A 57,671-nucleotide genomic window follows, 5' to 3' on the forward strand; every position below is an offset into this window, starting at 1 on the left:
GTGTCTTTATCGGGACTAAACGCTACACTTCTGACCCAAGCTCTATGTCCTTTGAATGTTTTAAATTGATTCTTGTCTTGACTCCATAACTTGATAGTGTTGTCTTTGCTGGCAGAAGCAAGAATATTGCTATTGGGACTGAATGCTATACTCCAGACTCGATCACTGTGTCCTTTGAGTGTGTCTAATTCCTTGCCCTCATTGCTCCATAGCCTAACTGTATAGTCATCACTAGCAGAGGCAAGGATATTACCATCAGGGCTAAATGCCACATTCCAAACCCAAGCGCTATGTCCTTTGAGTGTGTTTAGTTCTTCTCCGTCCTTACTCCATAACTTAATAGTGTTATCTGCACTTGCAGAGGCAAGAGTATTCCCATCAGGACTAAATGCCACACTCCAGATCTGTTCACTATGACCTTTGAGTGTATTCAGTTCCTCTCCGTCTTTATTCCATAACTTAATAGTGTTATCTGCACTTGCAGAAGCAAGAGTATTCCCATCAGGACTAAACGCCACGCTTAAGATCCGATCACTATGACCTTTGAGTGTTTGCAATTCCTCTCCGTCTTTATTCCATAACTTAATAGTGTTATCTGCACTTGCAGAGGCAAGAGTATTCCCATCAGGACTAAACGCCACACTCCAGACTGGTGCAGTATGACCTTTGAGTGTATTCAGTTCCTCTCCGTCTTTATTCCATAACTTAATAGTGTTATCTGCACCAGCAGAAGCAAGAGTATTCCCATCAGGACTAAACGCCACGCTTAAGATCCGATCACTATGACCTTTGAGTGTTTGCAATTCCTCTCCATCTTTATTCCATAACTTAATAGTGTTATCTGCACCAGCAGAAGCAAGAGTATTCCCATCATGACTAAACGCCACGCTTAAGACTGGTGCAGTATGGCCAATCAATCTTTGCTCTTCTCTGATGTCATACATTACCTGTTGCATGGCACCCAGGGCACGAAAGCGAATATCTGTTTGCCAATAATGCTTATTTTTTGCCTGCAATGTTTGTCCAGTTTGTACTGCTGTTACGACAGCATCTTTTTCTGCGCCACCGTCTAAATATGCTTCCATCCTCAAACTGTCAGCTAGTAGCTTAGCATTAGCTTCTTCTTGAGCAGCTTTTTGCTGTTGAAGCCAAGCCACACTACCAGAAAAGATTGCCAATAAAGTCACCACTCCTAATCCCAATGCTGCTCGCTGAGCTGATTTTCGCTGTTGTTGCTCTGCTGCCAGCCGTTTCTGCTGTTCCTCAATCTGTTGTCGTTCCGCTATTTCTCGTCTCTTCTGCTCTTCCTCAATCCTCGCCAGCAACGGCTGCTGCAATGACCGAATAAATACTGCTAAATAATCATGCACCAACTGATACCGTTCTTCTGGTGCTTCCGGCACCTCAGTCACTAACCCTGACTCTGTCAGGATTTTCAGAATCAAAGATAACAAATTTCGATCCAAATCAGGCTGATTTGTCATCGTTTTCAAATCACTTGCCAAATCTGACTCTGTCTTTAACGGTCGTGTCCCCTTCTCATCTGTCAGTAAATACAGCACCATCTCTGCCAAATCCTGATGCTCCTGTGGACCACATTCATCCACAATGTCTGTCAAATACTTCTGCACCAACAACTCTTTAGTCGGCAGCTCAGGATCGCCCCAGTTATAATAAATCTCCGGCGTTGTAATTCCCTCTGCCTGCAACTGTGCTCCCACAATCTGCAACTCAATTGGGCGGACTTCTCCAGCACCAGCAGCTAGATCATCCACCACCTTTTCCACTAACTCCTGTTCAGGTGTGTAGGGCGTAGGATAGGTCAAATCATTGAAGATTGCTTTGGTTTCATCCGGCTTAAAATTGCCAATGTAATAAAGCCACTTTTTATCGAGAATATTGTTATCAACAATATCGAGATTAGTCAGTCGATCGCACTCCAGCAAGTAGTGGATATAATCTTCCCGAAGCGATAGCACCACCTTCACATAGGGCATGCCTAAACAAGTACCTAAAAAATCATAAAAGGCTCGACGTTCAGCAGTCTGTTCAAACTCGAAGAAGAACTCTTCAAACTGGTCGAACACAAGCACGATGATCTGGTTTTTCTGAGTATGATGCCTCAGTCGACGCAAGACCTTTTCGGGTAGAGCTGTATTTTCAGAAGTTGTGTCTATCGCCTCTTCTAAAAGATCCTGGGGGTAGTTAAAAATATCCGACCGGTAGGCCAATATTCCAGAATCTAAATCCGTCAGTAGCTGTACCAGGTCCTCTACCCAGTTACGATATCTCCGCAAATAAACTGGCACTACTCGCCGAGTCTCAATACGCTCTTGCTCTAAGGCAGGTACCAGCCCCGCTTCAATCAGCGAACTTTTGCCTACTCCAGAAGGACCATAGACAATAGTCAGTACATATTCATCTTGCGATAGTCGCTTCACTAGCTTTTGAACATCCTGCTTGCGACCAGACGCAACAATGGCATCTTTACGATTTTCCTGAGTCGGCAATGCCGGATTAGCAATTTGCTGTTTCGGCTGTAACCGCCCAGCCCCAACAAAAGCACGATAATTAAACCGACTTTCAATAGCATCTCGCTGGCGACGTGTTTCAAACGCAGGCAGATATAACCCCTGCTGAAAATAACACTGTTGTAATTGGGCTAAGATTAAGCTGTAAAGCTTCGGATCATAGTCTGGCTGAGCAATACCGCATGCCTTTTCTAAGGTTTGAACAGCTGAATTAATGTCCTCTTGTTGGAACTGAGCTTTCCCCAGAGAGAATAAATACCAACCACGATGAAAGCTATTAATCCAGCTATAAAAATCAGCATCTTGCTTACTTTTTTCTGTAACTTCAGCTGATTGGATCAACTCTAGTGCCCTCTCAGCAAGCTGTTGTGCTGTCGTCCAGTCTTTTCTAGCCAATGCAACTTCGGCCAGGAATCCCTCAGCACGAGCCACCCGAAATGGATGCTGCAGTGTCTGATGCAAAGCTTTAGCCTTAGTTGCCACTGCTTCCAAATCCGCCCATCGTTCCAAACGATGGAGTGCTTCAGCTAAGTAATTAATGTATCTAGTCGCTAGGGTTTGACCCTTAGATAATGTTTCTGCCTCCTTCGATCCCTCCCCTTCTAAAGGAAGGGCGGAGGGGTCTCGAGTGCTAACGCTAAATTCCGACTCCTCAATCCCCTCAAACGTCTCTATCGCCGCTGCAAAGTACTCCCTTGCCTCACCAAACGCCAGCTCAAAATCAGGTCGATGCCGTTCAGCATGATTGCGCCACCACAGTCCCAGATAAAACTGCACGTGACCCATTTTCTCTTGCCATCTCGGATCATCATCTTCCCCAGTGACTAGAGTTTTCCATTTCTCCAAGCTGTACTCATAGTGTTCACGAGCTGTAGCACTGTTGTTATTTGCAATACGACCCCGCACAAATTCCAAGTTGGCTGCCTGATGTGTTGGAAGCTTTATATCTTGCTTTACTAAGGCAGCAAGGCTGGTTTCTAATTCTCGATAGTTTGCCGAAGTCGCTGTAAGACCCAGATCTTGAGTCGTCAGAAAACGATTCTCCTGAGACTGGGTAACCTGCTGCCACACATTTTGAATCAGCTCATCGATAAACGATAGAAAAAACGATGATGGCGTATCAAACGTAATCTGATTGGCCCAGGTGTAAAAGTCTGGTGCGGTACGAATTAGATGTTTGTGGTCATTATCAGTAAGCCATAGTACTAGGGGAAACGAAAATTCACGAAACTCTTCACGAATCTGATTAGTGGCTATCAGCAGTTGTTCTGGATCTTCTACTTCGCTTAGGCCATAAACCATTAAGACTTCAGGTGGAGCTGTCGCAACATCCTTAATGTAAGTATTAACTGTGGTAAAGAGGGTACTGGCAGTAGGAGAAAGGGTGATTTCATCAAAGGAGATAGGGCACTGCTGCCGTAGCTCTTCGACTAGTGCCTGGCGGTGCTGGCTAGAGTTACACACAGCCAAAATCAATGCAAACTCGCCTTGGGAAAATCGCAGCAGGCGGCAGAGTTCGTTTAAGGCTTCTTGGTTTTGCAGTGATGGCACCTCAGGCATCAGACTTTAGTTCCTCAGCATTGAGTAAAACTGGGTTGAGCGCAAACCAGGTTTGTCCAGCATCCCGATATTCAAACACAAATAAGCTGCGTAATAGCGACTGATATTCCCCTTCGCCTCGAACAGTTTTCGTGCGATTCACCTCCCGCAGCAGACCCCATTCCTCAAAGTCGATGGCCTTGGTTAAATCGCTGAGTCGAAGACTAATCACCCGGTCCAGCAACTCCCTGGTAAAAGGTGGATCGGCTTTTTTTAAGCAGTAGTTAATTAATACAAGTAAATTTCGCACATGACCACCGCTAGCAAGGCATAGTCGGTCTAGAGTTTCTAGCGAGTCAAACAGCTCACCAACTCTAGCTAACCGTTCCTGAGCCGATAGGTCTGGAAATGCCCGAGCCAGCAGCATTTGTCGGAGGGCACTAATACCGGCTTCGCAAGGACTGCCATCTCGGTTTTGGGTACGGACCATGGGCAATACTTGAGGCGCACTACCAAACCGATTGGTCAGGTTCTCCTGCTCATTAGAAAAAGACAGCACTAGCGGCACGGTATACACCACATGGCAGCGCAGTTTCTTGAGCTGGTCACCACGGTCAACAAATAGATATTCTGGCTGACGACGCCCCTGGCCACGGGGTTTATTATCAATGCGGTCCAGGTTATCAACGATCACCACCAACCCAGCCTTATCCTGAGTACTCAGCTGCTGATTCGCTGTATCAATCAGTTCGCTATTGATCACCTCCAAAATAGAATTAATGCGGGGCTCTAAATGCTGTCTTAGTAGGGATCGCACATCTTTGCTGTCTTTTGCTTTCGTGGTCAGCTCACCAATGCCAAAGGCCAGGGAATAGTTACCATCTTCACTGCTCAGACCCACCTCTTCGCCCACCTTGAAGCCAGCGATCTCGGGAATTTTCACCTTGAGCCCTGTCACTTCAGAATTCAGTAAAGTAGCCGTGCTTTGGAGCAGTTTCTGAAACTTATTGGGTGTCAGACGCAGACGTGCCTCCTCCAGGCTGTTACTAACTTGTTTAGCAATGGCTAGCAGGATATCGCTAATGTCCACATCTCCCATATCCAGGTCATCAGTGGACTCAAAGTAAACCACATGGTAACCCTCATCCTCCAATTCCTGACGCAGACGGGATAACTCGGTGGACTTGCCACAGCCAATGTGCCCCGTAAACAACTGACAGGTGGGCTCATGATCCGAAAAGGTAATGGTGCGCTTTAGCTCTCGCACCAAGTCACTACCCCGCACCTCCGAAAAGTCGATGTAATACTTACCATCATCAGGGGATATGAGATTCAGCGTTTTGCTTGGGTTACACGCTCGAAAAAATCGACCTAGATTTACTCCCATGGTTTATCCCACTTCCTCTGACTAGCGCCGCTCTGCATAAGACTATGGCTTATTTTTCTGAGACCACCCATCGACTGTTGAAAAATTTAAAGGCTTCAGCCTAGATATCTACAGCGACTAATGATTTGAGTACGGATTTTTGTGGAATTTAGTAGATATCGTCTCATTAGTCAGCACTGCTAAGTCAGCCCCATGGGCAGGGAAGAATTACTCATAAGCACTGCTATGAAGCAACGATGAACAATCAGCGCTCTTGCTTTGTAAAGCTATCTACGGACATAACAGGCAGTATAGGATTTATAACTAATGACACGTGCTACCTCGTCATCGAAGAAGTTCAAATGAATCCAGTCAATCAGCTGTCTACCCTCATCAATGGGCAACTCAACCCTTTGAGAAAGCTAAAACGCGATTTAGCCTATGACGCCCATGATGCATGGCGCGCGTTAACGCAACGGAATGAACTCTCAAAAATTATCAATCAAAAGGAAATTCGCTTCATCGGCCTGCGACGCAGCGGTAATCATGCGGTTTTGCACTGGATTAAAGCTCAAATACCGAACGTTAAGTTTCTCAATAATGTGTCAGTGGAAACCAGTCCGTTTCGGCACTATCATCTGCATTTTCCCCATAAAGGTTTTCATGACGAAGCTTGGGGTAAGTTTCAACCTAAAGACTGTTTTATCTATAGCTATGAAGACTATAGTGTGGCTGAGATTGTTCATTCGAGTACTGAAAAGAAACATGATCTCTACATTGGCAAAACCCAGAATAGATACAATGTCTTAGTCCTTAGAGATCCCTTTAATCTTTTAGCTAGTCGTCTGAGGAAAAACTATCTAGATGTGAAAACGGAAGGCATCTCATTGATTGACATGTGGATTGAGCATGCCAAAGAATATGTAGGAGAAACGTCTTATCTCGGCAATCAGAAAGTTGTTATTAACTATAATTATTGGTTTTCAGACAAGGACTATCGTCAGGGCGTTGCAGAAGCACTGGACATCAACTTCTCTGATGCAGGGTTGGATTATGTCAGCAGCTATGGTGGTGGCAGTTCGTTTGATCAGCAAGGTTTAAGTGGCAATGCACAAACCATGGACGTCACTAATCGTTGGCAGACTTTCGCTGAAGATGAACGATTTTTATTATTGCTCAAAAACGAAGAACTGCTTCACTATTCCAATCAGATTTTTGGCATCATGCCTGGAACTGAAGCCATGTAAATACTTGATAACGGTCACATATGGAGAACAAGGGTCACTAGCATAGAGGTGTCATTCGTCTTTTAGCCAGAAATCCATGGAAATTAAGCAGTTGATCACGGATGCATTGCAATTGCCAACGAATGCGATCTCATACCACATCAGCAAATCCCTAACCGAACTATACCCAGATCGCGAAATGGTTGAAGGCAACGAATGTGCCTTTGACCTCGAGGCCTATGCCCGTGATGGCCAGTTACGAATATGATTCTGTTAAACAGTGATGCTATCCATTGATGAGTAACATTAAGCTGTTGATCTTGCTCTAAACAAAGATGTACTCGAATAAACCAACAATGCAGTCCAAATACAGCTAAAACTAATTAAATGTGTCTGTGTAAACGACTCCTGATACAAAAATACACCAAGCATCAGCTGAAGTGATGGAGCGATGTACTGACAGAATCCTAACGTGGCTAATGACAACCGCTTCGCCGCATTGTTAAACCACAGCAAGGGCATCGATGTCGCCACACCAGCCCCAATAAACAACAACGTCAGGCTAAAGCTACTACCAAAGCTCCCAGTTCCCGATGATTGCCAGTAAAAAATGAGTAACAATGCCACTGGCGTCATCAGTGCTGTTTCCACTGCCAGTCCCACCATTGGAGACACAGCTACCATCTTCCTCAACAATCCATACAGTGCGAACGTGCCTGCTAGTCCCAATGCAATCCAAGGTACTGAGCCAAACTGCCAGATAAAGTAACCCACCCCGATAGTCGCCAGCACTACTGCTAATTGCTGTCCTCGATAAAGCCTCTCTCGCAGAACGACAAAACCCAGCATCACCGACACTAGCGGATTGATAAAGTACCCTAGGCTAGTCTCTACAATCTGATCCGTATTCACACCGTAAATGTACAGCCCCCAGTTAACACTGAGCAGTAAAGCTGTTGCCAATAGTCCAAGCACTTGACGCCGTGGTAGCTTGCGCAATTCTGACAATCGCCGTTGCAGCGTCAAAATCAAACTCAGAAAGACCAGTGACCACAGCATGCGGTGACTGAGCACCTCTATGGGTGAGGCCGCACTAAAAAACTTCCAATAAATGGGGAGCAAGCCCCAAGAACCATACGCAAGAATGGCGTAGAGCGGACCAGATTGTATATTCAAATTAAACCTGGGTAGATACTGCAACTAACCCTAGCAGTCACCTAAGCTAGCCACCATCGACCACATTTATAAGGGTCTATAATTAAAAAGATGTAAACTTTTACAAAGCACTAACCTCAAGAGGTATTCCTATGGCCACCGGATTTGGCAAAGCTAAACCTAAACCCAAGGTATCGGAACGCACTAAGCGACGGCAGGAAGCCTCTCAGGAAATGGATAAGCGCCGTTCCTCTGGCGATCCTGAGTTTGAGGTGCATATTCGCATCAAAGATAAAAAGCAGTGGTACCCAGTGGGCGTAGTGGCTGTAAAGCGGTCGACTGATATCGATCGCGCTATCTTTGCCAGTGAAGAAGATCTGCTCCAAGGTGCGTTTCGGATTTATCCAATTCTGCGGAAGAACAAGACTAACCTGGAGTATGGCTACAGAGTAAAGGCGTTTAAGGATGAACCGATTACTGTAGCAGTGCCTCCTAAACCGGGTATTGCGGGTGGCGTTCAGGCCATTGCAAATCAGGTTAAGAACAGCGTTACTGGTTTATTTAAGCGATAAACAATTGGATGAGACGCGCAATCAGATAGATGGTGTTCAACCCCGAAGAGTGGTCAATGCTCACCCTCCGGGGTTGAATGATGGCTGGGTTTATTGCGATCGCATCAGCCCTGACTCGTCAGGCCACATATCCACCCAACCACCTCCAACCACCGTCCTCGACTACTACACCCACCATTACCGCCATTCAGACCGAGCCACCTGGCAAACCCGCATCGAATCAGGCCAAATCCTCCTCAACGGCCAGCCCACAACATCTGACACCCCCCTAGTAGCCGGACAACGCCTCAGCTATCATCGTCCTCCCTGGCAGGAACCTCCAGTTCCCCTAGATATCGCTACGATCTACGAAGACGATTTGCTGCTAGTCATCAATAAACCGTCAGGCTTACCCGTACTCCCCGGCGGCAATTTCTTGCAGCACACCCTCCTATGGCAGCTCCGCCAGCGCAATCCAACCGCAGCCCCTATTCATCGATTAGGCCGAGGTACTTCTGGGATTCTGCTCATCGCCAAAACCAAGGCGGCCCGTGCCCACCTCAGTCAGCAGATGCGTCAGCGTCAACTAGGCAAAACCTATCGCACCCTCATCGGCCCAGCAGATAACCTACCTGACCAGTTCACCATCACCCATCCCATCGGCAAAATTCCCTATCCCCAATTGGGATACATCTACGGCGCTAATCCAAACGGTCTCGATGCCCATAGCGGCTGCACCGTGGTCCACCACCGTCCTGACGCCACCCTGCTAGACGTCGCTATCCTCACCGGCAGACCCCACCAAATCCGCATCCACCTAGCCACCATGGGCTACCCACTCCTAGGCGATCCGCTTTACATCGCTGGCGGTCACCCCCATCCAGAAGGCACAGCCATACCTAGCGACTGTGGCTATTGGCTCCACGCCCATAAGCTCTCATTCATACATCCCGCAGGCGAATCAATGACACTCACCTGTGCACCACCACCACAATTGCTACCGTAGAGATGACCACAGGTTCACTATAACCGCTACTATCAACTAGGCAGTTTTGAGTTTTGTAGAGCTTTGCTCTTCTCAGCTTGCTGAGCATTTTGAGTTACTCAAAGCAAATAACTTTACCTAGTCAGAGCTGGTTTAACCCTAAAAACTAATAACCAATAACTAAGAACTCAAAACTCCCCCACCGATCGCTATTGCTCTTTCCATTTCACAATGACTACTTCCACCAACCGCATTGAAAAAGATTCCATGGGGGAAAAGGAAATCCCTTCAGCAGCCTATTACGGTATCCAAACCCTGCGGGCGGTGGAAAATTTCCCCATCAGCGGTCTAAAGCCATTACCCACTTACGTAGATGCGTGTTTGCTGATTAAGAAAGCAGCTGCGATCGCAAACGGCGAACTCAACTGCATCCCTACAGAACTATCTCAGGCCATCGTCACCGCCACGGATGAAATCCTCAAAGGCAAGCTGCGGGATCAGTTCATTGTGGATGTGTACCAGGCCGGGGCAGGTACTTCCCACCATATGAATGTGAATGAGGTGCTGGCAAATCGGGCACTGGAACTGCTGGGGGATGAAAAAGGCAACTATAAGCGCATCAGCCCTAACGACCATGTGAACTATGGGCAGTCAACCAATGATGTGATTCCCACAGCGATTCGCATTGGTGGGTTACTGGCGTTGGAGCATACCTTATATCCGAGTTTGGCGGGTGCGATCGCAACACTCCAAACCAAAGCCACCGAATTCCAAGACATCGTCCGCTCTGGCCGTACCCACATGCAGGACGCTGTGCCTATCCGCCTTGGCGAAAGCTTCCGTGCCTGGGAAGTTATTCTCACCGATCACCTGCGCCGTCTGCGCACTGCCGCTCAGGATCTTTGCGTGCTGGGTCTGGGCGGCAGTGCCACTGGTACCGGTCTCAATACCCATCCCCAATACCGCCATCGCGTGGCTGAGCTGCTGGCAGGCTTCACTGGTCAACCCCTCACCAGTGCCCCCCACCTAATGGCCGCAATGCAGAGCATGGCCCCCTTTGTCGCCGTCTCCAGTGCCCTCCGTAACCTGGCCCAAGACCTGGTCAAAATTTCCCACGACCTGCGCTTACTAGACTCAGGTCCTAAAACAGGACTCAAAGAAATTCAGCTCCCACCGGTTCAGCCAGGCTCCTCCATCATGCCAGGGAAATATAACCCTGTTATGGCCGAAATGACTTCCATGGTCTGCTTCCAAGTGATGGGCTACGATCAAGCCATCGCCTGCGCTGCCCAAGCCGGTCAGCTAGAGCTAAATGTGATGATGCCCCTGATCGCCTACGATCTCATCCACAGCATCGAAATCCTTGGCAACACCATCAGCGCCCTCGATAAGCGTTGCCTGGCAGGTATCACCGCCCGCCCCGAACGCTGCCGTGACTTCGCCGAAGGCAGTCTTGCCCTGGTGACAGCCCTCAACACCCACATCGGTTATCTTAATGCCGCCGCCATTGCTAAAGAATCCTTAGAAACCGGCAAGTCCATGCGTCAGCTTGTGCTAGAAAAAAATCTAATGCCCGACGATAAACTAAACGAAGTGCTTGATTTAGAAAAAATGAGCAAAATTCCTGAATAAACCGTCCCCACAACATCCACCAGTCACCAAAACCTGCACATTCATGACCTCATACCAAGCAGCACCCAATCCCTACGAACTCGAATCCGAAGCCTGGTGGGTACAGCAATGGGTGGACCTCCTTAATTCCTATCGCTTCAAAAAGCGCTTAGAACGTGGTCGCCGCTACGCCCGTGAAGGTCACATTCTCCGACTGGATTTCACCGAATCTAAGGTCCATGCCTCAGTGCAGGGAACGGCGGATGAACCTTACAAGCTGTCTATCTGGATTGATCGCTTTGCCGATGAAGATTGGGATTTTGTGGTAGATACGTTATCTCAAAAAGCACTCTACTCAGCACAGCTCCTGGCTGGTGAAATGCCTGCCGACATTGAAAGCGTATTTACCGCCAACGGGTTAAGCCTATTTCCTTTTACCCTGGCGGATGTACACTCCAAGTGCAATTGCCCCGACCCGAAAAATCCCTGTAAGCATATTGCCGCTGTGTACTATCAGCTAGCAGATGCGTTTCGAGAAGAGCCATTCGTTCTCTTTCAGCTTCGCGGTCGTACTAAAGAACAGATTATCGATGCCATTCGTGAAAAGCGAAAACAGCAGGTAGAAGAGAATCCTATAGAAACCATCGCTGAAGACACTGAAGAAATTGTTGTTGCGGCTGAGACAAAATCTCCAACCCTTGACTTAGAAAACTTCTGGCAATATGATGATGCTCTAGACTCATCTCTCGTCGTCATTATCCCAGCGGATCAAACAGTGTTGGATCTCTTAGGGCCAATGCCCCTCCCAGCCAGCGATGCCCAGGTACTAAGTGGCCATTTCACAAGCCTTTATCAAAGCGTTGCCCAACAAGCAATGATGTCGGCCTTGAGTTGATCTTAATTCACTCACTAGAAGCGAGTTCGATTAAGTTTTCAGCTATTAGAGCCTCTAATTGAGCGAGTGATAAGAACATGTAACCAGGAACATAATCAACGTTAACAGCATAAAACTTACCTGTAGAAATTTCTTGTTCTGCCACTGACCGAATAGAACTAAAGAATTTGGGATCGAGCGAGACTTCAAACGATAAAGGAATGTGATACTCAGTGCCATTTAAGATGAATGTCTGTGCAGCAGTCTGACTTTTCTGATCAAACTCATCAGATATCTCGGTGGGTAAAAATTGTCCTCGCGAAATAGCAGAAAAGTATTTCGTCAAACTCTGGTAGGGAATATCTGTATGTCCCACACCATCCCAGTCAAATAGAAGGATTACATCTTCAAAGGCCGAAAAAAGTTCATGACGCTCCATGATGTAACTTTCTAAAATTAATTGTTGACTGGACTCAATCTGGTCTGGACTCAGGTGGTCTAGCAGACCAATTTGCTCAAATAGGCTTAGAATTTCGTCGATGCGAGCGCTAGTAAATAGTGGTGTTGGATGAATATTGTCGACATACATTTCAAAATAGATATCTGCTTGAGCTTTTGTAAGTGCGATAAACCCAATTTGAGTATTACCTTTATCAGGGTCTCTAAAGGTCTTTTGTGCATGGAATGAAGGAATTGAGACCTCATAGACTCGATAGGGTGAATTCTGGTCATGAAGAATTTTGTTGAATATTTTTATTGTATCTCTGGGGAGAGTTCTATAGATGGAATCTCCTTCTTCTTTCGAAGGACGGTATGCGTTGCTCTGTCGATAAATACGATTATCTACGTGGACTGAAACCTTTGCTTCATTGAAGCTAAAGTACTCTATCTCACTAATGTTCGAGTTTTTGAGTACGTCTTCGCTGTATTTAAAGGTGACTTCAAACTCTCCGAAAGTGCTATTGATAATACCTTGCGACACCAACATGTCTGCAACAGCGCTATGGACCTTGGTGAAGTAATCTTCAGTGTTTTCAGAATACTCACATAAGTCCAGGAGGCGTGAATTATCAAGGTAATTTAGAAGCTCGATAGAGCCGTTTAGTTGTTGCTGTTGTAGTGCTTCGAGCAAGTCCTTATGTTTTTGATTAGATAGAATTCCTGCTTCCTTGAGTTGAGTTAGTCTAGCAGCTAAGATCTCGATTGATAGATCCTCTTCAAGTTCCATCCAGCCTGACGCTTGCCTATACAATTGAGATTGTCTTTCTGCCAATGATATTGGCAGAAAGACATGAGTTTGTTCAAACTCAGTAAGAATATCAGTTTTTAGTTGGCTATACACCCGTGTGCTAAGTATTCCTGTTTTATTAAGTTGATCTAACCAACTTGATGTTTCACGCAAATTTACATTTGAGAATTCTTTAAGTTCATCCTCATTTAAGTCGCTACCGATGGCAAATGCAGATGTCACTAACCTGTAAGATTCGGTTGCTCCTAAAGGAGTATTCTGAGCTGAAAAATCATTTGAAAGATTATGCTCATTTAAAGATTGTTGATATGTATTATCAGCGAGGCGACTTAGCAGTTCCGATTTCAATTCCAGGCGTCCCTGTTCTACATCCACTAATGCTTTTTGATAAGCCTCTTCACTTAATAAACCAGCTTCATTCAGGTTCTCAATGATTTCTTGCAATGGTATGGTTGATGACTCATCTGGAAATGTAGCTGTACAGGACTGCCCTATAGAAGCTATTAAAACTATTGCGGTGCTAATTAAACCAAAGAATTTCATGTTTAAACAATGGTAAATCTGCATTAGAGCATTTGGTTTATTTCAAGAATTTTCTTAAAATGTTTTTTCGATAACATACGCGCCTTAAGTATATGCTTCACAAGCCTCTATTGAACTGCAGCGAAACAGGCCATGCTGTCAGCGCTGAGTTGATACTTAAATTACCTATTAGAAGTGAGTTGGATTAAGTTTTCAGATCTGAGAACTTCTAACTGAGTGGGTGTTAAGAACAAATATCCAGGAGTATCATAGCCAACATCAACAGCATAAAACCGCCCTGTCGAGATTTCTTGATCTGCAACTGATTGAATAAAACTAAAAAAATTAGGGTCGAGCCAGTCTCCATTAAACTCTAGGGGGGTGTGATATTGCGTGCCATTCAGGATAAATGTCTGTGCAGCGGTCTGACTCTCCCAGTCAAATTCATTGGATATCTCAGTTGGTGAAAATTGCCCACGCGAAATAGCAGCAAAGTTTTCTGTCAGACGCTGGTAAGGCGTATCTATATCGCCTGACTCCCATTCAAACAAAAGAATTACATCTTTAAAGGCTGAAAAGATTTCATAACGCCGAGTGACATAGCTTTCGGCGATTAACCTTCGGCTGGACTCAATCTGGTCTGGACTCAGGTGGTCTAGCAGACCAATTTGTTCAAATAGGTCCAGAATTTCGTCTATGCGATCGCTAGTAAACTGTAAGGGAGAATGATTCGCTTCAAAACCGTGATCAAAATAGATATCTGCTTGAGCTTTTGTTAGGGCAATAAAGCCTAATTGGTTGGCAAGTTCAGTCGAATCCCCAAACGTTGGTCCAAAATTAGAAACACTATAAACTCGATAGGGAGATGCCTGATCATACAGAACTTTGTTAAAGAGTTTAGTAATGTCTTCAGGTGTAACTCTGTAAGAGTCATTAGGTCCTTCAGGATTTCCTCCGTAGAAATTTCGTTGATAGTAAGTACGATCATTTACTTTTGCTGATAAAATCGCATCGTAATACAAAGAGTCGTCATTAGCTAAAAGTCGATAGCGATCACCATGTTCGCTTGACTCTGCTAATCTCCTATCAGCTTCTAAAATTACTCTAGACTCTTCGTTGACTTCCAACTGGACCTCAAAGTTGTCAATAGGCGTATCAACCACATCATTTTCCAGTAGCATTTCTGCAACAGCATTATATATGGCTAAGAGGTAATCTTCTGGCTGTTTAGAATAACTGCGCAGGTCAATGAGTAATGCTCTGTTGTAATAGTTGAGAAATTGGATGGGATGAGCAATTTCCTCCTGTCTCAGTGCTTCTGTCAGCTTTGTATGATTTTCTTCAGAGAGAATCTCTGCAGCATTAAAGTTTTCAAGTTCGGGAGCTAGTATCTCAGCTGAGAGCTGTTCGTCTAGACTCATCCAGCTTGCCGCCTGTTGATGCAGGGCAAGTTCCGAAGCAATTTCTTCGGAATCAATCTGTGAGTGTAGCTGACGGTAAACTCTCTCGGTAAGTAAATCAGCTGTATTCAGCTGGTTTAACAAGTGGTATAGCCGCTCCTCTAAATCATTTACATGAGAGTTCTGCCTAGCAGTCAACTGTTCAAAGAAACTCTGTAATTGCTGCAAATCATCTTCACTAGGCCCCTCTGTAGCATTTAACCGATCCATTAAATGGCGTAGCTGCTCCACCTCATCCACTGACATCAGGATATCTGCATAACCAGACTCCACTCCTAGATCGAGTCTATATCCGCCTAAACTGCGTTGACTCAAGTCGTCAGCCATACGCTGTAAAATAGCAGCGCGTGATTTATCGTAGCCTTGTGCTAAAGCTGCTCTTAGCTCTTGATAGGTAGCTTCGCTCAAAAGACCCATCTGATTTAGAGTTTGGATACTATCTTGTGTCATTTGGAGCTTTCCCGATGGTAATGCTTCCACCACAAAAACTAGAGTCATCAACAGCATCGCGGCCCCTAGCAAGACCCTGAGCTTCATATCCTGACACCTCCAATAGAGCCTTACCTTATATTAATATATAGTACATTTGAATTGATTGAATTGCTGCTAATTCACATCCACAGTCCAATCAGATTATCTAAAATTGCAATTCACACCTAAACTGCAATCGCTTTTGCGTAACCGGATGAATAAACTGTAGCGATGTAGCATGCAAGTGCAAGCGCTTTGTCTGGTTTACCTCACCATATAACGAATCTCCTAAAATGGGCGAATTCAGGCCTTGAGGAGAGGCTGCATGAACCCGTAGCTGATGTGTTCGACCTGTTTGAGGCATAAACTTCACCCTGGGGTGGTTGCCTGTTTGCAACACTTCAAAGTGGGTCACGCTAGGTTTTCCGTATTCTATATTCACAGATTGTTTAGGCCGTTCGTCAGGGTTACCCCAAAGCGGTAAATCAATCACACCAGCCGTCTTACCAATTGGACGACTGAGAATAGCCTCATAGGTTTTATGTACCTGATGTTTAGCAAACTGTCGGCCTAATTCTTTATGGGCACTGGGAGATTTTGCTAGGACTAAAATACCAGATGTGGCCTGATCCAGACGATGAACAACTTGCAAAAAGTCATAATCAGGCAACTGATAACGAAGACGACTCAGCACGCTGTCCTGGAGATCATGTCTGCGCCCCGGAACCGACAGCAAACCCGCAGGTTTGTCGACCACAATTATCGCATCATCTTGATAGAGAATAGGAAGAGGCACAGTCTCCGCTACTAATATCAGTTTCACCGGCATCCGCGCAATGCGCATCAGGATTTGGCAATCTTTAGGGGAAGCCCCATAAAATTGTCCTGTATAGAAATCTTCTTTTGGCTCTCCCCACCAAAACTCTGCCATGGCAAGAGGCTGTAAAGCATGGGTAACTGCGTAATGTAAAAGTTTGGCAGCAGCCCGTTGGCAGACTTGCTCTAGAGAAGAACTAAAAATACCGCTATCTATAGCTCTTTCCAACAAGACTTCGCCTTCTCCCAATCTTTCAGTTGCATAAGCAACTTGCATTTGGGCCTGCCATTGCCGAGAAAGTGTACTGTACTGCTGTTTGAGTTTCTGTATTTGTTGATCGACTTGGGTAATTTCCTCAATAAGAGATGCGAGTGCCCGATCACGCTCCTGCTTCAAGCGACGGCGTTCAAGGCTATCTTGTTGACTCTCTCGCTTGAGTTCATTGAGGGCATTGGTAAGGGTATCTCCTTGTAAGGTGCTGTAATAGTGGGTGCGTTTGCGATCGCGCCCCAGTTTTCTCTTACGATGCCTTACTTTTAGCTGCTTTACTTGGACCTCATAGCCCTGTAACACTTGCTGATAAGTCATGCGTATGGGCAACTGGTCAAGGATAATCAGCTCACGTTTTAGCTGGTCAAGCGTCGCCAAAGTTTGATCTTCAATGAGCGCTATTCGAGCCTGATTAGATAATGGAGGCACCCAACCCGACACTTGACCTCGACCATCCATCACTCCGGAGAACCCCTTAAGCACCCCCTTATCACCGGTTGCTGTCTGTACCAGGAGCACACCGTATAAGTTACCTTCTGACAGATACTCAGGTGCGGTGACAAGACATTGCATTAGCCCCCTAGCGATTGACTCAATTTCACCCGTGCGAGGTACCTGCCAGACAACATCTGTTTCGGAACACTGAGCCGTGTATGTATAACGAGGTATAGAAGTCGCGGAATCACCTACCGTCAACTCTGATGGGGCATGCAGAAATAGTCCCATAGCTCAGTTAGGGCAATGCTAGCAAGCATAACATCCATCCAGTGCTGGCTAATAGCAACACAGGCACCAACCAAGTCCCCCACTGTACATATAGTGTCTGTGTATTACGTCGATAAATAGTTTCCACTTGGGTGTCAAAGGTCATCGGCTCTGACATCCATTGCGCTCGTCCATGGGGATCTACCACCGATGATAACCCCGTATTCGTACTCCGCGCCACCCAACGATCTGTCGAAATCGCTTGAATAACATCCTGCCCATGGTGTTGTGCCATCATGCGAGGCGGATAGGGATCGTTATTGGATACGGTGAGAATAAACTGGCCTCCCTGACGCACCTGATGACGAAAGATCCAACCATAGGCAGAGTCATAGCAAATGCCCACTGCCGCCTGCCCCAGGGATGTTTCAAATTGTTGGTCCAGCTGGCCTGGGAGCAAATTGGTGCCAATGGCCGAAAGCTGACGTACTAAATTGCCCAAAACAGATGCCAGCGGAATATATTCTCCCAGAGGAACTAATTTGATTTTGTTGTACTGAGTAGTTCCTCTAGGAGAAATTGCCAGCAGACTTTGGTGAAGATAGGTGGGTTTATCGGGTGCTTTGGTAAACGTGCCCAACCATAGGGGAATGCCTGTTTGGGCTACGGCTTCACCAAAGACACTTGTATCTGGGTTCCAGATGGTAGGGATGGCAGCCTCCGGCGTCAGGACAGCATCCACACCTGTAGCCACTAGCTGCCGATAGCTACTTAGGTAACGGTCATCAGCACGACGAAGACCTGACAGCGTTAGCTTTTCTCGACTCGGGATATTTCCCTGGATCACACCCACTTTGATGGCTTCTGCCGATTGGTCTTGCAAAGGTTGCTGATAAAGACCCCAGCCAATGAGGTGCACGATCGCAAAAACCCCCAGCGCCATCACCAACCAGCGACGATAGTCAGCACTCCGTTGCCAGATTTTTGCCGCAGCTACTGCCAATACTCCATTCACCGCCACAATAGCCGCCGTAATTGTCAAATGCCCTGATAGTCGAGCTAAATGCACAATCACCAAATTACCGGGGCTCTGGGTAATTGCTAAAGACGTCCAATATAGTGGGCCCATGCTCCACAGTGCCTCAACACCGCACCATAAAGCTGTACCCACAAAAATTCGACCAGCATTACCCAAAGTCGCGACTCGATTTAGGGCCGCCATCCCCATGGCCCAAGTAATGACGATCCCGGCTCCCCAAAGCGTGACAAACGTGTAGGCAAAGAGTGCGATCGCAACACTTCCTAACCACGGTATTCCCAACCACATCATAGGATGCAAGTGCAGCACCCACTCCAACATGGTGCCGTGATAACCCACACCCCAAATCAGCGCGCATAAAGCACTGTGGCGCAGTCCTACCCCTCGATGGATCATCAACCAAAGAGGTACTAGCACCACCCAAGCCAAGGGCCAAGCAGGCCACAACCCCATTAAAATCCCTGCAATCAGCAGACCTATATACTTTGGCCTTTGATCAGGTTTAGATTTTAAGGTTAAAGGCTCAGCCCAGTGAGATATTGCCATCCTGTACAGACGTCACATGCAACGTTTCGCCAATCCCTTAACCTACAACGAACTCGAATTTAAACTATCGGCTTCTCCCTGGGTTTGTGGTAGATGCAGATGCAAGCCACATTCCTGCTTCAATCCCTTGAAGCGGGTTGCCCGCTCATCGCCATCATCATCCGTCATCGGACGGCTTGAATGCCAATCCCCCACCGTCACATATCCTTGATCAAACAAAGGATGGTAAGGCAAATCGAACGTGGTCAAATACTTATACACATCCCGTGAATGCCAGGACAAAATTGGATGTAGCTTGTAAATATCATTCTGCTGAGCAATCCGGCCTAAGGTTTGGCGATGGGATGTTTGATTTGCTCGCAATCCCGCCAGCCAGGCCCTAGCCCCCAGATCTTTAAGCGCCCGCTGCATAGGCTCCACCTTGCGAATATAGTCGTATCGGTTCAGCGCCTCGACATTATCTTGATCCCACAGTCGTCCATGGAGAGCTTCCATGCGAGCCGGACTCATGGGCGACTGATAAACCTTAAGATTCAGGCCCAGACGCTGGGTTAGTTCCTCAGCAAAGCGGTAAGTTTCTACAGGTAGATAACCCGTATCAACCCAAATGACTGGAATATTGGGCATCACCTGAGTAACTAGATGCAACATGACAGCTGACTGAATGCCAAAGCTGGTGCTCATCACCAGGGACTCCCCAAAGGTTTCAGCTCCCCAAGAAACAAGCTCAGCAGCATCCATGCCATCTAAGGTTTTATTGAGTGCTTCAAGATCTAGCTCGCTTTCTAGCACTACATTTGCCATAGTTTCAGCCGCTCCGTGATGCCGATGTGAGGTGTCATAACTTCCATGGTAAACACGTTCTCGTTGCACGCAGGGTACAACATTATGAATTACGCTTAATGCCATAGAGACCTGCCCCATCATCGCATCATAATGGAAAGGCTTTCTTAAATTTGTTCAGATAAACCAGTCCTAAGCAGGCTTGTGGGACTGTTTAACTGCAACCAGGCGCAGTCGACGATAGTCTGCCACCCATTGGTTACCATCGTACATTTGCGATCGCAAAAGACTTTCCACATCTTGAATGACAGATTCTATGGTCATTTCATTCAAACCTACAAAAAGATTGCTACCAAACATTTTGAGCCAGTTGGCTAAGCCTTGAGTACCGTCATTTAAGGGCGTCGGTCGATCGATTAAGGCGGCAAACGTCACGTCTAGGCCATGGCTTTCTAGCAAGTGAGCATATTCGCCAATACTCGGGAAATACCAGGGGCAGAGTTTTTTCTGCTGTCTGACGGTTTCCACCGCCCCCACAATAGCTTGTACGTTGCCCTTGCCACCAAATTCAACGACCAATTTCCCACCAGGTTTTAAGGCATTAGCCATAGCCTGAACAGCTTGCTCTGGTGGCTTAACCCAGTGCAGCGCCGCATTGGAAAAGATGCCATCCACCGGCTGTGCCACTACAAAATTACGAGCATCAGCGATGGCAAAGGATAGCTGTGGATATTGCTGCTGAGCCTTAGCAACCATGGCAGCATCTGAGTCAATCCCACTGGCAACAGCCCCCGTTTCTGCCAGCGCATGGGTCAGTTCCCCCGTGCCACAACCCAGGTCAAGGATCTGTTGCCCCGACTGCGGACTGAGTAAATCAATCAGAGCTGCACCATATTCCCAAACAAAGCTGTGCTGATTTTGGTAGCGATCAGTATCCCAAACGTGATGGGCATAAACGGTATCGGAAGCCATAGCAACTGGATTTGAAACGATATCTCAAAACTATGGGCAAGCTATTGAGATGTCCAATATATTTTTTAGTATCTATTGATATCTAGAAAGTATTAGAAACCCATTATGGAATTACGGCATCTTCGTTACTTTTTGGCAGTGGCTGAAGAGCTACATTTTGGTCGAGCTGCAGGTCGTTTACAGATGGCTCAGCCTCCCCTAAGTCAACAGATTAAACAACTCGAAATTGAGCTAGGCGTACAACTCTTTGCACGAACGCGGCGCAAGGTATCCTTAACGGCGGCGGGACAAGTACTTCAGCAAGAAGCTCAACAACTTCTACAACAGTTAGAACAGGCTGTCAGCAAGACGCAACAAGCTAGCCGTGGAGAGTTGGGAAGACTTGCGATCGCATTTGTTAGCTCTGCCATGTACAGCCTCTTACCTGACTACCTAAAACAGTTTCGAGAACAATATCCCCATGTGGAAATTGTTCTCCATGAACTCTCCACCCAAGAACAGATTCAAGGATTGTTAGATAGCCGACTGGATATTGGCTTTATGCGTCCCCCTGTGGATCATCCAACTCTACAGGCAAAGCCAGTTTTACAAGAATCATTAGTGGTCGCCTTACCGTTGGGTCATCGACTTGCCTCACAACCAAATCTTTCTATCCAAGAGTTACAGGGAGAGTTATTTGTATTGTTCCCTAGGGCCATGGCTACCCGGCTGTACGATCAAATCATTAGCCTGTGCCACCAAGGGGGTTTTAGTCCCACCGTGGCCCAGCAAGCGGCTCAAATGCAAACAATTTTAAGCCTTGTCACCGCTGAAATCGGTGTGGCAATTGTGCCTGAGTCGTTACAGAATCTCCAGCGCCGAGGGGTATGTTTCATTCCCTTTCAAGAAACGACTCCCCAGAACGACTCCCCAGTCTGAAGTATGTGTCGTTTGGCAACAAAACCAGATAGCTCAGACGACCCATACCTTTTTGCAAGGAATATGGACATGGGGTATTAAGCCTGGTGACGCACCTGCAGTTGCAAATTAAACTCCTGTTCAAAGCAAGCTTTTTTGTCATTAGCACTCCAGATTTCTAGCTCACAGGCATCGTTAGCATGGGTGGGGATAAAGCTTAGAGTTAAGGTATGAGCTTTTGAATCATAGGTGGTTTGAAAACTTGCGATCGCACCTAGCCGCCGCCGATCCAGACCAACCGCTACCCGCAACATAGCGCTGAGCTGACTGACAATCTTACGACTCTTCTTAGTCAAGTCTTTATAGGGATCATGCTTGATCTTGGGTGCGCTCTTGCGATGGTAACGAGCAATGTTAGCAATCAGCTCAATCTCAGTGCTGGTGAAACCCAGTAATTCACCATTCCGGATTAAGTAATAAGAATGCTTATGGTGGGCTCCATGACTGACAAAATGACCGCAATTATGGAGCATAGCTGCTGCCCACAGAATCTCACGTTCCAGAGGTCCCCACTGATGCAAAACACCACGGGTTTGATCAAATAAGGCTAATGCAAATTTGGCTACTAACTCACTGTGGGGTTTATCAACCCGATACTTATGGGCGGCTTTCATAACGCTCCGCTCCCGTACCGATTGTTGATACTGCATCCGGTCTTCAATAAGACCATGGGTGAGCATCCAGTCCACAACCAAGCCTTCTCGCAAGGCATGTTCACAGATGGTGATCCGATCCACACCTAGCATCCGCATTGCTTCCTGTAGAATCACGGCTCCAGGCACAATGATCTCAGCTCGTCGAGACGACATTTCTGGCAGCTTAAGCCGTTCACTAAAACTCATGCGGCGCAGCTTTTGGATACAGCGTTCTAGCTCATTCATGGCCATGGTATACCCATTCATGCGAACAGGAACTGAACCCAACTGATCAATGGCTGTCAAAATAGCCAGGGACTCAATCGTGCCAGATGTGCCCACCAATGACAGGGGTTCGCCATCCACCAGCTTAGCCTTCAGCGCATCGATATTGGGCTCAAGCCGCCCCCGCACATAGGCCTGCAACTGCAAAAACTCTTCGGTACTAATGGGATTGGTGGTCACCATTCGCGCATTCAGCCTAACGGCCCCCACCTTAGTACTGCTGAGAAATCGATGACGTTCCCCAGTACCCAAAATGATCTCAGTGGAACCACCACCAATATCGATAATGGCGTGGGGCTGACCATTGAGTTCCATGCCAGACAGCACACCCAAGTAAATGCGTCGGGCCTCTTCAAGGCCAGAAATTAGGTTGATATCCAAACCAACGTCTTGTTTTACCCGATCAATAAATACTTGACCGTTGTTCGCTTCACGGGTAGCACTGGTGGCTACCGTGACAATATCGTCAGCATGGTGACTATTGGCAATTTGTTTACACCGTTTCAAGGCAGCAATACCTCGCTCCATGGCTTCGTCTGACAAACAATTAGTGCCAGGACGAAAATTACCAAGGCGGACAGTATCTTTCTCACGACCAATAATAGTAAATGCGGGCAACTCTGGTTGAATTTTGACAACAACCATATGAACTGAGTTGGTTCCCACATCAATAGCGGCTAAGATTCGATCTTCCTGAAGCGATTGACGTAGTTCAATCGAGGTGTCTGAAAGACTAGGAACATAGACCATAGAGTCTAAGGGGGCAGTGGCTGAATCAACCATCGTGAGTATTGCACAGGGTGTTATTCATCATACATTTCCAGTACTTTTACCGAAATCAGCAATGCAAGAGCTTATTGTCAGCTTCATATCCTAAATTGGCATTTTTGTATCCTAAACTACATTACGATTAATATTTTCCTATGCATTACGTAGTGGCCAAACAGCTACTGTGCATGGAGAAGCTGTACATTGAGCAAGTATGTTAGCCTCTGAGAGAGGTATCGCTGATTGACAGTGCGCAGTTTGCATGCAATCAGACTAATTAACTTTTTGCCTACAGGAGGCATTTGTGCATGGTTATGGTGGCTCAGGCTCGCCCCAGTGAGCGAGCGGAATTTATTAAACGTACCTACACCCATCTTGCTGGGGCCGTTGGTGCGTTTGTAGTGGTTGAATTTTTATTTTTTCAGCTAGGTATTGCTCGTTTTCTCGCCAATGTATTCCTCGGAGGGGGTCGATTTGGTTGGCTGGCACTGCTGGGTGGTTTTGCGTTATTAGGCTATCTGGCTAGTAATATGGCCGCCAAAGCTGACGATGTTAATGCGCAGTATACGGGTTTGGGTCTTTACGTTGTAGGTGAGGCCATTATCTTCGCCCCCCTACTCTATATGGCGGTCGCCTTTTCAGATCCAACTGTCCTACCTACTGCAGGCATTATTACCCTGTTCCTATTCGGTGGGTTGACCGCAGTCGCATTCACCTCCGGCAAGGACTTCGCTTTTTTAGGCGGCATTCTTAAAGTCGGTGGCATGGTAGCTCTGGGCCTCATTGTTTGTAGCCTGCTGTTTGGCTTCTCCCTGGGGCTATTCTTCTCTTTCTTTATGGTGGCTTTTGCGGCCGCAGCGATTTTGTACAAAACATCCAATGTGATGCATCGCTATTCCACAAATCAACACGTGGCAGCATCCTTAGAATTATTTGCTGCGGTCATGCTCTTGTTCTGGTATGTGTTACGCATCTTGATGTCTTCCCGCCGCTAAGGAAGTATAACTATCCAATTTGCAATGCAAAAATACGGAGCCCTGGCCAGAAGGTCAGGGCTCTTGTCTATTAGTCGGCACCATAAATAGATTCAGATTCCTGTTGACCAAGCAGTGTCACCATTACCCTCTGTCTTTAAAAATTACAGCCCTTTCACCAAATTAAGAATCTCATTCCCAACTGCTTCATAATCTTGCCACCCTCGTTCAGACCGCTGATCTTTGACAGCATAAACTGGTATGCCTTGCATAGCGGCTTTTTGGAACGCAGCTAAACGAGCTATTCCCACATCAAAGGTCGGAATATCAGCTTCCTTAAGTAACTTTTTGACTTCGTCACCTGCACGGCTGGGTTTAGGGGGTATCGCAGTAATCAAAATCCGATACTGGTTAGTCTGAATGGATTTGAGATATTCAATGGTCAACACCAGAGCATCCAGGGACAAAATATCTGGCATGGTGGGTAGCACGAGTAAATCACAGGTATTGGCTAAGGCGGCTAAATCTTCAGTAGTCGGTCGAGCCTGCGTATCAATAATGACATGCCCATAAGATTCAGTTTGGGCTTCGGCCTGCCACTGATCCACCACTTCAAACGGTAATTCACCACGACTGGCCCACCCCAACGCTGAGCAGTTGGGGTCAGCATCAATGAGTAATGTTCTTCCTTTTCCTTGGAAAAATGCGGCCAAGTGAATGGCAGTGGTAGTTTTGCCAACGCCACCCTTGAAGCTGGCGACCGTGATAATCATGCAGTGTTGCCTATCCTGAACTCGGTGTGAACTCGCTATTAGATTAACGATACAGTTGGAGGGTTGCCCATCCAATGGCAGTTACCATACCTCAGTCCCGCTTAACCTTAGCAATGTCAACCGCTCTTTCAATTCAGTTACCAGACTTGAGAGCTACCCATCGGCTGGGATGGCTGATGGGTCAACACTTGCCAGTAGAAACAGTGCTCTTGTTATCAGGTCCTTTAGGTAGCGGCAAAACCACCTTTACTCAAGGCTTAGGGGCAGGTTTAGGTATTGAGCAAACCATTGACAGTCCCACATTCACGTTGATTAATGAGTACTTGACGGGTCGAGTCCCCCTGTACCATGTCGATTTGTATCGTTTGGACAGTATGGGAGCGGATGGTCTTTATCTAGAAACCTATTGGGATGGGGAAGAGGTAGCCCCCGGAATAGTAGTGATTGAGTGGGCCGAACGTCTACGGTATTTGCCGAATAAGCCAATTACGCTTAATTTAGCCTATGCAGGCGATGGGCGTTGCGCCGAAGTTAACTGGCCCCGTGGTTGGCACGATAGCGTATGGAATGACCTACAGGAGGTAGTAAAGCACGATGAAGTACTGGTTGATGAAGTCTGAACCAGATGTGTATAGCATTGATGACTTGGAGCGCGATCGCAACGAAGTTTGGGATGGTGTGCGTAACTATCAGGCTCGCAACTTTCTCAAGTCTATGAAAATGGACGACATCGCCTTCTTTTACCACTCCAATACAAAGCCCCCTGGTATTGCTGGTCTGATGAAAATCAGTGAAGAAATGGTGGTTGATCCCACCCAGTTTGATGAAACCAATAAATATTACGATCCCAAATCCACGCCCGCAGATCCTCGATGGCATACGGTTACCGTTAGTTACATTGAGACTTTCCAGCACTACATCAGCCTCGATGAGCTCAAAGGTAATTTTGAACCCGACGAACTGCAAGTGGTTAAACGAGGTAATCGGTTATCGGTCATGCCAGTCACCGACGATGTGGCAAAACGAATATTAGCACTCGCTAAGGGGTGACATCTCTTATGTATATGACGCAAAGTTGCCCTTAAGGACATTACGCTTCAGTAAAATCAACCGATTTATGCTGATTTTTTGATTAGAACTGCCCTCTACCTGAGAGAACAAAATCGCTCTGGGAAATATAGATCTATTACAACCTCGCCCTTAGCAATCGATAGACAATCACATCCACTAGGGTGAAATTGTCTCTTAATAGCTACTTAAGTGAGATTTTTAGATGTTTTCTCCATAATGAGACAATTTTACCAGAAGCGCATGGGGTGGCAGCCTACCCTATTACTAGTCATTGCAATTTGGCTAGTTTGGAATGGAGCCGTCCTGGCTGCGGATACTACGCCTGAGTCGCTGCCTGAATCTCTCCAGGTAACTGTAGATACCATTTGGGTTTTGTTATGCGCAATACTCGTATTCTTCATGAATGCTGGTTTCGCCATGCTGGAAACCGGTTTCTGTCAAAGCAAAAATGCTGTTAACATCCTCACCAAAAACGTCATTGTCTTTGGTGTTGTTTCTCTCTGTTTCTGGGCAGTGGGTTTTGCCCTAATGTTTGGAGATGGTAACGCGGTTATCGGTTATTCTGGATTCTTTTTACAAGGCCTAGATTTAAGTCCATTAACGGACGAGCACTATAGTGGGGTCTTTGACTCCCTTGCTTGGGCAGGTATACCCCTGGATGCTAAATTCTTTTTTCAATTAGTATTTGCAGGTACCGCAGCAACAATCGTATCTGGCGCGGTTGCAGAACGTATATCATTTTTAGCATTTTTTACATTTAGCGCTGTTCTCTCCCTCGTTATTTATCCAATGGTTGGCCATTGGATCTGGGGTGGGGGGTTTCTACAGACTATGGGGTTTTGGGACTTTTCCGGTTCAACAGTAGTCCATAGTGTCGGGGGTTGGGCTGCATTAACCGGTGCTTGGCTATTAGGGCCACGGGTTGGTCGGTATAGGCCGCATGGTGAAAACACCATACCAGGTCATAACCTTGCGATCTCAACACTAGGTGGATTAATTCTGTGGTTTGGCTGGTTTGGATTTAATGCGGGTTCAAGTATGACAGCAGACCCAGCCATCGCTAGCCGTATTATCCTGACCACAAACCTGTCGGCCTCCACTGGTGCCGTAGCGGCAGCTGTTATATCGTGGTTAATCACCAGCAAACCCAGCCTCAGCATGATTATTAATGGTGCCCTAGCTGGGTTGGTCTCTATCACCGCAGGGTGTGCATATGTCACCTCCATCGGTGCCATTATTATTGGTTTTATCGGGGGCATGTTTGCAGTCTTTGCAGCGGGCTTGTTTAACCAATTACGGATTGACGATCCCGTAGGTGCGCTCCCTGTCCACCTAGTAGGTGGAATCTGGGGAACAATTGCCGTTGGCTTATTTAGCGTTGGTCCTAATATTAATGATTGGCACTCGGAAACATCAGGTCCAGCCCTTGGTTTTTTGCTGGGCGGAGACATTAAACCTGTTCTAATTCAAATTACAGGAATTGTCATTGTGGCTGCGTTTGTAAGCATCAGTACTCTGTTTAGTTGGTTCATGCTCCGCATCATTTTTGGGCTGCGAGTATCTCATCAGGCTGAGTCAACGGGATTAGATCTGAGCGAACATGGGCTCGAAGCCTATCCAGAATTCTCTCAACGCTCTTTACCCCTTAATAATCTTTTCCATTCTGTCAAGGATAATGTCATGAAATCAAACACTTCAACCTTGAACCACTAAAGAATCATGGGGTGTCGCAACATGTTATGTAGCGACTCAAAACTTTGATTACCAGGGGGATAAAGCAATAATTTAAGTCTATTTACCCTGTCTACGCGATGACAATAACAATGACCAATAAACAGTCTGTCATCACCATTAGTGATTTTACGGCAGCAAAACAAAGTCGGCTTTTTGGGCTACTCAAGCAAAGTCAGTTTAACGGGCAGTTACAACTAACCGCCCATCACACTAAGTGGACATTTGAGTTTTATATGGGCCGATTGCTCTATGTCACGGGTGGCAAACAACCAATGCGTCGTTGGTATCGTCATGTCAAACACGCCTGCCCTGACCTTTATTTGGAACTCTCGACTCTCAAATCCGAGTTTAGAAAGTTATCTAAAACAGAGAATCAAAAAAAATTAACATGCTGGGAATATCAACTGTTAGGCTTTTGGTATAGCCAACAAAAAATATCTCGTAAACAAATCAATCAAATCATTGAAAACATTTTTTTAGAAGCCTTCTTCGATATTAATCAGGCCCGTGAAGTGGTCTATCAGGTGCAAACTGACAATCAACTATCACATCAGCTCTTACTGATAAATGCCGAAACTATCATTTACAAAGCCAAAGCCCTTTGGAAATCATGGCTTGAGGCAAAATTAGGTGATCGTTCTCCTGATTTAGCTCCCATAGTCCGTCATCCTCTAGAACTCAAAAAACAGGTTCCTGAACCTCTATACCGAAACCTGACAATGATGCTCACGGGTCAGCAGACCCTCAGAGATCTAAGCATTAAACTCAATCGTGATATTGTCTCCCTTTCAGCGTCTTTGCTACCGTATGTGCAACAGGGTGCAGTAGAGCTCATTGAAATTGATGATCTAGAATCACCAATTTCACCCTCTACAGTACAAGAGCCATCTCCTAGTGGCCCTTTGATTGCTTGTATAGATGACAGCCCCGCCATTTGCCGAGCATTAGAAAGAGTTTTAGGCACAGCAGATTATCAGACTCATTGTGTCCAAGATCCATTAAGAGCGATCGCCGTATTGTTATCCAAAAAACCTGCATTAATATTTCTAGACCTTGTGATGCCTGGAACCAACGGCTATGAGCTTTGTAGTAAGCTAAGAAAGATATCCTGTTTTAAAGAAACACCGGTTATAATTCTGACTGGGAACGATGGAGTAATTGATCGAATGCGTGCCAGGATGGTAGGTGCATCCGCATTCTTGAGCAAGCCAATTAATCCACATCAGGTATTATCAGTCGTTGAAAGACAACTTTCTAAACACGCTTCAGTTGAAATATAGATAGTTTTATTATCCAATTTTGGGAATAATTCTATTTCTTTAGATATAAACTATCACTCAGGTCTTAAAGCTGGGAACACTGCTAACAAGTTTGTTCTAGGCATTCATTACAGGGTTTGCTCAAGCTATTTTTTTGTTTATTGAAATTGGATAAATCCATGGGAATTGCACTAGTTGTTGATGATTCTAAAACTATTTTAGAAATGCTGGCTAAATGTCTGTCACAAGATGGCTTAACCGTAATGACAGCAACCAATGGTGCCGATGCCTTGGCAAAACTGAGTACCCAGACACCTGACATTATCGTGTTAGATGTAGTCTTGCCCGATCGTAGTGGATTTGAAATTTGTCGCGATCTTAAAGCAGAAGCTACAACCAGTGCAATTCCCATCATTATCTGTTCTACAAAAGATACTGATATGGATAAATTTTGGGGAAAGAAACAGGGAGCTGATGCCTATCTCACAAAACCCATTGATCAAGCAGAGTTATCTAAAACAGTTAAGCAACTGATTGGCCACTAGGGAAAAGTTGTCAGTTTTACCATCAATTCTGTACCAGCTTCTTGATGGGACTAGACAAATGGAGATCATAAAAAACAACTATGCAACTGTCTACACAGACATCATCTCAAGCATCAGCTGTAGATCAGTACCTAAAATTTAGCCTACTGAATGATGTGACGGCACTGTTACCGATAAGTCAGTTAGCAGCAGCCTTAAAGATTGAAGTTTCTCAGATTACCGCAATCCCACATTTACCACCTTGGATCATGGGAGTTTATAACTGGCGCGGTGAGATTCTATGGCTAGTAGATATAGGTCATCTGCTTGGAGGAAATCCCTTACATCAACAACCCACACTAACTACACACTACAATACTCTACTCTTAGAAAAATCATCGATAGAGACACCCGAGCGATATCATCTCGGCTTAGTTGTTCATCAGATAAAGGGAATAGAACTATTCTCTCTCGATACCATTCAGTCTCCATCAGTTATATCTGAAACGCTTGTGCCATTTTTACGGGGTTATTGGTTAGGAGAAGCCGGTGAAATGCTTATTCTCTTGGAAGGCTTATCAATTTTTGACCACATGCCCGTTTAATTAATCACACTATTCAACCTATCACTTGAGTTCAAGAGTTTTCTATGACATTAAGCACACCCACACATTCTGACAGTGGTGATTTGCCTACTGAAGACACCACCAAGATGCAGTCTGATGAACTATTCGCTAGTTTAATCACAAAACCTCGCTCAGAAACAGTATCACGTTTACCTATACAAAGTCAGTCTATATCTCACCAAGGTAAACTCAGAGTCTGGTGGCATCGACTGGGGCTAAAGACAAAAGCATCACTATTAGCCATATTACTAGGTACGTTTCCTGTCATTAGCGTGGGTGCGATCGCCTATAACATTGCCAACCAGGGAACCTTTGAAAAACTCCAAGAGCTAGAAACAGTACGCGTCAATGATCTACAGTCAGCAGTAGCACTCTTCATGAAAGAACGCTACTCAGACATTCAGTTTTTAGCTAACTTAGAGATTTTCACTGATCCTCAGCTACGGAGCACCATCACTCCAAAACAAAAATCTGAGAGCCTCGACCAAATGATGAAGGCCTATGATGGGGTTTACAGCAGCATCGCGTTTTTTGATCTTGCTGGTAATCCCATTGCTCAAACCTCCCAAGGGAAAAAACTGTCCAACCACCTTAATCGTTCCTATATTCAAGCCGCTAAAGCCGCTAACGGCGCAATTTTGAGTCAGCCACTAATTTCCACCACCTCTGGTGAATTTAGTGTGTATTCAGCCTCTGTTGTCAAAGATAAGTTAAATGGGCAACCAATAGGATATATCCGTGCACGGATTCCCATTGAAAAATTAGGAGAAATTCTCAACAATTTTGGAGATGATGGCCATAAGTTTTATCTAGCTAGCGAATCAGGGGATGTCTTTTTATCTCCCCAGGCAGGTTACATCATACCAGTGAATTCCTCCGGTCAAGAAGTAGATCTCTCTGAATCCACTGACATTGAGATCTTAACTCTAGCAAAGATTTTTCCCGATATTGCGGGCATTGTCCAGGGTGAGCGTGGTAAAACTGTAAAAGCTAGCAATAGCCTAACTGAAGCTCCAGAAATCGTTGCTTTCTCGCCATTTATAGCGACAGAAAATCTATCTAACTTAAATTGGAGTGCAGTCACTTCAGTTGACTTAGCCGTCCTACAAGCCACTCAGCGGCGATTGTTTTTTGCGATCGCCCTAGGAACATTAGCCGCAGCAGGGGTGGCAACAGGTTTAGCAATTTGGATAACTCGACGCTTCACCCAACCTATTTTGCGGGCTGCCGACGTTGTCAATAAAATCGGAAAAGGGGATCTGCGTACGCGACTAGACGTTACTGGGCAAGATGAAATTGCTCAGCTTGGTAACAACATCAACCAAATGGCTACGCAGCTCAAGCAGTTTAACAATGAACAACAGACTACTGCACAGCAATCAAAGCTGTTGGCATCAGCTACGTCAATTACAGGCGATTTAGACAGTGACCACAATCAAGCCCAACTAAATCTGTTTGTTGAACAAGTACGGACCTTCCTCCGCTCCGACCGTGTTGTCCTATACCGCACCAAAGATGCCCAAATATTAGGCCAGAATGAATCCGTTACAACTAGCCAGCTTAGTATTCTTGATGAAACAGTACCGTCCCTATTCATCTCACAAACAGAAATTGAGAACTATATCGATGGTCAACCGTTAATCGCAGATGATGTTACTATTGCCGATTTAACAGACAGCGTACGTCAGCGGTGGCACGTCCTCAATGTTAAATCTGCCTTGGTGATACCAGTTGTGAGTCAGGCTCGCCTGTTTGGCTTGTTGGCAATTCATCATGTGCAAGGGCTACACATTTGGACAGAGACAGAAATCCACTTCTGTAATCAGCTAGGTCGACAGTTGGGTGTCTTAATGACCGTTCAACAGGTTTCTTCCCTAGCAGCGGAGCAGAAATCCTTAAAAGAGAACTTACAAAAACGTGCTTTAGAGCTGATGCTGGAAGTTGATCCAGTCAGTCAAGGTGACCTGACCGTCAGGGCCCAAGTCACCGCCGATGAAATTGGTACTATTGCCGATTCGTATAACGCTACGATTACTAGCTTGAAGAAAATTGTCGGACAGGTGCAAATTGCTTCGCAGCAGGTATCAACCACAGCCAGTCAAAATGAAGCTTCTGTCCAAGATCTTTCTCAAGCCGCACAACAACAAACCCAAGAAATTACAGCCGCGCTTGAGCAATTAGATCAGATGGTTGCCTCTATTCGAGCCGTAGCCGCCAACGCAGACCAAGCTGAAGCTATTGTTCAACAAACAACTGCCACTGTAGAATCTAGTGATGTTGCCATGGATCGGGCAGTAGAAGGGATTCTAGCCATTCGAGAAACAGTAGCCGCCACCGCAAAAAAGGTTAAACGTCTGGGTGAGTCATCACAAAAAATCTCAGGTGTCGTTAACCTAATTAACGAATTTGCTGCCCAAACTAATCTATTAGCGCTGAATGCATCTATTGAAGCCGCTCGGGCTGGCGAAGAAGGACGAGGTTTTGCAGTTGTTGCAGATGAGGTACGTTCATTGGCACAACAATCCGCAGAAGCAACCACCGAGATCGAGAACCTGGTCGCCGAAATTCAAGCAGAAACCAATGAGGTGGTAGAGGCCATGGAAATGGGAACCGAGCAGGTAGTCGTAGGAACTCAGCTAGTAGACAAAACACGTGAAAGCTTAAACAGCATCGCCCAAGTCACTACTGAAATCAAAGACCTCGTCAATTCGATTAGTCAAGCCACATTCTCCCAATCTGAGAGTTCAGAAAATATGACTAAAGTGATGAAGGATGTAGCCAACATCGCCCAGAAAACATCAGCTGATGCCAACACTGTCTCTACATCTTTTAGAGAGCTACTAGAAATTTCTCAAGCTCTACAGGAAAGTGTGCGTCAGTTTAAGGTGAGCTAGCTCCAAACTATTGTTTCAATCTTGACCCCTCAATGCTCTGCAGGCTATGACCATCGATCCTGAGATTCGCGATCAGGCTTATCAATTTTTTATTGAAGAAGCGTCTGAACTGCTAGACATCATTGAAACTGGCCTGCTTAGCCTGCGCCAAGACACTAGTGTACAAAGGGTACATGAGCTGATGCGAGCAGCACACTCCATCAAAGGAGGAGCTGCCAGTGTCGAACTAGATACCATTAAAATCATTGCCCATCGGCTGGAAGACTCACTAAAAGCGTTGTACAGCGATACAGTAGTGGTGGACGCAGAGTTAGAAACTTTGTTTTTACGTGCCTATGATTGCTTACGCCATCCCCTGCAATCACAGATTGACACAGGCAAATTTAATGAAAAACAAACTCTAGTTGCATTTGAGAGTATTTTTAATGACTTGGAGGAATACCTTGGACCAGCATTACATGCTACAGATAGCTTTATGCCTAGCTCTGCCGAGCTAGGCATAGATATTGTCGCCTCACTTTTTGAGGTCGATGTGGCTGAAGTATTAACACAACTGCGCACCTTAATTACCGATCCTCAAAACTATGATTGTGGGCAAGAGCTACAGATTCAGCTTGAGATTCTAACTGGATTTGCCGAAATTATAGATATACCGAAATTTACAGAGATTACAACCCTTGCTCAAGCAGCTGCAAACAGATATCACGATCAGCCATTACCTGTAATTGAACAAGTTATAGACAATATAGAACATGCTCGCCAAGCTATCCTTGCTGGGGAGCGAATTGCAATTGGCGAACCTTCAAAGAAGTTATTGACATTAGCAGAAGGCAATATAATTGAGCTTGATGAACCAATTCATACTCATATCTCCGAACATATCGATGACCTGGATTTGTCTAATCTCAACCTTGATATGTTGGAACCTCCAAACAACTATGAAATAGAAAAAACAACCTCTGCTCCATCAGACAGCTCAGCCAACCAAATTTCGGCTTTAGAAGAAATCTGGTCCATAGAAGCTTTAGAATTCCCTTCGGTAGAAAAGATAGAAAAGGGCGACAATTCAAAGCTTATACAACCTGATGTCAATGCCTTAGCAGACATATGGGGCAATCCAGAATCAACAGACAATAACTTCGATGTAGAAATAACAGATTTTGAAGCTGTTATGGCAGATGCTCCAACGGAGTCAATCTTAGATTCTTGGTCAACTCCGTCTACTCCAGACCTTGAAATCTCTACAGATGCCACAGATAGCCCTGAGGTTTCTATGGCAAAAAGTGTTGGAGGTGCAGATATTATTTCTAATAATATTGAAACCACTGTAACCAACATCAGCGAAATCTATGATTTGCTACCAAGATTGCCCCAAGCGGTACAGCAAAAACCTTCCAAAAAGAAGAAAGCTCCAGTTAAATCAACTACACAATCTAGATTGTCAGCCAAAGTTGCCCTAGATCGTCTAGAGCGAATGAACAATTTAGTAGGTGAGTTAGCCATCAACCGTAACAGCTTGTCGTTGCAAAATGATCAATTTCAACGCACAGTTCATCGACTCGGCCAACGATTCTCTTCATTCCGAACCATTGTCCGACAGTTACAGAGTATCTCTGACCAAATCTTGGTTTCTCCTAATCAACACCGATCTAGCACGATTATTCGCACTGAAGATAGTACATTTGACTCTCTTGAAATGGATAGCTATAGCGAAATTAATTCGCTACTCGAAGGAGTGCTAGAAGAAGTATTTCAATTGGCAGAATCGGTTGATGATGTAGCCCTGTTTGCTGGCCAATCAAACCGATTGTTAGAACGACAGCGACGGACTCTCAATCAATTGCGGGATGAGCTGATGTGGTCACGCATGGTTCCCCTAGATCAAGTCTTAAAGCGATTCCCTCGGGTGATTCGAGAACTCTCAAATACATATCAGAAACCGGTTGAACTTAAACTAACAGGCACAGATGTTTTAGTCGATCGCGTCATGCTTGAAAAGCTCTACGATCCGCTACTACATCTGGTACGAAATGCGTTTGACCACGGCATTGAGCCCCCCGATAAGCGGCAAACATTGGGCAAACCTGACCAGGGTACTATTGAGGTTCGAGCATTCCATCAAGGTAACTATACCGTTATTGAAATTGACGATGATGGTCAAGGTTTAGACACTGACAAGATTGCTCAACGAGCAATTGAAGCGCAAATGATTGCTCCAGAGCAGGTAACAACAATGACAAAACAGCGCATCCAGCAGCTAATCTTTGAACCTGGTTTCTCCACCGCCAATCAAGTGAGTGAACTCTCAGGGCGTGGTGTAGGTCTAGATGTTGTAAGAGAGAGCTTACAAACGTTTAATGGTAAGGTATCAGTAACCACCAATAAACATAAAGGTACCGTATTCTCCCTAAAAATCCCTCTCACCCTTACCCTTACAAAACTGGTAGTTGGCAGTGTTGGGACGACAGCCATCGCCATCGCTTCTGACAGTATTGAGGAAATTATTAGACCTGCTGCTGACCAACTTAAACAGTCTGGTGGTCAACGATTTCTCCATTGGAGATCGCAACTAATCCCCATATATCAATTAGCTGAGCTTCTCAACTATCAGTGCCAGGTTCCCAAGCAGCTACCCAAGGAACTGCAAACGGGCCAGACAGTCAGAGGACAACAGCAAACCATGCTAATCATTGAGCAGGGGCAAGGATTATTAGCCTTAGGCCTGGAACAGATCGTCACAGAGCAAGAACTAGTCATAAAACCGATGGGTAAAGCCATTGCCACCCCTAGCTACATTAACGGTTGTACTGTTTTAGCCGACGGTAGCCTAGTGCCTGTCATTGACGGAGCGGCTCTAGTGCAGTTTAGTACAAAACTCTCGCTCCCAATACAGCCCCAACCTCAGTATGAGCATCATTCCCAAACACTGATGATTATCGATGATTCATCAGCACTACGGCGCACTTTAGCGTTAACGCTACGTAAAGCAGGTTACCAGGTGCTACAGGCAAAGGATGGTCGTGATGCGCTGGACCAATTACAGAGAGGGGCGCTACCAGAATTAATTATCTGTGATGTGGAAATGCCTCGCTTAAATGGATTTGAATTTCTCAGTCATCGTCGGGCTAATTCCTCATGGACTCAGATCCCAACAGTGATGCTGACATCACGTGGTAACCATAAGCACCGAACGTTAGCCAAACATCTAGGTGCTAACGATTACTTTACTAAACCCTACATTGAGAAAGATTTTGTAGGTGCGATCGCAACTCTTCTCCAAAAGCCATGACACGCCAAACATCTACCGCCACCATCAACTCACTTAGACTCATTGTGATGAGTCTAGGAGAATTAACCCTCGCCTGTCGTATTGAATCTGTTTATAAAGTTGTTAGCCACTCCCAAGTTCACAGTAGCGGTTTAGGATACACAGGAGTAACCCATATCGATGATCATGCTGTTGTCGTAATTGATCTACATCACAAACTATTCAATATACCCACTGCCAATAAACATGGATATTTTGTCATCCTCAAACCTCAGGTGGGTGACCTCTTGGCTATTCCTGTAACAACTTCACCCAATCTAATGGATATTCAACGAGACCACATCAGGATATTACCAGAGTCTTACCGACAATCTGACACGCTTGCAATTGCCAGCCATGTCGCTGTTGTTCCCCATGGAGAGGATACTCTCACCCTATTCGTAATAGACGAAAATACGTTGATCTAAAACACAATGTAAACCGGAAAATCTTTTTGCTCAAACGCTTATAGGTTTTGGGAGTGTAGCCAATCCAATAGCTGATCATGCCTATAGATGTGCACTTTGTTTTGTGAGCTTTCCTTGATCATATCGATTTATGCTCTGGTGCGATGGCCGCAGACTTGATCGTTCCAATAAAGTTGTTAGCCAAATATTTTCCTCTGGAGGTAGAGGGGGAATTGGAGATCGCTCATAGTCAATTGAAAAATAACAAGGAGACCGCAAACACGCTTCATCAAGTGCCCGTTTGAGATCCACTGTGCAATATGCCTGAGCCCCTACATCGTCTTGGGGATAACTTAAAGGTAACTTCAGGGGGGGAATCGGCGCATTCACTTGCCAGGCATACAAATCTGCCTTTGGGCGCTGATCACTACGGCTCACCAACACTCGATAATCAACATTACCTGCTGCATAGGCAGAAATTGGCTCCCATCCTCGTAGCAAGTCTATCTCGACAAAGTGAGTATCACTGCCAAAGATAGCCTCACAGCGCTGCTCATAATTTTCACGACCACGGCCAGGACGTTTCTTTTGAGGCGTTAACACTTCGATGATGGTAACCGTCCTACCAATTTGACAATCGAGAATCTCAATATAGTCCTCTTGTATGGTTTGCGGCACCGCAATGTAGGTAGGAATTGGTTGCTGATGGGAAGCAGCGACATCATTGGTCGGTGGACTATTGGGAGAACAGTCATGGGCCAACTGCCCAACGACTAGACTATCTTCACCACTAACGCGATAGACCCGTTTGCGGATGAGGATACTGTATCGGTCAGAAACTTCTTTCTGTAAGAGGTTGGCCAGGGCAGTTACAAACTGTGGATGAATTTCAGGCCAAAGATCAGGGTGCTCTAGGTAAGGGTTCATGCCGGGGAACATATCAGGCATTAACTATCCTCTAAATTTCGATAGCGGAGCGTTATGACAAATCAGATAAAACGGCTGTTGGTCCTGTTGCTAACCAAACTGCATGGAATGAACCTCATAAAATTTTAGCAAGAAGCCATATTAGTATCCACCAAGCGTTCATAGTTATGTACTTTTTAGATCAAGGTTCACTTGGTGTATCTGTAGATACTTGACCATCATTAAAGATGAAGATTTTATAAAGTCAATGGAAATACAGTGTGGCAAAACTACTTTAAACAGTGAATCAGTTGTCTTAGCTGTAGGACTTCATAAAATCTTTTCAGGGGGCTCATCAGCCAAACAGGATTTTAATAAGACTTTATTAGTAGTAATTTTTGCTGAAAAACAGGCTGAAGTCAGCTTTGTAAGGAATTATGGAAATCTCAACCAATGGATGGATAGTAATCGCTGTAATATTGGCGATTTTGGGAATTGGGGGCGGTGCGATCGCAACTACAATTCTCCAGCCCTTGGGGCCCAACATCCCCTTCACCACCCCGATCACTGATATCTCCACACCCATTGGTGGTGATGCACGTCATCAGTTCAACCAAGGCATCTGGGCCTATCGGGAAAAAGCATATGCTCGAGCCATTGACTGCTTTACTAAGGTCATCGAAGCTGAACCTAATTTAGCAGAAGCATTTCATAATCGAGCACGGGCTCAAGCAAATCTGGCAAAAACACAAGCTGCCGCTAGCGATTTTGTCACTGCTAGCGACATCTATAGCCGCCAAGGTAGTCGCTCAGGTATCAATTGGATTAAAACCGACCTTAATGTCTTGACTAACCTTTAGATAGAAGATCACAGACATCCTTCGTTCTTTTTGTTACAGCTTAGAATACCTAAAATCGGTCACTGGTATATTCAGTCAAATTTTGGGTATTCCTGTAAAAAGGATTTGAAGTTGTAGTGAATGCCTATTGCAGTCGATCGTTTAACCAGCAAACTTTGTTAAATTGCAGACATATTAGGGAAATTATGTAGGCATTCTGACTTAGGTAAGCCAGCGATAGCATCAAGGCCTCCTAAGGAATTGGCCGTACAACTTGTGATTTCTATTACAAGTTGCGTCTGCTCTGCTGTGCCCTCAACAAAGGTCTGGTCTTAAGGAAGCACGTAGTTTATAAACATTTCACATTGTGTTGGCGTCTTACTAGTTCAAAAGTATTATGCGAATTTTAGTTACCGGTGGAGCCGGTTTTATAGGTTCTCATCTCATTGATCGCCTAATGGCAGATGATCATGAGGTTATTTGTCTAGATAATTTCTATACTGGCCGGAAGCAAAACGTTTTGCAGTGGTTGAATAACCCCAAGTTTGAGCTCATTCGCCATGATGTTACTGAGCCTATTCGGCTAGAAGTCGACCAAATTTATCACTTAGCCTGCCCTGCTTCACCAGTGCACTATCAGTACAATCCGGTAAAAACCATCAAAACTAATGTGATGGGTACCCTCAATATGCTAGGTCTGGCCAAACGAGTCAAAGCTCGTTTTTTCCTAGCGTCTACCTCCGAAGTCTATGGTGATCCTGAAGTTCATCCTCAGCCAGAAGAATATCGAGGCAGTGTGAATACCATTGGGATTCGTAGCTGTTACGACGAAGGTAAGCGGGTCGCTGAAACTCTCGCCTTTGATTATCACCGTCAAAATGACGTTGATATTCGGGTAGTACGCATTTTTAACACTTACGGCCCACGTATGCTCGAAAACGATGGTCGGGTAGTTAGCAACTTTATTGTGCAAGCACTGCAAGGTAATCCTCTGACTGTATACGGTGATGGTTCTCAAACCCGCAGTTTCTGTTATGTGTCCGACTTAGTAGAGGGCTTTATTCGTCTTATGAATGGTGACTACATTGGTCCTATGAATTTAGGGAATCCAGGTGAATACACTATTTTGGAACTGGCTCAGTCTATTCAAAAAATGATTAACCCTGATGCTGAATTGAAATTTGAACCCCTGCCCCAGGACGATCCACGTCGTCGTCAGCCAGATATTACAAAAGCTAAAACCATGCTGAATTGGGAGCCAACAGTGCCCCTTCAAGCAGGTTTGAAGCTGACCATTGCGGACTTTCAAGCTCGCTTAGAAGCAGCGGGTAACCTGGCTATGCCGACAACGGCAACGTCATCTTCTTAGATGATTGGCCCAGGTTACGGTTAAAACGCCTTTCTGTATTCTCCTCGGGTTCCTGGAACCCGAGGACTAGAACAACAGATAGCGCTGATTACGGTTAATTTCATTGGATTTATCTTTTAAGTAAGGAGTATTTATATGCGTGTTTGCGTTATTGGTACAGGCTATGTCGGCTTAGTTACAGGTGTATGCCTTTCCCACATTGGTCACGACGTTATCTGCGTTGATAACAATGAGGAAAAGGTCAAATTGATGCAGTCTGGGCAATCGCCTATTTTTGAGCCGGGACTGTCTGAGCTGATGCAATCTTCCATGGAAGCTGACCGCTTAACGTTTACCACTGACCTGGCAGCAGGCGTTTCCCATGGCGATATTCTTTTCATTGCTGTTGGTACCCCCCCTCTACCGACCGGTGAAAGTGACACTCGCTATGTTGAGGCAGTTGCCCGGGGCATTGGAGAGCACCTGAATGGTGGTTATAAAGTAATTGTCAACAAGTCCACAGTGCCCATTGGCTCTGGTGACTGGGTCCGCATGATTGTGATGGACGGTATTGCTGAGCGTAAACAAGTGCCAGTGGGTGCCGGTGCTCCTGCTGGCAAGCCTGAGGCTCCCTTGTTTGATGTTGTTAGCAATCCTGAATTTTTACGTGAAGGGTCAGCAGTCTATGACACTTTCAATCCTGACCGGATTGTTTTAGGTGGCAGCAATCCTAAGGCAATTGCCATGATGAAGGAGCTTTACGAGCCTATCGTTGAGCGTAAATTTGCCGAAGAACAAGAAGCACCTCAAGTACCTGTTTTGGTGACTGATCTCAGCTCAGCTGAAATGGTGAAGTATGCATCCAACGCATTTTTGGCCACTAAGATTAGCTTTATCAACGAAGTCGCTAACATTTGCGATCGCGTTGGTGCTGACGTAGTACAAGTTGCCCAAGGTATTGGTCTAGATTCTCGCATTGGTAGTAAGTTCCTCCAAGCTGGTATTGGCTGGGGTGGTTCTTGCTTCCCTAAAGATGTATCAGCCCTGCTGCATACCGCTGATGACTACGGCTATGAAGCCCAGCTATTGAGAGCCACCATTGATGTCAACACTCGACAGCGCCTACTCTCCCTTGAAAAATTACAGCAGATGCTGAAAATCTTAAAGGGTAAAACCGTCGGACTATTGGGTCTAACCTTTAAGCCCGACACCGATGACATGCGCGATGCACCTTCTTTAATTCTGATTGAACACCTCAATCGTTTAGGAGCCAAAGTCAAAGCCTACGATCCCATTGTTTCCCAAAGTGGCATGCGCAATGGCATGACCGGCGTGATTGTAGAAACTGACGTTGAGCGTCTAGCTGATGGCTGTGATGCGCTGGTGCTCGTAACGGATTGGCAACAGTTTAAGGATTTGGACTATGGCAAGATGGCTAGTCTAATGAATACTCCTAACCTGATTGATGGCCGGAATTTCCTTGACCGTCAAACCTTGGAAGAGGCTGGCTTTACCTATTCTGGTGTTGGTCACTAATTTTCCTTTAGAGGGAAATTACACTCCCTCTAATTAATTAATAATTTTCTAAAGGGGCGCTATCTAATAGATAACGCCCCTTTAAATTAGGCAATGTCTATTTATTTTTAATTGAACGCGTATATACGTTGACGCCCAGTGACTAATTTCTAACATCAGGGGAAGCCCAGCGATCGAGCGCCCGCTTACCGCCCCAACGGGCAACAATTTCATCATCATAATCATCGGCAAGTCGCACTACTGTGGTCACCGAATGTTTGAGTTCAATGCGATCGCAAGTAGACCCCACTAAACTGTGCTCAAATACGATATCGTCTTCACTATCCAAAGCAAAACGTCCAAACAAGATATTGTCATTAGCCCGTAGTAGATAGTACGTAAGCTCTGAAGTAGCATCTACATCAGTAACTACATAAGATCGTGTAGTAATCAACGCTTCACTTTCTCCCCAGGGAACTACACGGGTAGAAGCTACCGCTGAGCCAATAGTAATAATAAAAAGAGGTTCATCTTCGAAAGCTACCGTCGCTTCCCCAAATAACTCATCCATCCAGGGGGCAATGCGTTCGTAGCAAGTTTTCTGAGCTGAACTTTGAAAATCCATGAAGCGGCAGCAAGATTGACGACTGGTGGAGATATCTCCCGATATCCAAGCAACATTCTCTCACCTATGTTTTACAGGTGCTCAAAAGTTTCTTGATGATGTTACGGCAATGAAGGCAGTATTAAACTTATAAAGCTTTCCACACTCACAAAAAGTATCCCGACATTGACTAATTTGTCTGATTCTTCGTTAGAGCCATCGCCAGATAACCTGCCAGAGTTTGATCAACTCGCAGCCGATCTCTACTACGGGCAGGCACAGGCCAGCTTAAAACAAGTCATTGACAGTCTAGATTTAACCCCTCGAGAACGCGAGGGTCTGCAGCCTGAAATCAATAACTTGCTTGGCTTGCAACACAAGTTAGAGCAAGGCTCTCTGCATATTGCAGCCTTTGGTATGGTGGGCAGGGGAAAATCCTCATTGCTCAATGCATTAATTGGGCAGTCTATTTTTATTACGGGACCACTGCACGGGGTAACCCAGGATGTAGCCAGTGTAGATTGGCAGTCGGTCTCTAAAGATAGCTCGATTCACCGGGTGTCTGTAGGTGACAAAGCAGGTAACACTGGAGCGTCCGTCGAACTCATTGATACACCAGGAATTGATGAAGTTGGCGGTGAACAACGTCAGCTACTAGCCGAGCGCGTAGCCCAGCAGAGCGATCTAATTCTATTTGTAATATCAGCCGATCTGACTCAAGTGGAATACGACGCGTTGGGATGGTTACGCCATGCAGGCAAACCAATTTTGCTAGTTTTCAATAAAGCTGATCAGTACTCGTTAGAGGAACAGACATTACTGCTCAAGAAAATTCAACAACGGGTTACCCCCTTAAGCATATTGACTGAAGACATTGTGTTGGCAGCTGCAGCCCCACTAACCACAACAGTAGTGCAAGACTCGAAAGGTGTGCGGCGGCGGCAGAACACCCGAGGCACCCCCGATATTCAGACTCTGAGGCTCAAAATATTAGATGTACTCGAACAAGAGGGTAAAGCCTTAATTGCTCTCAACACGCTCTTATATGCAGATGACGTACAGGCGAAGTTAGTTGCACGTAAGCTAGAAATTCGTCAGCGCCGAGCTAATGACCTGATCTGGCAAACCGCCCTGACTAAAGCCGTGGCAGTAGCCGTAAATCCAGTGTTACTCGCCGATATGGTTGGCGGCATCACAGTAGATGTAGGTCTTGTAGTGGGCTTATCTAAACTTTATGGGTTACCCATGACCCAACAAGAGTCTTTGAAACTTTTGCGGACAATTGCCCTATCCACCGGCAGTCTCTCCGCCAGCGAACTGCTGATTACCTTAGGGCTAAGCTCTCTGAAAAGTATTTTAGGAGCAGCCGGTTTAGCAACGGGAGGATTAAGCGTAGCCCCCTACTTCTCAGTAGCCCTAACCCAAGCAGCTGTAGCAGGTGTTGCCACCTATGCCATCGGCCAAGTTACACGTACATATTTGATAAATGGCGCAAGTTGGGGCGAGCAAGGCCCTAAGGCAATCATTACCAAAATTGTGAATAACTTAGATGAAACATCCATAATGGCTCGCCTCAAACATGAACTCAAGCAAAAACTTAATCGGACGTAGTTTGCTTGAATCATATGTCGCTATCCTAACAATGAGAAGCTTCAAGGCTATAGATCTCAGTCTAAAATTTATCGCTGCCTAAAGGACTTCGTTAGTTAGTTTTAGGAAACTACATGTTCTGAAAGGCTGGCTTGAGCTGTTGCTTCTCTGCCGATAGACTATATCGGTCGACTATCCATCAGTGAGTTCGTTGCTGACATTTAGTCGTCCCTAAACACGTGAATTCATTCGCTGTCTAATAGTATTCCTTTTTACAATTGCCCATGCATCGGTTTACCGTCGAAGTTATTTCCCAAACACCTAACCCACAGCAAACCATTTACGCTGCGATGCACCAGGACTATGCTGAGGGTTTTGTTTGGAACGATCGCCAAAACTGGCCTTCTGAAGAGAAATGTGGTGACCTAATCATTCGAAATTTACTAAGAGGCGGACGGGGACACTATGGCCCCCTAGAACACCCTCAAATCATCTTGAACTGTGGCTGGTTCCCGCATTCCACCATGCAACAAGTGCGCACCCATCGAGTCGGGGTTTCCTTCGATGTTCAGTCTTTTCGCTATACAGGCTCCCGCATTTTAGATGTTATAGCCGGGAAACAGGATGTGGAAGATGTTTTTTATTTGCGTCCTGTTGGCGACTATAGCGACCGACAAGGCAAACACTACGCCTATACTGAGGAGCTTCGTCAGCAGGATATCGCCTGGTGTTTAGAAGCCTGTGAGCGCTACAAAACTCGCATTGGGCAAGGTTTTTCTGAAGAGCATGCGAGAGGCCTGATTCCCTTTGACGTACGGCAGCATTGGGTGATGTCGGCTAATGTCCGATCGCTCATGCATTTGTTAGATCTCCGCTGGAAAGCAGATGCCCAACTAGAGGCACAAAAGCTTTGTGAAGTTATTTGGCCACACTTTCAGAGCTGGGTACCTGCGATCGCAACTTGGTACGAAACAACTCGACTTAAGAAAGCACGTCTTGCGCCTTAAGGATTATTGCCATTTTCACAGGTTAATCTTGCAATTCATTAACTTGAATGTACTAGTTCTCAACTTTGATAACCCACCCTAAGAAGCCTTTCGATACCTTTCATGGGGCTGTGTTTTTTAGACATTCCCCATAGACTTAGGGTGCTGAAATAGGCCTTATGGGTAATGGCATATGGACAGCTCTAGCGGTTACATCTTATTGCTGGACCAGTACTGTGGAACAGAACTGGTCGTCCAATCACTCTCAAACCAGGTTGAGGGCTCCGTATTTGTAGCCCATTCAGCCGATCAAGCTGTTGCCCGTATCGAAGAAAGCATTCCCTATTTAGTCATCCTCTCTGGCACTCAAAAGCACTGGTCATCAGCCTTTGTAGATCGACTAAGAGAAACTGTAAAACCCTTAGGAACAACTATCGTAGCCCTGACCAAATCCCATGAGCCAAGCTGGCCTGTGCAAGAAGAGCATCCAGGGGTTGATGGATTTCTAGTTGAACCAATTAGTAAAGATGTGCTGCATTTACTAGTGAAGTCAGCTGTAGCAAAAGCCATCTTATAGATATTTAGATATACAGATAGATTACAGCTTACTGTAAGCAACTACCCTGGTGTCAGGGTAGGCAAGCATATTTATGACCTCAGTGCCATAGGTAATATCAAGCGGCTTGTCCTGCTACAAGAGTTTCCTAATCTAGAGTTGAAAGACTAAAGCAGTTTAGCGGCTTAACAAGAAATATCCTGCGCCACTGTATATTCTGCGACACTGTATCTGTGACATCTAAATCATTTAAATCCCAGCAAATCAGACGATTCAAGTTTTGGCGCAACCAGCGCTTGCGAGATGGCATGCAATATCAATACGCTCTTTTCCAACGAATACATACAGCAGACTACAAACAGCGCCATCAGGTTTATCAACAGGCCAGCCAGCTAGCGCAACAAGGGGCTGACATACTGGTAACCTACGAAGATCAGGCATGTCACCTTTGGTTAAATCTTAAACACAAAGCATAAACCACATAGCCTTGATCCTGCACACCCTTAGCCCAAATTAATTCAAACAATTACGCCATCAAACTAGCTCTACAACCGCTCTATAAATCAAAAGCACAAAAGTTTTATATTTTATTTAGTTTTTGATAGGCAAAATTAATGTGTGCATTGATACAGTCTGAAACCCGTTGAAAATAAAGGGATTGAGTCCAGAGTTGTTCATAAAAAACCATGGATTGATGACAACTTGCTCAAATTCCTCTGGGCGTTTTGTTGAAAGCGTGTTACTACTGTAGAAACACGGACAGCTTCAGCAGTTGGTCCTGAGTTTTTACATTGGTAGTGAAATTTCAAGCTTTGCTGACTATGGAATCCCTATTCAAAGTGTTAGCGAATGTTTACCGTTGTAAACTATGGACCTTTATGCTAGGCAGCTCGTTCACCATATCAGATAAGTCTTTCACTAATTAATAAACTTCAAGGGGTCCATCGAGTTGCCTTAGCACTTTTAATGTTGAGTCTCTGGTATGGACCTGCTAGGTTTGGTGATCTTCTGTTTTGATATTTTGATCTGTTGCATTTGAAGGAATACGAGGAAAGCGGCATGACCCAAGCTAATACTGTTCTTGAGGACTTGAGGCCCAGAAATGAACTGGATTCGCTAATCGATCCTGAGGCTGGGAAAACTTTTTCAAGTTCCGAGGAAGATATCCAGGGTGCTAAGGCTGCTAAAGGTACAACTCGGCGTCGTAGTTCATCATCATCATCATCATCAGCTCAGTCGAAGAAAAAACACTACACTGAAGACTCTATTCGACTTTACCTACAAGAAATTGGACGCATTCGTCTACTAAGGGCAGAAGAAGAGATTGAATTAGCTCGTAAGATTGCTGATTTGCTAGAACTTGAGCGAATTCGCGATGATTTGTCCGATGGAATGGATCACGAGCCCGATGATGCTGATTGGGCAGCGGCTGTTGATATGCCTTTACCGGCCTTTCGTCGTCGTCTTCACCTTGGACGCCGTGCCAAGGATAAGATGGTGCAGTCTAACTTACGATTGGTGGTTTCCATCGCCAAGAAGTACATGAACCGTGGTCTATCTTTTCAGGACCTGATTCAAGAGGGCAGCTTGGGTTTGATTCGTGCTGCTGAGAAATTCGACCACGAAAAAGGTTATAAGTTTTCAACTTACGCAACTTGGTGGATTCGTCAGGCTATTACCCGTGCGATTGCTGACCAATCCCGTACTATCCGGCTGCCTGTCCACCTGTACGAAACTATTTCTCGTATCAAGAAAACCACCAAACTTTTATCTCAAGAGCTAGGTCGTAAGCCTACCGAGGAAGAAATTGCTACTCGGATGGAAATGACCATCGAGAAACTACGTTTTATTGCTAAATCTGCTCAGTTGCCCATTTCTTTGGAAACGCCCATTGGTAAAGAGGAAGATTCGCGTCTAGGTGACTTTATTGAATCAGACGGTGAAACTCCTGAGGACGAAGTATCCAAGAGCCTTTTACGCGAAGATTTGGAAGGCGTCTTAAGTACGTTGAGTCCCCGCGAGCGCGATGTGCTGCGTCTACGTTACGGTTTGGATGATGGTCGTATGAAGACGTTGGAGGAAATCGGCCAAATCTTCAATGTGACTCGTGAGCGTATTCGTCAGATTGAGGCTAAGGCCCTTCGTAAGCTGCGTCATCCTAACCGCAACAGTGTTCTGAAAGAGTACATCCGCTAAGGATTTACTGTAGCAAGCACATATTCATTAGTTCAGGCTTGAAGGAATCCTTCAGGCCTGTTTCTTATGCTTGGGTCGACAGACATTGAGCGTAGCCGCCGAGTCTCAGTATTATTTTTGCCGTTGCTGAACCTCGGGGGGATTTAATCTGGGAAATACTGATGTAGGGCAATCCTGCCAGATCGATTCATCTCCTAAATCAGCAACGGCTTATTTTTATGGGGTGATTAGAGCATCCTGTTATCTGTTTCAAAACCAAGTGGACAAAAAGACAGTTTTGTTGGTACTGTTGTTCTTATAGGGGTACGCTTGTTCCCTTATGGTTCGTCCTGTGAGTAACCCATGGAACCTCTTACTAACGCTCAAGAGGAGCTGTATAACTGGTTGGCTGATTACATTCGTGAGCATCAGCATTCTCCCTCCATTCGTCAAATGATGAGGGCTATGGGGCTAAAGTCCCCAGCTCCTATTCAAAGCCGTCTCGATCACCTCAGAAAGAAAGGCTACATTGACTGGAATGAGGGTAAAGCTAGAACAATTCGGATCTTGCAGGGTGGGGGAGTCCCTGTGAAAGGCACCATTGCTGCGGGCTCTATGGTTGAAGTTTTTTCAGATGTTGCTGAAGAACACCTTGATCTCTCCTCATTACCTATTAAGTCGCGTGATTACGCTTTGCGCGTGCGAGGTGATAGCATGATCGACGCACTCATTGATAACGGCGATTTTGTCATCATGCGTCCAGTGGAAGATCCCAACAGCATTCGTGATGGCACCATTGTGGCTGCCCGGGTAGAAAGCGCTACCACCCTTAAGTATTTGTATCGTCAGGGTGATGATGTAGTGCTTAAACCTGCCAATTCTAACTATGAGCCTATGGTTTATCCAGCTCAAGAAGTTGATATTCAAGGTCGCTTATTAGCTGTTTGGCGTAGCCAAGATTTGATTTAATCTCAACTTTAGGGTCACTGATAGCTAGTTTATAGAAGCTACTGCCACGTTTCAATGCCTAAGCATTGAAACGTTAATTGTTCGCTCAGTTCCAGGGTCGTTGCTCTACTAAACTAGAGTCGCACAGGATTGAGCAAGACTATCTATGGTGAATTTGTCGGGGATACCTTGGCGGCGTTGGCAATTAATAGTAATTGCGATCGCACTATTATGCCTTAGCCTTGGTATCAACAGCTGCAGCCAGCTATCCTCAGATGCAAATCAACCGTCCCATCTTTCAAGCAGTGAAACTTTAGCGTTTGTTTCAAAGCATGCACTGTTAACAGCGGTAGTGAGTACTGATGTTAAACCTGGCAAAGATTGGGAGAAATCTGACGTTTTCAAGGCTTTATCACAGGCTAGGGACCAACTAATAGCTTCCTTTGATTTTAATCTCGATGAAGATGTTCGTCCCTGGCTAGGGCAAGATATTGCCTTTGCGATCACGAATAAGGATCTTGATCAAGATAATAGTAATGGTCGCCAGGTTGGATACCTTTTGGTGGTTGATGCAGATGATGGTGATCGACTACGTGAATTCTTAGAGCTGTTTTGGCAGCGACAAACTATTGCGGGCACTAAACCTGTTTTCACCCAGACCAGTGGAGTGCCCATCATTACTGGTCAGCTAGCCAAAACACAGCAGCAGATAGCCACCGCAGTTATCAGTGGGAGTAGGTTGCTGGTTGCCAATGATATAAAAGTTTTACAGCAGAGCCTGCGTGTTGCCCAGACGCCTACTTTGCAGCTCTCACAATCCGAATGCTGCACACCAGTCTGGCTAAGTTTACGCATTCCAGACCTTGTTGATTGGCTAGGGTTAGCCACGCCAACAGAGCCACGATTTATGTCGGCACTTCAATGGCAGCAGCTAACTGCAACAGCGACATTTCATCAACAGCAACTAGTAATCAGCAGTCAATTACAGACTCTGAATAATAGGGCATTTTTAGATAAATCAGCCGCTAAATCAACAGACCAGAGTTCTAAATTAAAGGCCACTACCAATATCTCCGACAAGTATTTACCCGCATCACTGGCTTGGGGAGCAACAGGGCACGATCTACGACCTTTATGGCTGGCAGTACAAAGTGAACTGAGCTATTATCAGCAGCTACCGGCTCCACTCCAACTGGCACAGGAACAACTGTCCACCCAGTTAGCCCAGACACTCTTACAACCGCTTGCTCAGCTTCTAGCTAGCCACTATGCAATTGGTCAATTAAACGATGGCTCGTGGTTAATGGCTGTGGAGGATCCTGCCCCAAGGTTAATCAGTCAGCTGGATGCAATTGCAACGGACCAAGGGTTAACAGTCAGTCAGTTCACCCTAGGTAATCAAGCTGTCACAGCATGGAGTCGCTTAAAAACTCGGGTAGCAAACAGCCGTAATCGAGAAACTACGGTTGAAACCGACCTTTTAGCCCTCCATACTAATGTGGATGCACACACTATTTTTTCGACGTCCATTGATGGTTTAACTGCCGCTTTAGAAGCTCCAGACAACCGACTGTCAGATACTCAAAGGTTCCAACATACTATGCCATCAATGGCTATCCCTGACCAAGGATATTTATATGGAACTTGGAACGAACTGGAACGTCTTCTAGCTAGTAATCGTTGGTTTTCCTTGATAGAACCCATTTTACAGCCATGGAATCAGTCAATTGATGCGATCGCAATCACTGGCAATCAACCAACAGTTAATCAATCAGCCGGAAAAATCTCAATTCTGTTGAAGGATTAAGTGTTCTAAACTGCAACCATGGCTATCTAAAACTGACAGCCTAATGTACAAGGGGACGAACACTTCTCTATTGCTTCAGTTCAACAGCTCCCAATGGCGAACTGAGCAAAAGTGCAAGTTTTGAACATCTGTAAAGCTAAACTATAGTTTATTGATATTAAGCCATGACAATCTCTATGGACTTAGGTGTTCATGTAATTGAGCCGAGCGGTATCTTAGACGGAACTCAAACTTCGGCATTTCGCCAGCAAGTTGATGAAGCTCTAGAAAAAGGTGCCAAAGTATTGCTAATTGACCTGAAAGACATCACTTTTGTAGACAGTTCAGGTCTGGGCGTTTTAGTCGCCTGTTTGAAAAATGCACGTACAGCTGGGTGCAACATGTACGTTTGTTCTATCAACGATCAAATCCGCATGCTGTTTGAACTAACCAGCATGGATAGGGTCTTTGAAATTTTTGAGGACCGAGCAGCGTTTAAGGCAGGTGTTCTCAAATAGTCTTGAATCAACATTCAGTTGCTTCAGTACTGGTAGCCCCTTGCTCTGTCAGGGGGCTATTGCTTTTATAAATGCGAAGTAAGTACTCACCACTCTGGGCTAGATTGAGTAGACTAAGACATAGGCGTTCTTAAATCTATTGCAAATCTATGGTGTTTTTTGGACTTGGTAGCTTAGGCAAAAAAGGCACAATGCCGTCTACTAATGAAGCATTGCCAGGTCGTTCTGATAAGATGCCTGTCCCTAAGCAGCATTACGTTAACCACAATCCTTTACAGCCACCGTTTCCCGATGGCATGCAGACAGCAATGTTTGGTCTGGGTTGTTTCTGGGGAGCTGAACGCCGCTTTTGGCAACAAGAAGGCGTATTTTCAACATCCGTAGGCTATAGCGCAGGTTACACCCCTAACCCCACCTATCGAGAAGTTTGTTCCGGGATGACCGGACATAACGAAGTTGTGTTGGTGGTGTTTGATGCCAACGTGATTAGCTACGAGCAACTGCTAAAAGTATTTTGGGAAAGCCATAACCCTACTCAAGGTATGCGCCAGGGTAACGATGTAGGAACCCAGTACCGGTCTGGAATTTATACCTACTCTCCTGAGCAAAAAGTCGCTGCTGAGAAGTCCTTAGCCATGTATCAAGAGGCACTGACCCAGGCTGGTCATGGCACCATCACAACCGAAATTTTGGATGCACCTGAATTCTACTATGCTGAAGATTATCATCAGCAGTATCTAGCGAAGAATCCTGGTGGTTACTGTGGTCTTGGTGGCACCAATGTGGCTTGCCCCATTGGTATTGGTGTGGCATCCGATAGTTAATCAACGGTTTCATCCACAACAGATAGCTAAAGTAATCCCCTCTGTCAAATGGATGTTCCATAGGGGGGTTAGCTTGTGACTAAAGCTGTCCCTGTTTCCCAACAAACAACGAACGGTCATCAAGCTTCACTCAAACCTAAAACTGCTTGAGAAAGCGTAGATCGCTGGCATACAACCGACGAATATCATCAATCTGGCTTTGTACCATCGCCAGGCGTTCAACCCCCAGGCCAGCTGCAAAGCCGCTGTAAACCTCAGGATCATAGCCAACAGCCTTAAGCACATTGGGGTCAATCATGCCGCACCCAAGCACTTCTAACCACTTGCCCTTCCATTTCACATCCACTTCGGCTGAGGGCTCAGTAAATGGGAAATAGCTGGGCCGTAATCTGACCTCAATCTCACCAAATAAAGCCTCTAAAAAGAGTTGGATAGTGCCACGTAAATCAGCAAATGTGATGTTTTTATCAACAGCAAAAAATTCTATTTGATGGAACACTGCCGCATGAGTTGCATCAACTGTATCGCGACGATAGCAGCGCCCCATAGCCAAGGCCCGCAACGGCGGCTCATGATTTTCCATGTACCGGATTTGGGTATTGGACGTATGGGTACGCATCATCTTGCCGTTGGGCAAATAGAGGGTATCCTGCATATCCCGAGCAGGGTGATCAGGTAAGAAATTAAGGGCTTCAAAGTTGTAATAATCCTCTTCGATTTCAGGTCCACTGGCCACCGTATACCCAAGGCCCACAAAAATATCGGTAATCTGGTCAATAATGCTGTTGATAGGGTGAACCCTTCCCTGGGGTAAGTATGTTCCAGGCATTGACACGTCTAAGGTTTCAGCCTCTAGCTGCGCTTGGATTTTGGCATCTTGCAAAGCGGTTTTACGCTCGTCAATGCTAGTTTGCAGCACTGTCTTGACCTGATTAGCCAAGGCCCCTATGCGAGGGCGATCTTCGGCAGAGAGTTTGCCCATACCGCCTAAGATTTTGGAAAGCTTACCTTTTTTGCCCAAATAGCTCACCCGAAACTGGTCGAGTTCGTCGAGGTTACTTAAGGTTGCGATCGCATCGCTGGCTTCTTGCTGTAATGTACTCAGTTGCTGCTCTAGGTCGGTGGTCATACTGGCCAAAAAGTTGAAACGGGAGGGTCACAAAAGACAACCTTTAGTCTACACCTAAGCTTTGATTCCCTATGAAACTATTAATCAGCAACGATGACGGTATTTTCGCCACTGGCATTCGTACCCTCGCCAATACCCTGGCATCCAAAGGTCATGACGTGACCGTAGTTTGTCCCGACCGTGAAAGATCCGCCACAGGTCACGGCATTACGATGCACCGCCCGATTCGAGCCGAACAGGTCCCCTCTGTTTACCATGAAAGCATTCAGGCATGGGCCTGTTCAGGTACCCCAGCCGATTGTGTAAAACTTGCCCTCGACGCCCTGTTAGACACAGCACCTGATTGCGTACTTTCAGGCATTAATCACGGAGCCAATTTAGGTAATGACGTCCTCTACTCAGGCACCGTATCAGCAGCCATGGAAGGCTTGCTAGAAGGCATCCCTAGTGTAGCCCTTAGCTTAGCCAGTTTTCATTATTCAGATTTTCAACCTGCAGCAGATTATGCCTGCCAGTTAGTGCAAACGCTGACACAGCTCGATCAGCCATTACTCCTCAACCTCAATATTCCACCGATAACGAAATCCAAAATACAGGGAATAACGGTAACCCGCCTAGGGATACGTCGGTACCGAGATCTTTTTGAGAAACGCATTGATCCCCGTGGAAAAACCTATTACTGGCTGGCAGGAGAAGTCTTAGAAGAAAGCGACAGCGAACTATCCCATGGCTTACCCAATAGTTTGAATCAGGCGCAGACTATTGACTTTATGAATCGGTTTACCACCGACGTAAAAGCGATTAAAGCTGGCTATATTACAGTCACACCTCTACACTACGACCTCACAGCTTATAGTGACTTAGCGAGCCTACAAAGCCATTTACCTCAGCTGCTGCCTTGCTAGCAAGAAGAGGCATGCCTTGCGCCTACTTTCGATAAAGCTTTGGGCAAACTGGCTGTAAGCAAGATGGCCTAACCTAAAAATGCTTATTCAAACGCCTAACCATGCGATGAAGTCAGCTCGGATGTAAAAATCTTAACGATGGCCAATGTGCGCACTATGGCTTGATCTATAAAGACAGTCTGGGTTTACAAGCAATTTGTATGGATCACTGGGTAAGATTACTCCTGATTACCATATATTTCTCTAGAAAAAAGGGGGATACGCTACGCTAATGGGTTTAACCACTCTCGTCAATAGCCATTCAGCAAGATTCGCGTCCCTCATTAACGTCATTATTAGCCACTGATGTCCGACTCGAATGCTCAATTTACGATTCACTTTTGGGGAGTACGAGGCAGTATCCCCTGTCCTGGTGCAGAAACAGTTCGCTACGGCGGCAATACTTCCTGTATCGAAATGCGAGTTAATGGTGAGCATTTGATTTTTGACGGCGGGACAGGCTTGCGCGAACTGGGACAGCATTTACTGAACGAAGGCACGCCCATACGGGCCAGTATGTTTTTCACCCATTCCCATTGGGATCACATCCAAGGATTTCCATTTTTTGTGCCTGCTTTTTTACCCAGCAATCAGTTTGAGGTATACGGCGTCATTTCCCCAAACGGAGCCACCATCGAACAGCGTCTTAACGATCAGATGCTGCATCCTAATTTCCCGGTACCATTGCAGATTATGCAGGCCCAGCTAAAGTTCTGTGACCTATCCGTTGGTGAAACAGTCGCCATTGGAGACATCAATGTAACCAATGCTTTACTCAATCATCCAGGTGAAGCAGTGGGTTATCGCGTGGAGTGGAATGGCCTCGCAGCCGCCTACGTGACTGATACGGAGCATTTTCCTGAAAGACTGGATGAAAACGTCTTATATCTAGCGCAAAATGCAGATGTGATGATTTATGACTGTACCTACACCGATGCAGAATATCACTCTGAAACTAGCAGTAAAGTTGGCTGGGGACATTCCACCTGGCAAGAAGCAGTGAAATTGGCAAAGGCTGCCAACGTGAAAAAACTAGTGGTCTTCCATCATGATCCACTTCATGATGATGACTTTATGGACGATATTGGTCGCAAGACTGCTGCTGCGTTTCCCAATAGCATTGTGGCTCGCGAGGGCATGATTCTAGATCTCGCCGAATTGAAAGCGCTCGAATTAGCTCAACGCTAAGCTGACGGACGACTCTAAACATGTAGACTGACGCAACCACATTGACCAGATGCACTGCCAGTAGGTGCAAATTAAAAGCCTGGAAGTCTGATAATGCAGAGGCAAAAACGCTTAAACTATGCATCTGAAAAAATTTATTCAGATAGCCTAATCACCTAAATACACCTTGTCTAGACATAACCTTGATAGCAATCAAATCTGTAAAGCAGATTACAAAGCCGTCGACTAGACTCACCTATAATCCATTTTGGAAGCGGGTGACGCGATTCGAACGCGCGACATTCACCTTGGCAAGGTGACGCTCTACCACTGAGCTACACCCGCATTTGCCTTGTTTCGACCTTATCAAGGATGCCACAGAAAGTTTTTCCTTGTCAAACAAATTCTAAAAAAACTTTCTGGAGTGGGTTTTAAGAACTTGAGAGTTCCGAATTCAAGGTACCCCCAAGTCGCCAACGCCCTAACCATCAGACCTCTGCAGATTTGGGCAATTGAGGCATCACACTGGACATCTCCAGAGCATTAACTGGTTTAGGCAACTGAGACATTAGACTAGCCATCTCTAAGGCACTCATGGCGTAATTCCAACCTAAGTTGCTTTTGATGCCTGCTCGTTCTAACGCCTGTTGCATAGAGTCGGTGGTTAAAATACCAAACACCACTGGAACGCCAGTTTGAAACCCTGCTGCTGCAATACCTTTAGAAACTTCAGCCGCAACATAGTCAAAGTGAGGGGTTTGACCACGAATGACAGCCCCTAAACAAATGATGGCATCGTATTGTCCACTGAGAGCCAGCTGTCGGGCCACTAAAGCCACTTCAAAGCTACCAGGGACCCAGGCGTAGTCTACTTGATTACCATTGGGGTCTACATTTACACCATGGCGCTTTAAGCAATCCTGGCATCCCTCTAGCAATTTGTTAGTAACCAAATCATTGAATCGACCAATTACGATTGCAAATTTAGCAGCGCTGGCACGGTCGAAACTTCCTTCAAAAACAGCCATGGAGTTCTCTACTTTTTCAAAAAAATAAGGTGGTAGGTCTCAATGACCTTACCACCCGACAGCAAATATTTTTCACCAGTAAAACACTCAGCAATGACAGCTGCTTAAGTGCCCAAAACTAGGTTTCGAAATAATAGCTTACACCACAAAATAATTCAGACTACCTACTACAATTACCAGGACTGCCCAGATAATAGAGCCAAGGAATATCAATCGCTTGGATTGATCCCAGTTTTGGGGTGAAGCATAGGCCACGGGAACCCCAATAACCATAACGAAAGACCAAACTACCAGAACAAACAGAAACAGTTGAAACAGGATAGACATAACGCGCCACTCTCAAGACAGCAAAAAATCTGATTCACCGTGCCCAGTCGGAAAACTGCCATATTAACCGAATAGAATTTCGCCTCTAAAGCTGGGCAAGCATCTTAATCTATCGATGGTGATACAGTATGGAGCACTGATTGCTCTGCTTAGTAAGCTATCAAATATTAGGTACTTAAAGAAAGCGTTTTATTTGAATCCCTTGGGATTAATTTTTCTGAACTAATATTTGCAGATTGCCATCGACAAGTCAGTTGCTTGGGCTGATGGATCTCCTATGGACTTAATTCTTTGCCATACCACTGCAGATTTTGACACGTTGGGAGCAGCGGTTGGCTTGGCTTGCCTGAATCCGGGCAGTCGGATTGTACTGACCGGTGGTGCTCATCCAGCCGTCAAATCCTTTTTAGCCCTGCATCGGGATGAGTATCCCCTGATTGAACGACGGGCGGTGACGACGTCTATGATTCGTTCAATTACGTTGGTAGACACTCACCAACGTCATCGGGTAGGAACCGCCGCCGCTTGGATTGAACATGCGATCGCAACCCAGCTACCCATCACAATTTATGACCACCATACGGAGTCTTCTCCTGATATGCCTGGCAAAACCCATATTGAGGCGGTAGGAGCCACTACCACCCTTGTGGTGGAAGCCTTACAACAGTCTGACAGACAGATTTCCTCTACCCAAGCCACAGTCATGGCCCTCGGTATCCATGTCGACACGGGTTCATTGACATTCGCCCAGGCCACAGCTCGAGACGCCTATGCCCTGGCCTGGTTAATGGAACAAGGGGCAAATCAGCAAACCATTGCTGAAGCAGTGGAACCCGGTTTATCAACCACCCTCCAAAATTTTCTGAGCACAGCCCTGGACACCACAAAAATTCAGCAAATCGAAGGCTACACCATAGGCACTATCTATCTAAAAACAGACAATTTTGTACCTGGGCTCTCAGGGTTGGCCAGTCATTTAATAGCTCTATTAGGTTTGGATAGTTTACTGCTAGGGAGTGTTTACACATCTAAGGCCAAACCTCGGCTGACATTAATTGGCCGTACCCGCCCTCAAACCGGCATGAACTGTCGGGCATTGCTCCAACCCCATGGTGGCGGAGGTCATGTCTGTGCGGCATCGGCGAATCTCACTTCCGATGAACCTGAAACCATTTTCCATCAACTCTGTGATGCTGTTGTCCAATCCCACACCCAATCAGTCACAGCTCAGGATGTTATGTCTTCGCCAGTACGGACTATCCGACCAACAACTACGGTAGCGGATGCACAGCGCATTTTACTGCGCTATGGCCACGCCGGTCTGTGTGTGGCTGACGACATCGGGAAACTACAGGGAATTATTTCTCGGCGAGACATTGACTTAGCGCTACACCATGGTTTTAGTCATGCTCCGGTAAAAGGGTATATGACCCTCAACTTGAAGACCATCACGCCTTATACCCCCCTGAGCAAGATTCAGGCATTGATGGTCACCTATGACGTGGGTAGATTGCCCGTACTGGATGGAAATGAGCTGGTGGGTATTGTCACCCGCACTGACGTTTTACGACAGATGTACCCACCTCAAGCGGTGG

Annotated in this window: 48 protein-coding genes and 1 tRNA gene (1 of these 49 running past the window's edge); 32 read left to right on the top strand and 17 right to left on the bottom strand. The window is 45.7% G+C overall.

The features are described 5' to 3' along the window. On the bottom strand, positions 1 to 4,091 hold a 4,091-nt coding region (locus DXZ20_RS21830), incomplete at its 3' end, for a DUF3619 family protein (protein WP_250565874.1). Next, the gene (locus tag DXZ20_RS21835; protein WP_163700693.1) at positions 4,084 to 5,457 is read right to left on the bottom strand and encodes a P-loop NTPase fold protein; all 1,374 of its coding nucleotides are present in this window, start codon (positions 5,455 to 5,457) and stop codon (positions 4,084 to 4,086) included. The genes DXZ20_RS21830 and DXZ20_RS21835, both read right to left, overlap by 8 nt. Positions 5,458 to 5,798: 341 nt before the next feature. Between DXZ20_RS21835 and DXZ20_RS21840 the strand changes: the two genes are divergently transcribed. Then, complete coding sequence (locus DXZ20_RS21840; protein WP_163700695.1) at positions 5,799 to 6,683, top strand: hypothetical protein; 885 nt, start codon at positions 5,799 to 5,801, stop codon at positions 6,681 to 6,683. 76 nt (positions 6,684 to 6,759) lie between these two features. Then, positions 6,760 to 6,930 carry a hypothetical protein gene (locus DXZ20_RS21845; RefSeq protein ID WP_250565875.1) on the top strand — a complete coding sequence of 57 codons (171 nt, stop codon included), beginning with the start codon at positions 6,760 to 6,762 and terminating at the stop codon, positions 6,928 to 6,930. Between the two features lie 38 nt (positions 6,931 to 6,968). Here DXZ20_RS21845 and rarD read toward each other — a convergent pair whose 3' ends face one another. Continuing rightward, entirely contained in the window at positions 6,969 to 7,838 is an 870-nt protein-coding gene (rarD, locus tag DXZ20_RS21850) for an EamA family transporter RarD (protein ID WP_163661442.1), read from the bottom strand. 131 nt (positions 7,839 to 7,969) lie between these two features. Between rarD and DXZ20_RS21855 the strand changes: the two genes are divergently transcribed. The 4 genes from DXZ20_RS21855 (at position 7,970) to DXZ20_RS21870 (ending at position 11,859) form a co-directional block, all read left to right on the top strand. Next, on the top strand, positions 7,970 to 8,389 hold the full coding sequence (locus DXZ20_RS21855) for an HHL1-like protein (protein ID WP_163700698.1): 420 nt from the start codon (positions 7,970 to 7,972) through the stop codon (positions 8,387 to 8,389). 73 nt (positions 8,390 to 8,462) lie between these two features. Next, the gene (locus DXZ20_RS21860; RefSeq protein WP_163661753.1) at positions 8,463 to 9,374 is read left to right on the top strand and encodes an RluA family pseudouridine synthase; all 912 of its coding nucleotides are present in this window, start codon (positions 8,463 to 8,465) and stop codon (positions 9,372 to 9,374) included. 210 nt (positions 9,375 to 9,584) lie between these two features. After that, on the top strand, positions 9,585 to 10,985 hold the full coding sequence (locus tag DXZ20_RS21865) for an aspartate ammonia-lyase (RefSeq protein WP_163661446.1): 1,401 nt from the start codon (positions 9,585 to 9,587) through the stop codon (positions 10,983 to 10,985). 43 nt (positions 10,986 to 11,028) lie between these two features. After that, the gene (locus DXZ20_RS21870; RefSeq protein ID WP_163700701.1) at positions 11,029 to 11,859 is read left to right on the top strand and encodes an SWIM zinc finger family protein; all 831 of its coding nucleotides are present in this window, start codon (positions 11,029 to 11,031) and stop codon (positions 11,857 to 11,859) included. A gap of 7 nt (positions 11,860 to 11,866) precedes the next feature. On the opposite strand, the gene DXZ20_RS21875 is transcribed toward DXZ20_RS21870, so the two are convergent. The 6 genes from DXZ20_RS21875 to DXZ20_RS21900 all read right to left on the bottom strand — a co-directional run bounded on the left by DXZ20_RS21875 (position 11,867) and on the right by DXZ20_RS21900 (position 20,672). Beyond that, positions 11,867 to 13,630, bottom strand: a complete 1,764-nt coding sequence (locus DXZ20_RS21875) for a hypothetical protein (RefSeq protein ID WP_163700704.1) — start codon at positions 13,628 to 13,630, stop codon at positions 11,867 to 11,869. 161 nt (positions 13,631 to 13,791) lie between these two features. Next, complete coding sequence (locus tag DXZ20_RS21880) at positions 13,792 to 15,606, bottom strand: hypothetical protein (RefSeq protein WP_163700707.1); 1,815 nt, start codon at positions 15,604 to 15,606, stop codon at positions 13,792 to 13,794. 100 nt (positions 15,607 to 15,706) lie between these two features. Continuing rightward, complete coding sequence (locus tag DXZ20_RS21885; RefSeq protein ID WP_163700710.1) at positions 15,707 to 17,353, bottom strand: RluA family pseudouridine synthase; 1,647 nt, start codon at positions 17,351 to 17,353, stop codon at positions 15,707 to 15,709. Between the two features lie 7 nt (positions 17,354 to 17,360). Further along, positions 17,361 to 18,824 (bottom strand): apolipoprotein N-acyltransferase, encoded by a 1,464-nt coding sequence (gene lnt, locus DXZ20_RS21890; protein ID WP_250565876.1) that lies wholly within the window; start codon positions 18,822 to 18,824, stop codon positions 17,361 to 17,363. Between the two features lie 135 nt (positions 18,825 to 18,959). Continuing rightward, complete coding sequence (locus DXZ20_RS21895) at positions 18,960 to 19,721, bottom strand: phosphoadenylyl-sulfate reductase (RefSeq protein ID WP_163661755.1); 762 nt, start codon at positions 19,719 to 19,721, stop codon at positions 18,960 to 18,962. A 171-nt stretch (positions 19,722 to 19,892) separates the two neighbouring features. Then, positions 19,893 to 20,672, bottom strand: coding sequence for a class I SAM-dependent methyltransferase (locus DXZ20_RS21900; protein ID WP_163700716.1), 780 nt, complete (start codon positions 20,670 to 20,672; stop codon positions 19,893 to 19,895). 105 nt (positions 20,673 to 20,777) lie between these two features. Between DXZ20_RS21900 and DXZ20_RS21905 the strand changes: the two genes are divergently transcribed. Further along, entirely contained in the window at positions 20,778 to 21,590 is an 813-nt protein-coding gene (locus DXZ20_RS21905; protein WP_163700720.1) for a LysR family transcriptional regulator, read from the top strand. A 77-nt stretch (positions 21,591 to 21,667) separates the two neighbouring features. Here DXZ20_RS21905 and DXZ20_RS21910 read toward each other — a convergent pair whose 3' ends face one another. Continuing rightward, positions 21,668 to 23,332 carry a Ppx/GppA phosphatase family protein gene (locus tag DXZ20_RS21910; protein WP_163661459.1) on the bottom strand — a complete coding sequence of 555 codons (1,665 nt, stop codon included), beginning with the start codon at positions 23,330 to 23,332 and terminating at the stop codon, positions 21,668 to 21,670. 293 nt (positions 23,333 to 23,625) lie between these two features. Here DXZ20_RS21910 and DXZ20_RS21915 point away from each other — a divergent pair, with 293 nt between their 5' ends. Beyond that, a complete protein-coding gene (locus tag DXZ20_RS21915; protein ID WP_163661460.1) occupies positions 23,626 to 24,312 on the top strand; it encodes a Bax inhibitor-1/YccA family protein in 687 nt (228 codons plus the stop codon). Positions 24,313 to 24,455: 143 nt separating this feature from the next. Here the strand turns inward: DXZ20_RS21915 and DXZ20_RS21920 are convergent, their stop codons facing one another. After that, positions 24,456 to 25,064 carry a ParA family protein gene (locus DXZ20_RS21920; protein WP_163661462.1) on the bottom strand — a complete coding sequence of 203 codons (609 nt, stop codon included), beginning with the start codon at positions 25,062 to 25,064 and terminating at the stop codon, positions 24,456 to 24,458. Between the two features lie 74 nt (positions 25,065 to 25,138). On the opposite strand from DXZ20_RS21920, the gene tsaE reads away from it, so the two are divergent. The 9 genes from tsaE to DXZ20_RS21965 all read left to right on the top strand — a co-directional run bounded on the left by tsaE (position 25,139) and on the right by DXZ20_RS21965 (position 36,907). Beyond that, entirely contained in the window at positions 25,139 to 25,684 is a 546-nt protein-coding gene (gene tsaE, locus DXZ20_RS21925) for a tRNA (adenosine(37)-N6)-threonylcarbamoyltransferase complex ATPase subunit type 1 TsaE (RefSeq protein WP_250564747.1), read from the top strand. Continuing rightward, positions 25,659 to 26,114, top strand: a complete 456-nt coding sequence (locus DXZ20_RS21930; RefSeq protein WP_163661464.1) for an EVE domain-containing protein — start codon at positions 25,659 to 25,661, stop codon at positions 26,112 to 26,114. Before tsaE ends, DXZ20_RS21930 begins: the two co-directional genes overlap by 26 nt. A 237-nt stretch (positions 26,115 to 26,351) precedes the next feature. Further along, positions 26,352 to 27,848 carry an ammonium transporter gene (locus tag DXZ20_RS21935; RefSeq protein WP_250565877.1) on the top strand — a complete coding sequence of 499 codons (1,497 nt, stop codon included), beginning with the start codon at positions 26,352 to 26,354 and terminating at the stop codon, positions 27,846 to 27,848. Between the two features lie 110 nt (positions 27,849 to 27,958). Next, positions 27,959 to 29,149, top strand: coding sequence for a response regulator (locus DXZ20_RS21940; protein WP_163661466.1), 1,191 nt, complete (start codon positions 27,959 to 27,961; stop codon positions 29,147 to 29,149). Positions 29,150 to 29,307: 158 nt separating this feature from the next. Beyond that, positions 29,308 to 29,673 carry a response regulator transcription factor gene (locus tag DXZ20_RS21945; RefSeq protein ID WP_163661468.1) on the top strand — a complete coding sequence of 122 codons (366 nt, stop codon included), beginning with the start codon at positions 29,308 to 29,310 and terminating at the stop codon, positions 29,671 to 29,673. Positions 29,674 to 29,753: 80 nt separating this feature from the next. Continuing rightward, positions 29,754 to 30,257: a CheW domain-containing protein gene (locus tag DXZ20_RS21950; protein WP_163661470.1), complete on the top strand. Its 504-nt coding sequence runs from the start codon at positions 29,754 to 29,756 to the stop codon at positions 30,255 to 30,257. A 44-nt stretch (positions 30,258 to 30,301) separates the two neighbouring features. Beyond that, positions 30,302 to 33,172, top strand: a complete 2,871-nt coding sequence (locus DXZ20_RS21955; protein ID WP_163700723.1) for a methyl-accepting chemotaxis protein — start codon at positions 30,302 to 30,304, stop codon at positions 33,170 to 33,172. 46 nt (positions 33,173 to 33,218) lie between these two features. Continuing rightward, positions 33,219 to 36,461 (top strand): hybrid sensor histidine kinase/response regulator, encoded by a 3,243-nt coding sequence (locus tag DXZ20_RS21960; protein ID WP_163700726.1) that lies wholly within the window; start codon positions 33,219 to 33,221, stop codon positions 36,459 to 36,461. Further along, the gene (locus tag DXZ20_RS21965; protein WP_163661475.1) at positions 36,458 to 36,907 is read left to right on the top strand and encodes a chemotaxis protein CheW; all 450 of its coding nucleotides are present in this window, start codon (positions 36,458 to 36,460) and stop codon (positions 36,905 to 36,907) included. The genes DXZ20_RS21960 and DXZ20_RS21965 overlap by 4 nt, the downstream gene beginning before the upstream one ends. 81 nt (positions 36,908 to 36,988) lie before the next feature. Here DXZ20_RS21965 and DXZ20_RS21970 read toward each other — a convergent pair whose 3' ends face one another. Continuing rightward, entirely contained in the window at positions 36,989 to 37,834 is an 846-nt protein-coding gene (locus DXZ20_RS21970) for a DUF4058 family protein (RefSeq protein WP_163700728.1), read from the bottom strand. Between the two features lie 395 nt (positions 37,835 to 38,229). Between DXZ20_RS21970 and DXZ20_RS21975 the strand changes: the two genes are divergently transcribed. The 3 genes from DXZ20_RS21975 to DXZ20_RS21985 all read left to right on the top strand — a co-directional run bounded on the left by DXZ20_RS21975 (position 38,230) and on the right by DXZ20_RS21985 (position 41,515). After that, complete coding sequence (locus DXZ20_RS21975; protein WP_163700731.1) at positions 38,230 to 38,652, top strand: tetratricopeptide repeat protein; 423 nt, start codon at positions 38,230 to 38,232, stop codon at positions 38,650 to 38,652. Between the two features lie 376 nt (positions 38,653 to 39,028). Then, positions 39,029 to 40,000 (top strand): UDP-glucuronic acid decarboxylase family protein, encoded by a 972-nt coding sequence (locus DXZ20_RS21980; protein ID WP_163661481.1) that lies wholly within the window; start codon positions 39,029 to 39,031, stop codon positions 39,998 to 40,000. Between the two features lie 135 nt (positions 40,001 to 40,135). Next, positions 40,136 to 41,515, top strand: coding sequence for a UDP-glucose dehydrogenase family protein (locus tag DXZ20_RS21985; RefSeq protein ID WP_006515775.1), 1,380 nt, complete (start codon positions 40,136 to 40,138; stop codon positions 41,513 to 41,515). Positions 41,516 to 41,657: 142 nt separating this feature from the next. Here the strand turns inward: DXZ20_RS21985 and DXZ20_RS21990 are convergent, their stop codons facing one another. Then, on the bottom strand, positions 41,658 to 42,119 hold the full coding sequence (locus tag DXZ20_RS21990; protein WP_006515776.1) for a T3SS (YopN, CesT) and YbjN peptide-binding chaperone 1: 462 nt from the start codon (positions 42,117 to 42,119) through the stop codon (positions 41,658 to 41,660). Positions 42,120 to 42,284: 165 nt separating this feature from the next. Here DXZ20_RS21990 and DXZ20_RS21995 point away from each other — a divergent pair, with 165 nt between their 5' ends. From DXZ20_RS21995 to msrA, 9 genes are all read left to right on the top strand, one after another. Beyond that, positions 42,285 to 43,709 (top strand): DUF697 domain-containing protein, encoded by a 1,425-nt coding sequence (locus DXZ20_RS21995; RefSeq protein WP_163700733.1) that lies wholly within the window; start codon positions 42,285 to 42,287, stop codon positions 43,707 to 43,709. A 263-nt stretch (positions 43,710 to 43,972) separates the two neighbouring features. After that, positions 43,973 to 44,695, top strand: coding sequence for an FAD-dependent thymidylate synthase (thyX, locus tag DXZ20_RS22000; RefSeq protein ID WP_163661489.1), 723 nt, complete (start codon positions 43,973 to 43,975; stop codon positions 44,693 to 44,695). A gap of 172 nt (positions 44,696 to 44,867) precedes the next feature. After that, entirely contained in the window at positions 44,868 to 45,251 is a 384-nt protein-coding gene (locus tag DXZ20_RS22005; protein WP_163661491.1) for a response regulator, read from the top strand. Between the two features lie 212 nt (positions 45,252 to 45,463). Continuing rightward, entirely contained in the window at positions 45,464 to 45,706 is a 243-nt protein-coding gene (locus DXZ20_RS22010) for a hypothetical protein (protein WP_163661493.1), read from the top strand. A gap of 583 nt (positions 45,707 to 46,289) precedes the next feature. Beyond that, complete coding sequence (rpoD, locus tag DXZ20_RS22015) at positions 46,290 to 47,426, top strand: RNA polymerase sigma factor RpoD (protein ID WP_163700736.1); 1,137 nt, start codon at positions 46,290 to 46,292, stop codon at positions 47,424 to 47,426. A gap of 342 nt (positions 47,427 to 47,768) precedes the next feature. Next, positions 47,769 to 48,374: a transcriptional repressor LexA gene (lexA, locus tag DXZ20_RS22020; protein WP_163661497.1), complete on the top strand. Its 606-nt coding sequence runs from the start codon at positions 47,769 to 47,771 to the stop codon at positions 48,372 to 48,374. Between the two features lie 145 nt (positions 48,375 to 48,519). Further along, positions 48,520 to 50,160: a DUF3352 domain-containing protein gene (locus DXZ20_RS22025; protein ID WP_163700740.1), complete on the top strand. Its 1,641-nt coding sequence runs from the start codon at positions 48,520 to 48,522 to the stop codon at positions 50,158 to 50,160. A 176-nt stretch (positions 50,161 to 50,336) separates the two neighbouring features. Next, positions 50,337 to 50,657, top strand: coding sequence for an STAS domain-containing protein (locus tag DXZ20_RS22030; protein ID WP_006515784.1), 321 nt, complete (start codon positions 50,337 to 50,339; stop codon positions 50,655 to 50,657). Between the two features lie 149 nt (positions 50,658 to 50,806). Beyond that, the gene (gene msrA, locus DXZ20_RS22035) at positions 50,807 to 51,481 is read left to right on the top strand and encodes a peptide-methionine (S)-S-oxide reductase MsrA (RefSeq protein WP_163700743.1); all 675 of its coding nucleotides are present in this window, start codon (positions 50,807 to 50,809) and stop codon (positions 51,479 to 51,481) included. Positions 51,482 to 51,617: 136 nt separating this feature from the next. On the opposite strand, the gene pheS is transcribed toward msrA, so the two are convergent. Beyond that, positions 51,618 to 52,610, bottom strand: a complete 993-nt coding sequence (gene pheS, locus DXZ20_RS22040; RefSeq protein WP_163661502.1) for a phenylalanine--tRNA ligase subunit alpha — start codon at positions 52,608 to 52,610, stop codon at positions 51,618 to 51,620. A 71-nt stretch (positions 52,611 to 52,681) separates the two neighbouring features. Between pheS and surE the strand changes: the two genes are divergently transcribed. After that, on the top strand, positions 52,682 to 53,515 hold the full coding sequence (gene surE, locus DXZ20_RS22045) for a 5'/3'-nucleotidase SurE (protein ID WP_163700746.1): 834 nt from the start codon (positions 52,682 to 52,684) through the stop codon (positions 53,513 to 53,515). Positions 53,516 to 53,860: 345 nt separating this feature from the next. Continuing rightward, entirely contained in the window at positions 53,861 to 54,742 is an 882-nt protein-coding gene (locus DXZ20_RS22050; protein ID WP_163661506.1) for an MBL fold metallo-hydrolase, read from the top strand. Between the two features lie 252 nt (positions 54,743 to 54,994). On the opposite strand, the gene DXZ20_RS22055 is transcribed toward DXZ20_RS22050, so the two are convergent. From DXZ20_RS22055 to psbZ, 3 genes are all read right to left on the bottom strand, one after another. Next, a tRNA-Gly gene (locus tag DXZ20_RS22055) sits at positions 54,995 to 55,066 on the bottom strand. A gap of 143 nt (positions 55,067 to 55,209) precedes the next feature. Further along, positions 55,210 to 55,749 (bottom strand): 6,7-dimethyl-8-ribityllumazine synthase, encoded by a 540-nt coding sequence (gene ribH, locus DXZ20_RS22060; protein ID WP_163661508.1) that lies wholly within the window; start codon positions 55,747 to 55,749, stop codon positions 55,210 to 55,212. A 138-nt stretch (positions 55,750 to 55,887) separates the two neighbouring features. Continuing rightward, positions 55,888 to 56,076, bottom strand: coding sequence for a photosystem II reaction center protein PsbZ (psbZ, locus tag DXZ20_RS22065; RefSeq protein WP_006515790.1), 189 nt, complete (start codon positions 56,074 to 56,076; stop codon positions 55,888 to 55,890). A gap of 277 nt (positions 56,077 to 56,353) precedes the next feature. Here psbZ and DXZ20_RS22070 point away from each other — a divergent pair, with 277 nt between their 5' ends. Then, positions 56,354 to 57,671, top strand: the beginning of a protein-coding gene (locus DXZ20_RS22070) for a CBS domain-containing protein (RefSeq protein ID WP_163700749.1). The gene runs 1,424 nt beyond the window's last position; only the first 1,318 of its 2,742 coding nucleotides appear in the window; its start codon is at positions 56,354 to 56,356; its stop codon lies beyond the right edge, outside the window.

This window comes from Adonisia turfae CCMR0081 (assembly GCF_011009555.1).
GTDB classification, from domain to species: Bacteria; Cyanobacteriota; Cyanobacteriia; order Phormidesmidales; family Phormidesmidaceae; genus Leptothoe; species Leptothoe turfae.

What these genes read in the sequence shown, in the direction of transcription:
- DXZ20_RS21845 (WP_250565875.1), top strand. Translation starts at nt 6,760, where the DNA reads ATGGAAATTAAGCAGTTGATCACGGATGCATTGCAATTGCCAACGAAT.
- DXZ20_RS21920 (WP_163661462.1), bottom strand. Translation starts at nt 25,064, where the DNA reads ATGATTATCACGGTCGCCAGCTTCAAGGGTGGCGTTGGCAAAACTACC.
- thyX (WP_163661489.1), top strand. Translation starts at nt 43,973, where the DNA reads ATGCATCGGTTTACCGTCGAAGTTATTTCCCAAACACCTAACCCACAG.
- lnt (WP_250565876.1), bottom strand. Translation starts at nt 18,824, where the DNA reads ATGGGGTTGTGGCCTGCTTGGCCCTTGGCTTGGGTGGTGCTAGTACCT.
- DXZ20_RS21980 (WP_163661481.1), top strand. Translation starts at nt 39,029, where the DNA reads ATGCGAATTTTAGTTACCGGTGGAGCCGGTTTTATAGGTTCTCATCTC.
- DXZ20_RS22030 (WP_006515784.1), top strand. Translation starts at nt 50,337, where the DNA reads ATGGACTTAGGTGTTCATGTAATTGAGCCGAGCGGTATCTTAGACGGA.
- DXZ20_RS21880 (WP_163700707.1), bottom strand. Translation starts at nt 15,606, where the DNA reads ATGAAGCTCAGGGTCTTGCTAGGGGCCGCGATGCTGTTGATGACTCTA.
- DXZ20_RS22050 (WP_163661506.1), top strand. Translation starts at nt 53,861, where the DNA reads ATGTCCGACTCGAATGCTCAATTTACGATTCACTTTTGGGGAGTACGA.
- DXZ20_RS21940 (WP_163661466.1), top strand. Translation starts at nt 27,959, where the DNA reads ATGACCAATAAACAGTCTGTCATCACCATTAGTGATTTTACGGCAGCA.
- DXZ20_RS21865 (WP_163661446.1), top strand. Translation starts at nt 9,585, where the DNA reads ATGACTACTTCCACCAACCGCATTGAAAAAGATTCCATGGGGGAAAAG.
- DXZ20_RS21915 (WP_163661460.1), top strand. Translation starts at nt 23,626, where the DNA reads ATGGTTATGGTGGCTCAGGCTCGCCCCAGTGAGCGAGCGGAATTTATT.
- rpoD (WP_163700736.1), top strand. Translation starts at nt 46,290, where the DNA reads ATGACCCAAGCTAATACTGTTCTTGAGGACTTGAGGCCCAGAAATGAA.
- tsaE (WP_250564747.1), top strand. Translation starts at nt 25,139, where the DNA reads ATGGCAGTTACCATACCTCAGTCCCGCTTAACCTTAGCAATGTCAACC.
- DXZ20_RS21895 (WP_163661755.1), bottom strand. Translation starts at nt 19,721, where the DNA reads ATGGCAAATGTAGTGCTAGAAAGCGAGCTAGATCTTGAAGCACTCAAT.
- DXZ20_RS21900 (WP_163700716.1), bottom strand. Translation starts at nt 20,672, where the DNA reads ATGGCTTCCGATACCGTTTATGCCCATCACGTTTGGGATACTGATCGC.
- DXZ20_RS21975 (WP_163700731.1), top strand. Translation starts at nt 38,230, where the DNA reads ATGGAAATCTCAACCAATGGATGGATAGTAATCGCTGTAATATTGGCG.
- DXZ20_RS21875 (WP_163700704.1), bottom strand. Translation starts at nt 13,630, where the DNA reads ATGAAATTCTTTGGTTTAATTAGCACCGCAATAGTTTTAATAGCTTCT.
- DXZ20_RS21935 (WP_250565877.1), top strand. Translation starts at nt 26,352, where the DNA reads ATGAGACAATTTTACCAGAAGCGCATGGGGTGGCAGCCTACCCTATTA.
- DXZ20_RS21840 (WP_163700695.1), top strand. Translation starts at nt 5,799, where the DNA reads ATGAATCCAGTCAATCAGCTGTCTACCCTCATCAATGGGCAACTCAAC.
- surE (WP_163700746.1), top strand. Translation starts at nt 52,682, where the DNA reads ATGAAACTATTAATCAGCAACGATGACGGTATTTTCGCCACTGGCATT.
- DXZ20_RS21955 (WP_163700723.1), top strand. Translation starts at nt 30,302, where the DNA reads ATGACATTAAGCACACCCACACATTCTGACAGTGGTGATTTGCCTACT.
- DXZ20_RS21835 (WP_163700693.1), bottom strand. Translation starts at nt 5,457, where the DNA reads ATGGGAGTAAATCTAGGTCGATTTTTTCGAGCGTGTAACCCAAGCAAA.
- DXZ20_RS21990 (WP_006515776.1), bottom strand. Translation starts at nt 42,119, where the DNA reads ATGGATTTTCAAAGTTCAGCTCAGAAAACTTGCTACGAACGCATTGCC.
- DXZ20_RS21945 (WP_163661468.1), top strand. Translation starts at nt 29,308, where the DNA reads ATGGGAATTGCACTAGTTGTTGATGATTCTAAAACTATTTTAGAAATG.
- ribH (WP_163661508.1), bottom strand. Translation starts at nt 55,749, where the DNA reads ATGGCTGTTTTTGAAGGAAGTTTCGACCGTGCCAGCGCTGCTAAATTT.
- DXZ20_RS21905 (WP_163700720.1), top strand. Translation starts at nt 20,778, where the DNA reads ATGGAATTACGGCATCTTCGTTACTTTTTGGCAGTGGCTGAAGAGCTA.
- DXZ20_RS21960 (WP_163700726.1), top strand. Translation starts at nt 33,219, where the DNA reads ATGACCATCGATCCTGAGATTCGCGATCAGGCTTATCAATTTTTTATT.
- DXZ20_RS21985 (WP_006515775.1), top strand. Translation starts at nt 40,136, where the DNA reads ATGCGTGTTTGCGTTATTGGTACAGGCTATGTCGGCTTAGTTACAGGT.
- DXZ20_RS21965 (WP_163661475.1), top strand. Translation starts at nt 36,458, where the DNA reads ATGACACGCCAAACATCTACCGCCACCATCAACTCACTTAGACTCATT.
- DXZ20_RS21855 (WP_163700698.1), top strand. Translation starts at nt 7,970, where the DNA reads ATGGCCACCGGATTTGGCAAAGCTAAACCTAAACCCAAGGTATCGGAA.
- msrA (WP_163700743.1), top strand. Translation starts at nt 50,807, where the DNA reads ATGGTGTTTTTTGGACTTGGTAGCTTAGGCAAAAAAGGCACAATGCCG.
- DXZ20_RS21930 (WP_163661464.1), top strand. Translation starts at nt 25,659, where the DNA reads ATGAAGTACTGGTTGATGAAGTCTGAACCAGATGTGTATAGCATTGAT.
- DXZ20_RS22005 (WP_163661491.1), top strand. Translation starts at nt 44,868, where the DNA reads ATGGACAGCTCTAGCGGTTACATCTTATTGCTGGACCAGTACTGTGGA.
- DXZ20_RS22025 (WP_163700740.1), top strand. Translation starts at nt 48,520, where the DNA reads ATGGTGAATTTGTCGGGGATACCTTGGCGGCGTTGGCAATTAATAGTA.
- psbZ (WP_006515790.1), bottom strand. Translation starts at nt 56,076, where the DNA reads ATGTCTATCCTGTTTCAACTGTTTCTGTTTGTTCTGGTAGTTTGGTCT.
- DXZ20_RS21970 (WP_163700728.1), bottom strand. Translation starts at nt 37,834, where the DNA reads ATGCCTGATATGTTCCCCGGCATGAACCCTTACCTAGAGCACCCTGAT.
- DXZ20_RS21950 (WP_163661470.1), top strand. Translation starts at nt 29,754, where the DNA reads ATGCAACTGTCTACACAGACATCATCTCAAGCATCAGCTGTAGATCAG.
- lexA (WP_163661497.1), top strand. Translation starts at nt 47,769, where the DNA reads ATGGAACCTCTTACTAACGCTCAAGAGGAGCTGTATAACTGGTTGGCT.
- DXZ20_RS21885 (WP_163700710.1), bottom strand. Translation starts at nt 17,353, where the DNA reads ATGGGACTATTTCTGCATGCCCCATCAGAGTTGACGGTAGGTGATTCC.
- DXZ20_RS21870 (WP_163700701.1), top strand. Translation starts at nt 11,029, where the DNA reads ATGACCTCATACCAAGCAGCACCCAATCCCTACGAACTCGAATCCGAA.
- DXZ20_RS21910 (WP_163661459.1), bottom strand. Translation starts at nt 23,332, where the DNA reads ATGGTTGATTCAGCCACTGCCCCCTTAGACTCTATGGTCTATGTTCCT.
- pheS (WP_163661502.1), bottom strand. Translation starts at nt 52,610, where the DNA reads ATGACCACCGACCTAGAGCAGCAACTGAGTACATTACAGCAAGAAGCC.